The sequence below is a fragment of the Stenotrophomonas sp. FW305-C-20-S1 genome (genome assembly GCF_058783335.1).
In genome coordinates this window covers 1-43,516 of record NZ_JBYTEK010000038.1, presented here as the reverse complement: position 1 = coordinate 43,516, position 43,516 = coordinate 1, and the positions used below count along the sequence as shown (strand labels likewise).

Below are 43,516 nucleotides of genomic sequence, written 5' to 3'. Positions count from 1 at the left end.
GGTGGGTCCGGTTGCGGGGGCGTGAGCGCCATGGATGGCGCGACCGAGCTTACATGGACGTACTTGCAGCGTCCCCCGCAACCGGGCCCACCCCGCCATCCCTCAGGAAACCCGCTTCTGCCGTTGCTTCGGCTGTTGCCGTTGCTTCTGCGGGTGCAGGGCGCAGCCCTGCCGAACACCCCTTACTTGACCGCAGTCACCTGTACGTCGATCACGCCGTCGCCGACCCGGGCCTGCAGTGCGTCACCCGGTTGCACCTGCTCGATCCGGCGCACCAACGCGCCATCCTCTGCACGGGTCACGATGCTGTAGCCACGCGCGACGGTCGCCAGCGGACTGACCGCTTCCAGCGAACGTGCAAGGCCACGCAGGCGCAGCGCATCACGCTGCAGCAGGCGCTGCAGCGCCGCTTGTGGGCGCCCGCCCAACGCGGCAAGGCGACGTCGCAGCGCCTCCATCTGCCGCTGCGGATGATGGCCCCGCAACACTGCGGCAGCGTGGCGCAAACGGGCCGCGCGACGCTCCTGCTGCTGGTTGTGCGCCGCATGCAAGCGACGTCCGAGGTCCAGCTGACGACGGCGCAGCAGATCCAGTCGTGCCTGCGGACTCTGTGCGTTCAAGCGCAGCAGGGCGCGATCAGCGCGCTGCATGGCCTGCTGCATGGCGTGGCGTTGCAGCTGCACCATGCGAGCCGCGTTGCGGCGCAGGCGCAGGGCCAGGTCGCGCTGATCGGGTACCAGCAGTTCCGCGGCCACCGATGGCGTAGGCGCGCGCAGGTCAGCAGCGAAATCGCTGAGACTGAAGTCGGTTTCGTGACCCACCGCCGAGACCACCGGCGTGCTGCTGGCGGCGATTGCGCGGGCCAGCGCTTCATCGTTGAAGGCCCACAGGTCTTCCAGCGAGCCACCACCACGGGTCAGCAGGATCACGTCGTAGCGGCCGCTGGCATCGGCGGCCTGCAGCAGGCGGGTGATCTGCGCGGCAGCGGTTGCGCCCTGCACCAGGGTCGGCAGCAGATCCACTTCCAGCAACGGGAAGCGGCGGCCGAGCACGCTCAGCACATCGCGCACGGCGGCACCGGTGGGCGAGGTGATCACCGCCAGGCGCTGCATGTGGGCCGGCATCTGCCGCTTGCGGGCCGGGTCGAACAGTCCCTCGGCCTCCAGCCGCGCCTTCAGTTCCTCGAACGCGCGACGCAGTGCGCCTTCGCCGGCTTCCTCCATGTGGTCCAGCACCATCTGGTACTCGCCACGGGCGTCGTACAGGGTCACCTTGCCGCGCACCAGCACGCGCATGCCCTCGCGCGGAACGAACTTCAGGTACTGCGCCTTCATCCTGAACATCGCAGCGCGCAACTGTGCACGCGCGTCCTTCAGGGTGAAATACAGATGGCCGGACGCCGGCCGCGCCACGCTGCCCAGTTCGGCTTCCACCCAGATCGCCGGGAAGCTGCCTTCCAGCAGGTCGCGCGCCAGGGTGTTGAGCTGGCTGGGGGTGAAGACGTCGTTGTTGCGTGGCTGCATGGTGACGGCGTGGGGCAGATGGAGCAGGGGGCTCAGGATCGCACGTCAGCGCTGGCCGTGCTGGGCCAGTGCCCATTGCACGTGTTCGCGGACTACGGGTGAAGCAGCCTCGGCGCGCGTCTGCAGCGCCGACAGCGTCTCCGCCGTGGTTGGCGCATTGCCCAGTGCCACGGCGATGTTGCGCAGCCAGCGCTCATGGCCACTGCGGCGGATCGGGCTGCCTTCGGTACGGCGCAGGAATTCAGCTTCGTCCCAGGCGAACAACTGGTCCAGGCGTGCGGTGTCCAGGTTGTTGCGGGCGCGGAAGTCAGCTTCGTCGGTGCGCTTGGCGAACTTGTTCCAGGGGCAGACCAGCTGGCAGTCGTCGCAGCCATAGATGCGGTTGCCGATCAGCGGTCGCATCTCCACTGGAATCGCACCGTCATGCTCGATGGTCAGGTAGGAGATGCAGCGGCGCGCATCCAGCCGCTGCGGGGCGGTGATGGCCTGGGTCGGGCAGACGTCGATGCAGCGCGTACAGGTGCCGCAGTGCGCGCTGGCCGGCGTGTCGATCGGCAGCGGCAGGTCGATGTAGATCTCGCCGATGAAGAACCACGAGCCGCCGTGGCGGTCGATCAGGCAGGTGTGCTTGCCGATCCAGCCCAGCCCCGCGTTGCGTGCCAGCGCGCGTTCCAGCACTGGCGCCGAATCGACGAAGACGCGGTAGCCCAGCGGCGCCACTTCATCGTTGATCTGCGTGGCCAGCTTCTGCAGGCGGTTGCGCATCAGCTTGTGGTAATCGCGGCCGAGCGCGTAGCGGGCGACGTAGGCGCGCCCCGGATCGGCCAGGGTCGCCCACGCTTCGGTGTCGTCCCTGTGGCTGTAGTCCATGCCCACCGAGATCACCCGCACGGTGCCGGGAAGCAGCTCTGCCGGGCGCGCGCGCAGGGTGCCGTGGCGTGCCATCCAGTCCATCGTGCCGTACAGGCCCTGGCCCAGCCAGTCGGCCAGGTGCGCCTCGTCCTCGCCCAGTTCGATGCCGGCGATACCGCAGCGCTGGAAGCCATGCGCGCGCGCCAGATCGCGGATGCGCTGTACGGCCAGGGCCGGATCGAGGGGGGCAGGGACGGGGGACATGTGCACCAGTATAAAATCCCCGCATGGCCAACCTCGCCGATCTGTTCGATTCCCGTGCCGCACGCATACTCGATGCCCAGGCCTCCGCGCTGGCGGGCGATGGTGGCTGGGGCCTGATGGCCCAGGCGGGCCAGGCGGCCTGGCAGAGCCTGCTGCAGCACTGGCCGCAGGCGCGGCGGATCGGCGTGGTGGTTGGCAGCGGCAACAATGGCGGCGATGGCTATGTGCTGGCCTGTCATGCGCTGGAGGCCGGGCGGCAGGTGCAGCTGATCGCGCTGCCGGGCAGCCCACCTTCCACGGCGTTGGCGCAGCGCGCCGCAGCGGATTTCAGGTCCGCCGGCGGCACTGTCACTGATTTCAACGGCGAACTGGCCCAGGCCGATCTATGGGTCGATGCCCTGTTCGGCCTTGGCTTCTCCCGGGCACCAGAGGGCGCGGCACTGGCCTTGATCGAGGCGCTGAACGCGCAGCAGGCGCCGGTGTTGGCGTTGGACGTACCAAGCGGTGTCAACGCCGACCATGGCTGCGTGCCGGGCGCAGCCGTACGCGCGGCCCTGACAGTGCAGTTCATCGTCGCCCACCGCGGCCTGTACACCGGCGATGCACTGGAATACACCGGGCGCAGGCACCTGGCACCACTGGCGCTGGCCGATGCGGCCTGGCAGGGTGTCGTCGCTGCTGCAGAGTGCTGGACGCAGTCGCGCCTGCCGGATCTGCTGCCGCCGCGCCGTGCCAACAGCCACAAGGGTGAATCCGGCCACGTGCTGTGCGTGGGCGGCAACCATGGCAGCGGCGGTGCCATCGCGATGGCCGCCGAAGCTGCGCTGCGTGCTGGCGCGGGCCTGCTGAGCATCGGCACCCGCCGCGACCATGTCGGCCCGCTGCTGGCGAGGTTGCCTGAAGCGATGGCGCACGCGCTGGAAGATGGCTCAGCGCTGCCGGCGTTGCTGGCAAAAGCCAGGGTGGTGGCGATCGGCCCGGGCCTGGGCCAGGACGAATGGGCGCGCGCGCTGTATGCGCGTGTGCTGCAGTCAGGCCTGCCGCTGGTGATCGACGCCGATGCGTTGAACCTGCTGGCGCAGGATGCACATGCGCTGCCCGATGCGATCCTGACCCCGCACCCCGGCGAAGCCGCGCGCCTGCTGGAAACCACCACGGCGGCAGTCCAGGCCGATCGCTATGCCAGCGCGCAGGCGCTGGCCGAGCGCTATCACGCAGTGGTGGTGCTGAAGGGGGCAGGCAGCATCGTCGCCGCGCCCGGCCATGCACCGCGACTGATTGCGGCCGGCAACCCGGGAATGGCGGTGGGTGGCATGGGCGACCTGTTGACCGGCATCATCGCCAGCCTGCGCGCGCAGGGCCTGCCTGCGTTCGATGCGGCGGCAGGCGGTGCGCTGCTGCATGCCCTGGCCGGCGATGTCGCCGCCGCCGACGGTGCCCGCGGCCTGCTTCCCACTGATCTGCTGGCGCCCCTGCGGCGGCTGGCCAACCCGGAATGTTCCCGATGACCGAATTCTTCCTTGCCGACAGCAACGCCACCGAACTGCTGGGGCAATGGCTGGCAGCTACCCGTCCGCCGCAGGCGCTGGTCGAGTTGCGCGGCGATCTTGGCGCCGGCAAATCGACCACGGCGCGCGCGCTGTTGCGGGCGCTGGGCGTGCAGGGGGCGATCCGCAGCCCCACCTATACCCTGGTCGAGCGCTATCCGTTGTCCAGTGGCGGCGAGGCCTGGCACATGGACCTGTATCGCATCGGCCAGGCCGGCGAGCTGGATTTCCTCGGGCTGGACGAGGGCAGTGCCGTGCTGTGGCTGGTCGAATGGCCAGAGCGCGGTGCCGGTGCGCTGCCGCCAACCGATCTGGTGGTCGCACTGGAGATTGAAGGTCAGGGGCGTCGCGTGCGTCTCACTGGCATCAGCGACACGGGACGTGAATGGCTGCAGCGGCTTCCCGAAGGTGGCGACTTGCAGGCCCTTTCTGTCGGCTGACGAGAACAAACACCGGCAGGTTACGGATTATTAAGGAAAAAGGTGTTGCATTCCGTTCAGTGCGGTGATTGAATCCTGAGTCATGCGCCCGGGGAATCGACTCATTGCCATCTGTGCCGCCGTCGGACTTGGTCTGGCGAGCGTCAGTGCGTGGGCCGGTGAGGTCCGCCAGGTGCTGCTCAATACCGGTGCGACCGGAACCCGCGCGGAAATCGCGCTGGTCGGCAGTGGTGGCTACAAGACCCTGTCGCTGGCCGGTCCGAACCGGCTGGTGGTCGATTTCCCTGATTCCAGCGCGGTGCGCAACCTGAAGATGCCGTCGCCGCAGGGCGTGGTGACTGCGGTGCGCACCGGGCAGCCGGTGCCGGGCACTTTCCGCGTCGTATTCGACCTGGCCGAGACGGTCGCCCCCTTCCGCCCGCAGATGCAGCGCGAAGGCAATGAATCCAAGCTGGTGATCGAGTGGCCCGGCGATGGCCCGGCCGTGGCCGCCAGTCGCCCCGCGCCGACGCCTGCGCAGCCGCCAGCGGCAGCTTCGGTGAGTCCGGCTCCGGTCCCGGGCCCGACCCCGGCACAAACCGCACAGTCCCGTGGTGATGCCGCGCGAGCCACTGCGCTGTTGACCGCGCAGGTCCAGCAGCAGGCCAGTGCCAGCGCAGCGGCACCCGCCGCGCCGACGCCGGCGCCGAGCACCACCCCGGTGCAGATGGCGGCAGCAGGTACCACCGCCAGCAGCACCCCGACGTCGTCGCCGGCAGCCATCCTGGCTGGTCAGGCCACCACTGCAGTTGTGGCCACCCAGCCGAAGCCGGTGCCGACACCTGTTGCGCCGACCGAGTCGCCGCGTCCGACCATGCCCAGCGATGCCTCGCGCATCCGCATGCAGCCGGGCATGCGTCACTTGGTGGTGGCGATCGATCCGGGCCATGGCGGCCAGGATCCGGGCGCCATCGGCCCGACCGGCAAGCGCGAGAAGGATGTCACCCTGGCGGTGGCGCGTGAACTGGCTCGCCAGGTCAACGCTACGCCTGGCCTGAAAGCCTTCCTCACCCGCGACAGCGATGTGTTCATCCCGCTGCCGATGCGTGCGCAGAAGGCGCGTGCGAACAAGGCCGACATCTTCATTTCGATCCATGCCGACGCCGCCGAAAACCGCTCGGCCACCGGTTCGTCGGTGTATGTGCTGTCGACCAAGGGCGCGTCTTCGCAGCGTGCACGCTGGCTGGCGGACAAGGAAAACGCCGCCGATCTGGTCGGTGGCGTGCGCCTGCAGCAGACCGAAGGCACGCTGGCCAACGTCCTGCTGGACCTGGCCCAGAGCGGTTACATGAAATCCTCCGAGGACGCAGCCGGGCACGTGCTGGGCGGCCTGAAGCGTATCGGCAACAACCACAAGCCGAACATCGAGCGCGCCAACTTCGCCGTGCTGCGCACTTCGGACATGCCGGCGATGCTGGTGGAAACCGCGTTCATCTCCAACCCGGATGAAGAGCGCCGCCTGATCGACCCGGCCTACCAGCGCAAGGTCGCCGGTGCGGTGCTGGATGGCGTGCACACCTTCTTCAGCCGCCAACCGCCGCCGGGCACGTTGTACGCCGCGCGCGCGCAGGCCGAGATCGACGCTGCAAGCACCGTGGCCGGCGGCAGCAAGTAACCCGCTGGAGATCGCCCGCGTCCGCTGGAGCCAGGCCACGCCTGGCTGGCGCCGCGTACGCTGCATCTCGACTCTACTTGGCGCCGCTCCGCTATCATCGTGGCATGACGTCTGCCTGCCTTGCCTGCCCATGAACGCGCCCGATCCGCGTCCGATCCGGCCGCTGCCGGAAATCCTGATCAACCAGATTGCCGCCGGTGAAGTGGTCGAACGACCCGCATCGGTGGTCAAGGAACTGGTAGAGAACGCGATCGATGCCGGCGCCAGCCGCGTCGATATCGAGCTGGAAGAAGGCGGTGTGCGCCTGATCCGTATCCGCGACAACGGCAGCGGCATTGCCGCAGAACAGTTGCCGCTGGCGGTTTCGCGGCACGCCACCAGCAAGATCGCCAACCTGGATGAGCTGGAAGCGGTGGCCACGCTGGGTTTCCGTGGCGAAGCGCTGCCGTCGATCGCCTCGGTCAGTCGTTTCACCCTGGCCTCGCGCCGTGCCCATGATGAGCACGGTTCGGCACTGCAGATCGAAGGCGGCAAGATCGGCGAGGTGACCCCGCGCGCGCATGCGCCCGGCACCACGGTGGAAGTGCGCGAGCTGTTCTACAACGTGCCGGCGCGGCGCAAGTTCCTGCGCGCCGAGCGCACCGAACTGGGGCATATCGAAGAGTGGCTGCGTTCGTTGGCGCTGGCCCGTCCCGATGTCGAGCTGCGCGTCTCGCACAACGGCAAGGCCTCGCGTCGCTACAAGCCGGGCGACTTGTATTCGGACGTGCGCCTGGCCGAGACCCTGGGCGAGGACTTCGCCAACCAGGCCGTGCGCGTGGACCACAGCAGTGCCGGCCTGCGCCTGCATGGCTGGATCGCGCAGCCGCATTATTCGCGCGCCAGCACCGATCAGCAGTACCTGTACGTCAACGGCCGTTCGGTACGTGACCGCAGTGTCGCCCATGCAGTGAAGATGGCCTACGGCGACGTGCTGTATCACGGCCGCCAGCCAGCGTATGTGCTGTTCCTGGAGCTGGACCCGACGCGCGTTGATGTGAACGTGCATCCGGCCAAGCATGAGGTGCGCTTCCGCGATTCGCGGCTGGTGCATGACTTCGTCTACCGCACCCTGAAGGATGCACTGGCCGACACCCGTGCTGGCATGACCGCGCAGGAGATCGGTGCCGGCGCGGCGCATCCGGCCGAAGGCGACCCTGCGGCGGCGATGCCGGGCGCGACGGCGTCCAGCTTCGGCTACGTACGCGGCCCGGCGCCCGGTGCCGGGCAGGGCGGCGGTGGTGGTGGCTTCTCTGGCTGGCGCCCGCAGCAGCCGCTGGGCCTGCAGGTGGCCGACGCACCCGCCGCCTATGCTGCGTTGTATGCGTCGCCAGCGGGTGCCGAGCGCGGTGCGGCACTGCCGCCGATGCCGATGGAGAACGGATTGCCGGTCACCAGTGCCGACGCCGGCGTACCTCCGCTGGGTTACGCCGTTGCCCAGCTGCATGGCATCTACATCCTGGCCGAGAACGCCGAAGGCCTGATCGTGGTCGACATGCATGCGGCGCACGAACGCATCGGCTACGAGCGGTTGAAGAATGCGCACGATGGCATCGGCCTGCAGTCGCAGCCGTTGCTGGTGCCGATCACCCTGGCGGTGGGCGAGCGCGAGGCCGATACCGCCGAGGCGGAGGCCGATACGCTGGCTGCGCTCGGGTTCGAGATCACCCGTGCCGGACCGGGCGCGCTGCACGTGCGCAGCATCCCGGCGCTGCTGGCCCATGCCGAACCCGAAGGCCTGCTGCGCGATGTGCTGACCGACCTGCGCGAGCACGGCCAGAGCCGTCGCATCGCCACTGCGCGCGATGAGCTGCTGTCGACCATGGCCTGCCATGGCGCGGTGCGTGCGAACCGGCGCCTGACCGTGCCGGAAATGAACGCGCTGCTGCGCGACATGGAAATCACCGAGCGGTCCGGCCAGTGCAACCACGGCCGACCGACCTGGGCCCGTTTTTCGCTGGCGGAGATCGACCGCTGGTTCCTGCGCGGACGTTGAGGGGAGCACCGATGCGATTTTGCCGAATGGGCAGCCTGCTGGCGGCCCTGTTGTTGGTGGCCTGCAGCCCGGCACCCACGCCGGCACCGGCTGCCGTTGAGGATCCGGCCTTCGCCGCACAGCAACAGCAATGGCGGGTGCTGCGCTACCAGGACCTGACCCGGCCCGATGGCTGGACCGCGCTGGTCGGCCTGCACTGGTTGCAGAACCGATCGCACTTCGTCGGCAGCGGCGACACCAGCGGCATCCGCCTGGCGGTGGGGCCGGCCAAGCTGGGCCTGCTGCGCCGTGACGGCGACCAGTGGTGGTTCACGCCGGAGTCCGGCACGGATGTCACCCTTGATGGACAGCCCGTGCGCGGGCGTGTGCGCATGGATACCGACAAGGATCCGCAGCCGACCCTGCTGGCCTTCGATGGTGGCAAGGGCCAGCTCAGCCTGATCCGTCGCGGCCCGCGCGATGCACTGCGGGTCAAGCATGCCGATGCACCGGCGCGCCGCGATTTCGCCGGCCTGCAGTATTGGCCCGGTGGCCCGCAATGGCAGGTGCAGGCGCGCTTCATCGCGCATCCGCCAGGCAAGACCCTGCCGATCGTGGACATCACCGGCCTGACCACCGAGATGCCCAACGCCGGTGCCGTGGAATTCGATCGCGACGGTCGCAGCTGGCGGCTGGAAGCGATCGGCGAACCGGGGCAGCCGCTGTTCCTGATCTTTGCCGACCGTACCAGTGGCCACGGCAGCTACCCTGCCGGCCGCTATCTGGATACCGATGCGCCCACGGCCGACGGCCACGTGACGATCGACTTCAACCACGCCCACAACCCACCGTGCGCGTTCACCGCCTATGCGACCTGTCCGTTGGCACCGCCGGAAAACCGCCTGGACCTGCGCGTGGAAGCGGGTGAGAAGACGTATCACCTGCCTGAAGGAGAGGGTTGAACATGTTGATGAAACTGTTGCTGCGCAGTGCCGTTTTTCTCGTTGCCTGCGCCGTCGGTCCGTTGGCCGTCGCGCGCGATGCGCCGGCCGAAGCCACGGCCGGCAAGCCGCCGGTGCCGCTGCTGTGGAAGGTCACCGGGCAGGGAGACGCACGCCTGTACCTGCTGGGTTCCTTCCATCTGTTGAAGCCGCAGGACTATCCACTGTCGACCGAGGTCGAGCAGGCATTCGAAGCCTCGCAGCGTGTGCTGTTCGAAGTGACCCCTGAGGAACTGCAGTCGCCGCAGATGGCCAGCCAGATGGTGCAGGTGGCTACCCGCAAGGACGGCAGCGAACTCAAGCGTGACCTGGATGCGCCGACCTGGCAGAAGCTGCAGGCCTATGCGACGCAGAACAAATTGCCATTGGCGCAGTTGCAGGGCATGAAAGCGTGGTTCGTCGGCCTGACCATCACCGTCGGGCAGATGCAGAAACTGGGCCTGGACCCCGAGCTGGGGCTGGACCGGCACTTCATGCAGCGGGCGCAGAAGGCCGGCAAGAAGACCGCAGGCCTGGAAGACATGTCCAGCCAGATCAACCTGCTTGATGGCATGAGCGTGCAGGAGCAGCGGCAGATGCTGTCCGAGGCGCTGGACGAAGCGGGCAAGGGTGATGCCCAGGCGCAGATGCTGCATGAGGCCTGGCGCCGCGGCGACGATCGCCTGCTGTGGAGCCGGATGGGCGTGGAGATGCGCCAGAAGTATCCGCAGCTGTACCAGCGCATCAATACCGACCGCAACGATGCGTGGGTGCCCAAGCTGCTGCCGTACCTGCAGGCCGGGCAGGGCGGCACGCTGGTGGTGGTGGGCGGCCTGCACCTGCTGGGCAACGACGGCGTGGTCGAGAAGCTGCGGGCGAAGGGGTACAAGGTCGAGCGGGTCTGCAAGGGCTGCAGGAAGTAGAACCACGCCCCGCGTAGAGGCGTTCAAAACAGAACGGCGCGCCCATGGCGCGCCGTTTTCGTATCCGCCGGGGCGGGGGGGGCTCAGCGGCGGGTCTTGCCGCCGGTGCCGGTGCCGCCGGTCGGATCGTTCGGCTTGCCGGCCGTACCGGCGCCGGTGCCCGTTCCGGTGCCACCCGGACGCGGGCCACCGAAACCGCTGCCCATGTTGCGCTGGAATTCCTGCCACAACTCCAGGTTGCGCTCGGTCAGCTGGTTCATCATCGCCCACGGCGTCTGCCCCAGCAGGTTGCCCATCTGCTGGCGGAACTGCTGCTGCTGGTCGAGGAAGACCTGCATGCTGCGCTCCAGGTAGTTGCCCATGAAGCCCTGCAGGGAATCGCCGTAGAAGCGGATCAGCTGGCTCAGCAGCTGGGTGGAGAGCATCGGTTCACCGTCCTGCTCCTGGTCGGCGATGATCTGCAGCAGGACCGATCGGGTCAGGTCGTCGCCGCTCTTGGCGTCGCGGACTTCGAAGTCTTCGCCGTCGAGGATCAGCTGGCGCACGTCCTCGATGGTGATGTAGCTGGAGATCTCGGTGTCGTACAGACGGCGGTTCGGATACTTCTTGATGATGCGGGTCGCAGCCATGAAGCGGTACTCGTCACAGTAGACGCGCAGCATGGCGCAGTGCAGCAGCGGTTGCAACCGCCCCAGCCCCCGCCAGGCTTGGCTTTCCGTCGCCGGAATGTTGCGCAGCAAGGCTTTGCGTGCTGCGCAGCATGACCAACGGCAGGGTGCAGCACGGGCTTTCAGGCCCTGGCGCCGTTTACCAGCCCATGTGATGGCCGCCGTTGATGTCCAGGTTGCTGCCGGTGATCCACGAGGCCTCTTCGGCCACCAGGAAGGACACGCCGTAGGCGATTTCTTCCGGCTTGCCCAGGCGCCCGGTCGGGATGTCGGCAATGATCTTGGCGCGCACTTCCTCGGGCACCGCCATCACCATGTCGGTGGCCACGTAACCGGGCGAGATCGTGTTCACGGTGATGCCGAAGCCTGCATTCTCGCGCGCCAGCGAGATGGTGAAGCCATGCATGCCGGCCTTGGCGGCGGCGTAGTTGGCCTGCCCGTACTGGCCCTTCAGGCCGTTGATCGAGCTGATCTGGATGACCCGGCCCCAGCCGCGTCGACGCATGCCCTCGATGACCGGGCGGGTGACGTTGAACACCGAGTTGAGGTTGGTGTTGATCACATCGTGCCACTGCTCCGCGCGCATGCGGTGGAAGGTGGTGTCGCGGGTGATGCCGGCGTTGTTGACCAGGATCTCGACCGGGCCCAGTTCGGCCTCGACCGCGCGGATCAGGCCTTCGGCGCTGGCAGAGTCGGAGACATCGCCCGGGAAGATCGCCACGTGGTAGCCGCGTTCGGTCATCGCCTGCTGCCAGGCGCGGGCCTTGGTCTCATCGCGGTAGTTGGTGGCGACCCGGTGGCCCTGGTCGGCCAGGCGTTGGCAGATGGCGGTACCGATGCCGCCGGTTCCGCCGGTGACCAGTGCGACGCGAGATGTCATGGAAAGCTGTCCGGATGTCAGGTGGGGGAAGGGGGATTCTGCAACATCGGCGCGGAAAGTGCGCCGGCCGGCAGCAGAATGTCCGCGCGCGGCAGCAGGCCGGGGTTGAAGCTGCGCTGCGCGGCGGCCAACAGCGCGTCGCGGTCGTCGATGCCGTCCAGTGCGGTGCCCGGCTGGCCCAGCAGTTCCCACAACCGGCGCAGCACCGGTACCGGCGCGCCGGCATCCACCGGCAGCGCGGCCAGTGACTTGGACAGTTTGTGGCCCGGTGCATCCAGCAGCAGCGGCAGGTGCCAGTAGCGCGGCGTCGGCAGGTCCAGCGCCTGCTGCAGCAGGATCTGCCTGGCGGTGGAATCGAGCAGGTCGGCGCCGCGCACGACTTCGTTCACGCCCTGCGCGGCATCGTCGACGACCACCGCCAACTGGTAGGCCCAGCAGCCATCGGCGCGGCGCAGTACGAAGTCACCGACCTCGGCATGGACATCCTGTTGCTGCGGGCCGCGCAGGCCATCCTCGAAGCGCACGATGCTGCCGGGCGGCACGCGGAAGCGGACGGCCGGGTCCGGTCGTGCCTGCCGCGCGACGCAGCGATGGTGGGTGCCGCCATTGGCGGCCAGGTCGCTCCGACTGCAGTGGCAGACGAACGCGTGGCCATCGGCCAACAGGCGGTCCAGCGCGGTCTGGTAGGCGTCGCTACGCGCGCTCTGCCAGATCACCGGCCCGTCATGAAGCAGGCCGAAGGCGGCCAGCGCCTGCAGTTGCGCCTGTGCGGCGCCGGCCACCGTGCGGGGTGGATCGACGTCTTCGATGCGCAACCGCCACAGGCCGCCATGGTGGCGCGCAAGCAGCCAGCTGCCGAAGGCGGCAAGCAGCGAGCCGGGATGCAGCAGGCCGGTGGGCGAGGGCGCGAAGCGGCCGCAGGAGAGGGAGGAGGTCATGCAGCTGAATCGTCGGTCAGGTTGGCGCTTGAATTCAAGCTGACTGCACCGCAGATTGACGGATATCGACCCCTTCCGAGCCGGAATTTCCCATGTTCACCCGTATTGCCCTCTTTCTAGCGACCAACCTCGCGGTGCTGATCCTCGCGAGCATCGTGATGTCAATCCTGGGCGTGGACTCCCGTTCGATGAGCGGCCTGCTGGTCATGGCTGCCATCTTCGGTTTTGGTGGTTCGCTCATCTCGCTGCTGCTGTCCAAGTGGATGGCCAAGCGCTCCACCGGTGCGGTGGTGATCACCGAGCCGCGCAACCAGACCGAGCGCTGGCTGCTGGCCACCGTCGAGCGCCAGGCCAAGGCAGCCGGTATCGGCATGCCGGAAGTGGCGGTGTATGACGGCCCGGAGATCAACGCGTTCGCCACCGGTGCCAACCGCAACAACGCGCTGGTGGCGGTGTCCACCGGCCTGCTGCACAACATGAGCGAGGATGAAGCCGAAGCCGTGCTCGGCCACGAGATCGCCCACGTCGCCAACGGAGACATGATCACCATGGCACTGCTGCAGGGCGTGCTGAACACCTTCGTGATCGTGCTGGCCCGCGTAGTCGGCGGGGTGATCGACAGCGCGCTGTCGGGCAACCGCGAAGGTGGTGGCCGTGGCTTTGCGTATTACATCATCGTGTTCGTGCTGGAGATGGTGTTCGGCCTGTTCGCCACGATGATCTCGATGTGGTTCTCGCGTCACCGCGAATTCCGTGCCGATGCCGGCGGTGCATCGCTGGCCGGTCGCCAGAAGATGATCTCGGCGCTGGAGCGGCTGCAGCTCAACCACGGCCAGAGCACCCTGCCGACGCAGATCGCCGCGTTCGGTATTGCCGGGTCGACGGCGAAGAAGCTGTTCATGAGCCACCCGCCGCTGGAAGAGCGCATCGCCGCGCTGCGGGCGTCGACGGTGGCATAAGCCTCCGTTTGTAGAGCAGTGCAGGAACGCCTGGCCTCGCGCCGGGCGTTTTTGTTTGCGCGCCCACGCGTCGGTAGCGCCGGGCCATGCCCGGCGGATCATTTCCGCGACCGCGGAGGGGTGTCACTTTCTTTGCTCGTGCAAAGAAAGTAACCAAAGAAACACGCCGCCGGCCGCGAGCCGACGTGCTGCGCACGCCGGTACCCTGCGCTTCTCGGTCCGCCGAGGGACGGTGCGGGAACTCGCTGCGCTCAGACACCCGCGCCTCTTCGCCCTCGCCGGACCTGCGGTGCTCGGCTCGCTGTAAGGCGGGCCGGAAGATCAAGATCAACGGCAAGAGCATCCACGCATGGCGTGGATCTACTGGGTGCAGCTGTGGCGTTTGATCTTGGGTCCGCCTTGCAGCGAGCCGAGCATCGCAGGGGAATCAGGGGCGCAGAGGCGCCGATGTCTGAGCGCAGCGAGTTCGGCGCCGTCCCCTGGTTCGCCGAGAAGCGCAGGGGACCGGTGCGTAGCACCGGCTTGCGTACTGGCGGCGTGTTTCTTTGGTTACTTTCTTTGCACGAGCAAAGAAAGTGACAAGCACGATCACTGCGGATACGAAAACGGCACCTTCGCAGGTGCCGTCTCCATGAACCGCTTTACGCGCGAACTCAGAACTTCGCGTCGAACTCGGCAGCGTAACCCGTGTTGACCAGCACCTTCTGCAGCGACTCGGCAACCTTCAGGTTGCCGGCCACGATCTGCTGGGTGTCCGGGCCACGGTTGTCCATGCGGGCCGGGGTCGCGCCCTTGAAGTCGCAGACCTTGCCACCGGCTTCGCGCACCAGCAGCACGCCGGCAGCGATGTCCCAGGCCTTCACGCCGGCCTCGAAGTAGGCGTCGGCGCGGCCACAGGCCACGTAGGCCAGGTCCAGCGCGGCCGAACCCGAGCGGCGGATGTCCTCGGCGTGCACCAGCAGGGCGTCCAGCGACTTCAGCTGCGCACTGGCGCGGGCACGCTCGCGCGGGGCAAAACCGGTGTGGATCATGGTGCCTTCCAGATCCTTGCGGTCGGCCACGCGGATACGGCGGTCGTTGAGCACGGCGCCGGCACCACGGCTGGCGGTGAACAGTTCATTGCGCAGCGGGTCGAAGATCACCGCGTCGGTCGGCTCGCCGTTCTCGACCAGGGCGATCGACACGCAGTAGTGCGGCACGCCGCGCAGGTAGTTGCTGGTGCCGTCCAGCGGGTCGATGACCCACATGTGGCGACGCTCGCTCTGCACGCCACCTTCTTCACCGAAGATGCCGTACTCGGGGTAAGCGCGCTTGAGTTCCTTGACGATCACCTTTTCCGCGTCCGCGTCGACTTCGCTGGCGTAGTCCATGCGGCCCTTCTGGACTACATTCAGTGCCTCGAGCTTGTTGATGTTGCGCAAGAGGACGTTGCCGGCGAGGCGGGCGGCCTTGACCATGACGGTGACGGCGGGTTTCTGCATGGCATGGGCTCCCGGAAGGGCAGAAGAGAAGGGCTGGCGGGGGAAAAGAGCGGGTCCGGCGCAGTGGCCGGCCGCACAGTTTACCATTGGTCTTCGTCCAGCTCGACATTTTCCCTGTTCATGTCCCAGTTTCCTGTCGCCACCCGCCTCCGATTCGTCCTTGTCGGGACCCAACACCCCGGCAACATGGGGGCCGCCGCCCGTGCCCTGAAGACCATGGGCCTGGCCCGCCTGGTCCTGGTGGCGCCGGAGAAGCCGCTTGATGAAGAGGCCTTCCGGCGCTCGGCCGGCGCCGAGGACGTGCTCGGCGACGCGCCGGTGGTGGCCACGCTGGCCGAAGCCGTGGCCGACTGCCGCTTCGTGCTGGGGTGCACCGCACGTGCGCGCCGAGTCCAGCTGGAGGAGTTCCTGCCGGCAGATGCCGCCGCCCGTGCAGTGGCCAAGGCCAGCGAGGGTGCCGAGGTGGCGCTGGTGTTCGGTCGCGAGCGTACCGGCCTGACCAACGAGGAGCTGCAGCTGTGCCATGCCGCCGTGCACATTCCGTCCGACCCGGAGTTCAGCTCGCTCAACCTGGCCGCCGCAGTGCAGGTGCTGGCCTATGAAGTGCGCATGCAGCTGCTCGGCGCACAGCCGGTGGCCGCGACCGAGCCGGACAACCGCGAGCAGGCTGCCAGCCACGATCAGATGGAGAGCTTCTTCGCCCAACTTGGCGAGACTCTGGACGAGATCGATTTCCACAAGGGTCGCGCGCCCGAGTCGGCGATGCGCAAGCTGCGCCGCCTGTTCCTGCGCAGCGAGCCCAGCGAGCAGGAAGTGCGCCTGCTGCGCGGCATCCTGGCCGATACCCAGCGCATGGCGCGGCTGGCGCAGAAGAACGGCAAGGACAGCTGACGACGGTCTCATTTTTTCGGGTAGTCTGTCCGGATACCCCGGGGGGGATGATGCTTGTGTCGGGTCTGCGTAGGGCAATGCAGGGGGAACTGCTGCGCCTGGCCTTGGCCCTGCTGGCCGGGACGGCGCATGCTGCGCCCGGTTCACAGAAGGGGCGTTGGGCAGCGATGAGGGGCAACTCGCGATGACGCAGGATCATGCGCTTGGCAGTGTGGACCGGCAGGGTGCCGGACCGGCGCCGGGGGTATCAGGCCGGGCGTCCGCCGGGTTGTCGCGTGTCGTCTGTCTTCGGCGGGTGCAGGGTGCGTTGCAGGGGTTGTTGGGGGCTGCCGGTTTCCGCCGCGTCGATGCGCATGCGCAGCCGTGGCGGGATGATTTGAAACAAGGGTCGACGCGCGTGCGGATGGAAGTGGAATGAAGTTGCTCGGCTCGGGGATGCAGGCCCGATTCCTGCTTGCGATGGGCGGGGCGATGCTGGTGGTGGTGGCGATCCTGGCCGTGCTGCTGGGGCGGCAGGCTGCGATGCAGGGCGAGGTGAGGTCGCTCAGCAACGGCGTCATCCACGAACTGTTCGACCGCAGCGTGCGCAGCCGTGGCGAGGCCATGGTGCGCGAGCTGTCCGATGCGCTTGCCGGTCCGCTCCACAACAACGACCTGGACCAGGTCGGGGCGCTGGTGCGCAGCATTTCGCGGCAGCCGGTGGTGCGCTACGTACTGGTGTTCGACGACCGCGGGCGGCTGGTCCACGACGGCTCGGCCGGAGTGCCCGGATCCGGGCGGCCGATGACCGATCCGTTGGCGGCCGGGGCGGTTGCCGCGCAGTCGCTGGTGGTGCAGCAGTCGCCCACGGTGCTCGACAACGCGATGCCGATCAGGATGGGCAAACAGCGCATCGGTGGTGTCCGCGTCGGCATGGCACTGGATGAAGTGCTGCAGCGTGAGCAGGCGGCCAACGCGACACTCGGTGAGCGGCTGCAGCAGATGGGAAGCCGGCATCTGGGCTGGCTGCTGCTGATGCTTGGCCTGCTGGTGGTGATCGGCGTGGTGGTGATCCTGTACGTACAGCGCACGCTGGTGGCGCCGATCCGCGAGCTGGCCGCGGCCGCCCGGCGCATCGAAGCGGGCGACTACCAGGCGCCGCTGCGTGAAAACACCCGCGACGACGAAGTCGGGGAACTGGTGCGCGGCTTTGCCCGCATGCGTGATGCGATCGCCCGCCACGACCGCGAAGTGCGGCGCATGGCCTACACCGACGCCTTGACCGGGCTCACCAACCGCCTGGCGTTCCGCGAGGCGCTGGACCATCGATTGATGGCCGCACGTGCGTCCAATCACCGGTTGGGTCTGCTGTTTGCCGATATCGATGATTTCAAGCGGGTCAATGACACGCTGGGCCATGAGGCCGGCGACGAGGCGTTGCTGCAGTTCGCCCAGCGCATCGGCCGCGCAGTGACCGAGGCCGGCGGCGACGATGCCGTGCTGGCGCGGTTCGGCGGCGACGAATTCGTGATCCTCGTTGGTGATGGCGATGTTGCGGCCAATGCGCGGTTGCTGGCCGAAGTGCTGGTGCGCGAGCTGGGCAAGCCGCTGGTGGTGCAGGGCAGGGAACTGTTCCTGGGCACCTCGATCGGCGTGACCCTGTTCCCCGACGATGCCGCAGATGCGACGACGCTGCTGAAGAACGGCGACATCGCGATGTACCAGGCAAAGATGGCCGGCAAGAACTGCTATCGCTACTACAGCCGGGCCATGGATCACGCGGTCGAGCGGCGCGTGCACATGGAACAGGAACTGCGCGGTGCCTGGGAGCGCGGTGAGCTGCGGCTGGCCTACCAGCCGATCTTCCGCATGCGTGACCGCCGCATGGTCGGTGTCGAAGTGCTGCTGCGCTGGCAGCACCCGACGCTGGGCACGATTCCGCCATCGGTGTTCATCGAGGTGGCCGAGCAGAGTGGCCTGATCGAGATCATCGGCCCGAAGGTGCTGCGTGCCGCCTGCATGGAAGCGGTGCAGTGGCCGCGGGGCGTGGCCGGTGACGAGTTGTTCGTCTCGGTCAATGTGTCGCCACGGCAGTTGCGCGGCGGGGAGCTGCCGGCGTTGGTTGCGCAGTGCCTGCAGGAGTCGGGCCTGCCGGCCTCGCGCCTGCACCTGGAGCTGACCGAGACGGCGGTGATCGGCGATGAGATGCTGGCCGCGCAGCTGCTGGATCGCCTGCACCGGGCCGGGGTGAAGGTGTGGCTGGACGACTTCGGTACCGGTTTCTCCGGTCTCAGCCACCTGCGGCAGGTGCCGGTGGACGGCGTCAAGATCGACAAAAGCTTCGTCGCCGACATGCAGCGCGACCCGGACGACCTGGCCCTGACCACGGCGATCATCGCCATGGCCCACGCACTGGGCATCACGGTGGTGGCCGAGGGCATCGAACAGGAGGCCCAGTTCGAGCTGCTGGCCCAGCGTGGCTGCGACCTGGGTCAAGGCTACCGGCTGAGCCACCCGGTCACCGCCACCGAAGTGGTGCGGATGATCGAATCGGGCGCGTGAGGCGCTACAGCGGGCGCTTGCTCGGGTCGCCGGGCAGTTCGCGGACCAGCTTGGGGACCAGGTAGCCGGACAGCCGGGCAGTGAGGCCGGCAATCAGGGCCTTGGCCTGGATGTCGTCCACTTCGAAGTGGGCCACGCCCTCGACGCGATCCAACTGGTGCAGGTAATACGGCAGCACGCCGGCGGCGAAGCTGCGTTCGCTCAGGTCCTGCAGCGCCTGCACGCTGTCGTTGACTCCGCGCAGCAGCACCGCCTGGTTCAGCAGCTGGGCGCCGATGCCACGCAGACGGGCCATCGCGGTATCGACGCTGGCGTCGAATTCATTGGCGTGGTTGGCATGGACCACGATCGCCAATGGCCACGGCAGGCTGCCCAGCCAGGCCAGCAGTTCCTCGTCCACGCGCTCGGGCAGCACGATCGGCAGGCGCGTGTGGATGCGCAACCGGCGGATGTGCGGGATCTGGCGCAGCGCATCGGTCAGCTCGGCCAGCTTGTGCGTGGCCAGCGACAGCGGGTCGCCGCCGGACAGGATCACCTCATCGATGTCCGGGTCTGCGGCGATGGCCTCCACGGCCTCCTGCCAGCCCCCCTTGGCGGCGTTCTCGGCGCCATAGTCGAAATGCCGGCGGAAGCAGTAGCGGCAGTTGATGGCACAGCTGCCGGTGGCCACCAGCAGGGCCCGGCCACGGTATTTCTGGATGACCCCGGTGGCCTTTTTGGCCGCGCCGTCGCCCACCGCGTCAAAGCTGAACCCGGGCGCCGGGCGCATCTCCGCGTCGATCGGCAGTACCTGCCGCAGCAGCGGATCGTGGGCGTCGCCACGGCGCATGCGGGCGACGAAACCCTCCGGCACGCGCAGCGCGAACTGGGCGATGGCCGCCTCCGATACGCCCAGCGCCGCGGCATCCAGATCCAGACGGGCCAGCAGCGTCTGCGGATCGCGCAGGGCCTGCCGCCACAGCTGCTGCCAGCGCGCGGGCGCGCTTGGCGACTGGGTCCGGGGGAAGGCGGAAAGCTGCATGGAGAGGGGGCCTGCGGTTATCATGGACACATAAACAGTTGCCCGCCGGGGTTCCGGTGGGCTTTCCATTCTATCCGGCTCGCCGCACGCGCGGCGGTTTCGCCATTTGAGGAGCTTGAGCATGGCCACTGCGGGCATGAACGATGTCAAGAACGGGATGAAGATCCTGGTCAACAATGAACCGGCCGTCATCTCCGAGACCGAGTTCATCAAGCCGGGCAAGGGCCAGGCCTTCACCCGCGTGCGCTATCGCTTCATCAAGTCAGGCCGCACGGTCGAAATGACCATGAAGGCGACCGACGACGTGGAAGTGGCCGATGTTGTCGATACCAACATGGACTACATGTACAGCGACGGCGAGTACTGGCATTTCATGGACCCGGAGACCTTCGAGCAGGTGCAGGCCGACAAGGCCGGCATGGGCGGCGCCGAGAAGTGGCTGAAGGGCGAGGAGTCCTGCATCGTGACCCTGTTCAATGGTTCGCCGATCTTCGTGCAGCCGCCGAATTTCGTTGAACTGAAGATCACCGAGACCGATCCGGGCGTCCGCGGTGACACCTCGGGCGGCGGCGGCAAGCCGGCCACCCTGGAAACCGGCGCCGTAGTGCGCGTGCCGCTGTTCGTCAACCAGGATGAAATCATCAAGGTCGACACCCGTTCGGGCGAGTACTCCTCGCGCGTCAAGTAATCCGGGTAGGCGCCATCGCATTCGCGCTGGCGCTCCCACGATCCGCCATGGCGGATCGTGGGCCCCCACTCACCAGCATCCACACCCCGCCGCTTCGCGGCCGCCCCTGACTCAGGGGCTTGCCTTCCAGAAGCCCAGCGGTAGCCGTTTGACCGGTGATCAGTCGCCAGGTCGGAGCCAAGGCTACGTATGGTCCTTCCCCCAGCCAGTGAGCCCGCATGAGCGATAGCCCGCACCTCCCCGAAGCCTGCGACCTGCTCATCGAAGCCGGTTATGTCGTTCCGATCGAGCCGCATGCGGTGGTGCTGGAAGACCATGCCGTGGCCATCCGTGGCAGCGAGATCGTGGCCGTCCTGCCGCGCGCCGAAGCGCGTGCGCGGTTCCGCGCCACCCAGGTTGTCAGCCGCCCAGAGGCGGCGCTGATGCCGGGCCTGGTCAACGCACATACGCACAACCCGATGACCCTGCTGCGCGGAGTCGCCGACGACCTGCCGCTGATGACCTGGCTGCAGCAGCACATCTGGCCGGTGGAAGCGGCGGTGATCGGTCCCGAATTCGTGGCCGACGGCACCACCCTTGCCATCGCCGAGATGCTGCGTGGCGGCACCACCTGCGCCAACGAGAACTATTTCTTCGGTGACGTGCAGGCTGCTGTCTACAAGAAGCACGGTTTCCGCGCGCTGGTCGGCGCGGTCATCATCGATTTCCCCACCGCCTGGGCCAAGACCGACGACGAGTACTTCGCCAAGGCCGGTGAACTGCATGACCAGTGGCGCACCGACCCGCTGATCGGCACCGCATTCGCGCCGCATGCGCCGTACACGGTCAACGATGCCAATTTCGAGCGGGTGCGGATGCTGTCCGACCAGCTGGACATGCAGGTGCATCTGCATACCCATGAAACCGCGCAGGAAATCACCGATTCGATCAAGCTGCACGGCCAGCGTCCGCTGGCGCGGCTGGATCGCCTCGGCCTGGTCAACGACCGCCTGATCGCGGTGCACATGACCCAGCTGACCGAGGCCGAGATCCACCTGTGTGCCGAGCGCGGCGTCAGCGTGGTGCACTGCCCGGAGTCGAACCTGAAGCTGGCCTCTGGTTTCTGCCCGGCCTGCGCCCTGCAGCGCGCCGGCGTGAACCTGGCCATCGGCACCGACGGCTGCGCCAGCAACAACGACCTGGACATGTTCAGCGAGAACCGCACGGCGGCGATCCTGGCCAAGGCCGTGGCCGACGATGCCACCGCGCTGGACGCGGCGACCACGTTGCGCGCCTCCACCCTCGGCGGCGCCCGCGCCCTGGGCTTCGGCGAGCGCATCGGCTCGATCGAGGTCGGCAAGCAGGCCGACCTGGTCTGCGTTGATCTGTCCGCGCTGGAGACCCAGCCGCTGCACAACGTGCTGTCGCAGCTGGTGTACGCCACCGGCCGCCAGCAGGTCAGCGACGTCTGGATCGCCGGCAAGCCCAAGCTGGTGCAGCGCGAGCTGGTCGGCATGGACCTGCCGGGCATCATCGCCAACGCGCGCCAGTGGCGCGAGCGCATCCGTCATATCCGCGCCTGAGTGCAGGCGCCGCAAGGACAACCGTCATGACTGCCCCCCACGCTTCTTCCAATTTCGATCAGGCCGAGCTGGACAAGTTCGCTGCGCTGGCCAACCGCTGGTGGGACGCCGACGGCCCGCAGAAGCCGCTGCACGCACTGAATCCGGTGCGCCTGCAGTACGTTGCCGACCGCGCGCCGCTGCGAGGTGCGCGTGTGCTCGACATCGGCTGCGGTGGCGGGCTGCTGAGTGAAGCGCTGGCCCACGCCGGTGCCGAAGTGACCGCCATCGACCTGGCACCGGAGCTGGTCAAGGTTGCGCGTCTGCATGCCCTGGAAAGCGGCGTCAGCGTCGACTACCGGGTGCAGGCCGCCGAGGACCTGGCCGCGGAACAGCCGGGCAGCTTTGATGTGGTGACCTGCATGGAAATGCTCGAGCACGTGCCCGATCCGGGCGCGATCATCGAGGCCTGCAAGCGTCTGCTGAAGCCGGGTGGCCATCTGTTCCTGTCCACCATCAACCGCACCGCAGCCGCATTCGCCGTGGCCATCGTCGGTGCCGAGTACGTGGCACGGCTGCTGCCCAAGGGCACCCACCACTACCAGGAATTCATCAAGCCGGCCGAGCTGGCGCGTTGGCTGCGCGAGGCCGACCTGCAGCTGGCCGATGTCAGCGGCATGGCCTATGAGCCGTGGCGCAACCGCGCCCGCCTGAGCAGCCGCACCGACATCAACTACCTGGCCCACGCGGTCAAGGCGCCGTGACCGCCGCCGTGTTCCCGCGTGCGGTGCTGTTCGACCTGGACGGTACGCTGCTGGACAGCGCCCCGGATTTCGTCGCCACCCTTGATGCGATGCTGGCCGAGCGCGGTCGCGCACCGATCGATCCTGCGCAGTTGCGGCCAGTGGTGTCCAAGGGTTCACGGGCGATGGTGTCGGCCGCGTTTCCAGAGCTGGAAGCAACCGAGCGCGATGCACTGATTCCCGAGTTCCTGCAGCGCTACGAAGCCTCGATCGGCCAGCATGCCGTGCTGTTCGACGGCGTCGCCGGCATGCTCGGTGCGCTGGACGAAGCCGGCACGGTGTGGGGCATCGTCACCAACAAGCCCGAATACCTGGCGCGGCTGATCGTGCCGCAGTACGGCTGGCAGCAGCGCTGCGCCGTGCTGGTCGGGGGGGACACCCTGGCCGAACGCAAGCCGCATCCGTTGCCGTTGCTGCACGCCGCGCAGCTGATCGGCATCGCAGCGGAAGACTGCGTGTACGTCGGCGACGATGAGCGCGACATCATCGCCGCGCGTGCTGCCGGCATGCCGTCGGTGGCGGCGCTGTGGGGCTACCGCCTGCACAGCGATGACCCGTTGGCCTGGCAGGCCGATGTGCTGGTCGAGAACGCCGGACTTCTGCAACTGGCCAGTCTCTGGCCGAGCCGGCCGGCGACCCCGGCCCAGCCGTAAGGAACAACGTAGTGAGCAGTACCGCGCTGGATAGTTTCCTCGACAAGTGGCGCAGCCGCTGGCCGGAATGGTCGGTGGCCGAGCCGTTCGTGGCCGAACCGCAGCGCCATGTGGCGCTGGCGTGGTTCGCGCTGCTGCAGGAATTCGACGACATGCTCAACACCGCTGGCGACCCGCTGCCGGCGGACGCCAAACTGGCGTGGTGGGGCGAGGAACTGCGCAGCTGGGCCGCGCAGCGTTCGCGGCATCCGCTGGGCCGCGTGCTGGAGCCGGTGCGGGCACCGTGGGTGCAGCTGGCCGAGGCGCTGCCGGATCTGGTCGAGGCGCGCACCGTAGCGCTGGACGCTGCCGGCGCCGAACGCGCACTGGGCAACTATGCCGACGCGGTGGCTGCGGTCGAGGTCGTGGTGTTTGCCGACAAGCCGCGCAAGGGGGCTGGCCATGCCGTGCTGCTGCAGACCCTGGCCCAGCGCCTGCAGGACGCTGGCGTGGCCGGGGTTCCGCGCAGCCTGCTGGACGAAGATGCCGGCAACGCTGCACAGCGTTGGGCGCGGCAGTTGCTGAAAGGGTGGGGCACCCGCGTGCCCGGTCCACGCGCACGCCGGGTATGGTCGAGCCTGGCGCGTGCACGTCTGGCGGCGCAGGCCGCCGGCAAACCGATTGAAGCCACGCCCGTGCGCACGTTGCTGCGCGTGTGGTGGGCCGCGCGCGGCTGAACCATCACATGGTAGTGCCGGCCGCTGGCCGGCAATCCGCATAGGTCGCTGAACACCATGAGGTTGCCGGCCAGCGGCCGGCACTACCGTTACTTGCGCTCCAGCACCAGCAGCGGATCGATGCGGGTGTCGAACCAGTTCATGCCCCAGTGCAGGTGCGGCCCGGTGGCACGGCCGGTGGCGCCGACGGCGGCGATCACCTGGCCCTGTTCGACGCGATCACCGACCTTCACGTCGATGCGCGACAGGTGCAGGAAGTTCGAACTGACGCCGAAGCCGTGGTCGAGCAGCAGCGTGCCACCGGTCAGGTACAGGTCCGGCCCAGCGAACGTCACCACACCGGCCGCCGGTGCCTTCACCGGGGTGCCGGTCGGCACTGCGATGTCCATGCCGGAGTGGCCGGCACCGGGCTGGCCGTTGTACACGCGGGCGTTGCCGAAGCGGCCGCTGATGCGGCCCTGCACCGGCCAGATGAAGGTCTGGGTGAAATCGGTGCGGTTGTCGTCGCGCGCACGCGCAGCGGTGACCTGCGCCTGTTCGCGCTTGATCCGCTCGGCGATGGCCGGCGGCGGATTGACCGTCTTCGGCGGTACGCCGTTCACCCGCTCGGTCGGCCAGTCGCGCGCGGTCACGGCGATGGCGGCCGTCTCGCTGCTGCCATCCGGTCGGCGGATCTGCACCTGCAGCGGGCCCTTCTCATCGCGACCGATGCCGAACACCACGCTGCCGTAGCTGCTCACGCGCAGGTCGCGGCCTGCATAGCGCACGCTGCTGCCGGCGGGAACCTTGCCGATCACCAGCGCGCCCTGCGACGCGCTGGCCGGGAACACCACGCGGCTGTCGATCAGGTCGCCGATGCCGTCCTGTGCCTGGGCTGCGGGAGCGGAGAGCAGGGGCGCTGCCAGCAGCAGCGCCGCGAACATGAGTGCCGGACGCATCAGCGGTCGTAGGTCATGCGCTGGCCGGCGGGCTTGCCCACCAGCGTGCTGCCGTCCCACACCAGCTGGCCGTTGACCCAGGTGGAGGCCACGCGCGAACGGAACGTGGTGCCCTCGAACGGCGACCAGCCGCACTTGGACAGCACGTCCTCGCGCTTGACCGTGAACGGCACATCTTCCACCAGCACCAGGTCGGCGAAGTAACCTTCGCGCAGGAAGCCTCGCTCTTCCACATCGAACAACTGGGCCGGGGCATGGGCGAATTTCTGCACGACCTGCTCGCGGGTCAGCTTGCCTTCGTGCACGCGTTCCAGTGCGGCGACCAGCGCGTACTGCACCAGCGGCAGGCCGGACGGCGCCTGCGCATAGGGCTTCTGCTTCTCTTCCCAGGTATGCGGGGCGTGGTCGGTGGCCAGCACGTCCAGCACGTCGTCAGCCAACGCGGCGGTGATCGCCTCGCGATCGGCCACGTCCTTGATCGCCGGATTGCACTTGATCAGATTGCCCTTGGTCGCATAATCCGGGCGGGCGAAGTGCAGGAAGTGCACGCAGGTCTCGGCGGTGATCTGCTTGCGGCTGCCGTCGGCGCGGATCAGCGGGCCCTTCTCGAACAGGGCCAGTTCGTCGGCGGTGGAGATGTGCAGCACGTGCAGGCGGGTGCCGTGCTTGCGCGCCAGCGACATGGCCAGCCGCGTCGACTTGATGCAGGCTTCACGCGAACGGATGTCCGGGTGCATCTCCGGGGTCAGTGCGTCGCCGTACTTTTCCTGGAACGCTTTCAGGTTGGCATCGATCATCGGTGTGTCTTCGCAGTGCGTGATGATCGGGGTGGGGCACTCGCGAAAGATCGCGTCCAGGGTTTCGGGGTTGTCGACCAGCATGTTGCCGGTGGACGCGCCCATGAACACCTTCACGCCCGGCGCCTTCTTCGGATCGAGCGCACGGATGGCGTCGAGGTTGTCGTTGCTGGCACCGTGGTAGAAACCGTAGTTGGCCCAGGCACGGCCGCGCGCCAGCTCGTACTTGGCTTCCAGGATGGTTGAATCCAGGGTCGGCGGGTTGGTGTTGGGCATGTCCATGAAGCTGGTCAGGCCACCGGCCACGGCCGCGGCCGATTCGCTGGCGATGTCACCCTTGTGGGTCAGGCCGGGTTCGCGGAAATGCACCTGGTCGTCGATCATCCCGGGCAGCAGCCAGCGCCCGGCCGCATCCACCACCTGTTCGCCATCACGCGGAGTCAAACCCTTGCCGATCTGCGCGATGCGGTCGTTCTCGATACGCAGGTCGCCTTCGAAGGTGCGGCCTTCGTTGACCAGGCGGGCATTGGTGATGAGCGTGGAGGACATGTCAGTGTTTTCCTGTGCAACGGCAAGAGGGGGCGTTGGGAGAGTCGGGCACTGGATCGAAGCCGCCGGGATGGAACGGATGGCAGCGGCCCAGCCGTCGCGCCGCCAGCCAGCTGCCGCGCAGCGGGCCGTGCCGGGAGATGGCATCCATGGCGTATTCAGAGCAGCTCGGCACGAAACGGCAGCGAGGCCCCAGCAGCGGGCTGATGAAGCGCTTGTAGAAGCGCAGCACGGCGATGAGCAGGCGCGAGATCACGCAGTCATCTTAAGCCAGTTGGCATGAAGGCCGCATTTGTGCAGGATGGGCCGTTGGTCGCATGTCGTAGATGGCCTGCGACCGCTAGCGGCACCCCTCCAGGTGCCGGACAGGTTCCGTACCGCGCAAGGCGGTCCGTGTTCGTCGGACCGCACCTTGGACCCGTTGACTCCTGGACTGAATGGAGCGGGCCCCCAAGGTTGCTGCTGCGGGTCGGGTAGGCTATAAAGGCCCGCTTTCCCGGGCCCCGGGGAATCCAAGGAAGAGCGTTTCGTGGCTGCTAAAAAAACTGCAAAGAAGGCCGTCAAGGCCGCCAAGAAAACCGCCAAGCCTGTTGTGAAGAAGTTGGCGGCCAAGCCCGTTGCCAAGAAGCCGGCCAGCAAGCCGGCGACCAAGGCGGCATCCTCACAGCCGGCGGCCAGGAAGGCCACCGCAAAGAAAGCGCCGGTGAAATCCGGCAAGCCGGCAGTGGCGAAGAAGCCCGCTGCGCCGGTCAAGGCCAAACCTGCCGCTGCCAGCAAGAAGGCGCCGGTGGTGAAGAAGGTTGCCAGCAAGGCTGCGCCGGTGAAGAAGGCCGCTGCCAAGCCGGCACCGAAGAAGGCAGCAGCCAAGCCAACGCCGAAGGCGGTGGTGAAGAAGGTTGCCGCCGCGCCTGCTGCCAAGCCGGCAGCAAAGAAGGTGGCGCCTGCCAAGCCGGCACCGGCCAAGAAGGTTGCCAAGAATGTCGCCCCGCCGGCTGCCAAGCCGACGCCGGCCCCTGTAGTGAAGTCCGCACCGAAGCCAGCTGCGAAGCCGGCCCCGGCCAAGTCTGTCCCGGCCAAGACCGCGGCAGTGGCGGCAGCCAAACCGGCCCCCAAGCCGGCCCCGGCCGCCGCTTCTGCAGCATCGACCGCCCCGCAATCCAAGAATCCCGTGCCCGTTTCGAAATCGCCTGCCAAAACCGCCGTGAAATCCGATTCCGCTCCGAAGACCGTGACCCGCCCCGTGGGCAAGGTCGCCGTGGCCGTTGCCGCCCGTTCGACGGCACCTGCGCCGCGCAGCAAGTACAAGGTCGTCGAATACAAGACCGACGAGGCCACTGGCCGCCCGATCCTGCCGGCAGGCTACAAGCCGGCCTCGGACGAGGAGTACATGAGCCCGCTGCAGCAGGAGTACTTCCGTCAGCGCCTGCAGAACTGGCGCGCCGACCTGGTGGAAGAGTCCAAGCAGACCATCGAGAACCTGCGTGAGGAAGTGCGTGACATCGGCGATGAAGCCGAGCGCGCGACCCGCGAAACCGAGAACTCGCTGGAGCTGCGCACCCGTGACCGTTACCGCAAGCTGATCGGCAAGATCGACAGCACCCTCAAGCGCCTGGAAGCAGGTGATTACGGGTACTGCGTGGACACCGGTGAAGAGATCGGCCTCGAGCGCCTTGAAGCGCGCTTGACCGCCGAGCGCACCATCGACGCCCAGGAGCGTTGGGAGCACCTGCAGAAGCAGCAGGGCGACTGATTCCGGTTCGTTGTGATGTCATGCAAAAAGCCCGGCTTCGGCCGGGTTTTTTGTTGGGTGATGGTTGGCTGCGTAGAGCGGCGCCTTGGTTGTTCCGTGAGCGAGCGGGCGGGTCACCCGGGCCAGGACACGCCGTAAACCCATCCCTGGGGGCTCGGCCGCGCCATCCATAGCGCGAACGGTCCTGGCCCGGGTGACCCGCCCGCTCCAGACAGTTCCCGAGTGCGGCTGCTGTAGAGCCGAGCCCACGCTCGGCTCAGGCCGAAGCCGGCGGGTAGGGAAGAGCAAGAGCAAGAGCAAGAGCAAGAGCAAGAGCAGCTAAGCATGGCTTGGCTCTACCAGGAGCGGCCATGCGTATGCTCGCGGCTGTTGGGTCCGCCTTGTAGCGAGCCGAGCACCGCAGGGGAATCAGGGGCGAAGAGGCGCCGCTGTTTGAGCGCAGCGAGTTCGGTGCCGTCCCCTGATTCACCGAGGAGCGCAGGGCACCGGTGCGCAGCACCGGCTCGCGGATGGCGGCGCGTTTCTTTGGTTACTTTCTTTGCGCGCGCAAAGAAAGTGACACCCCGCCGCGGTCGCGGAAAGCGCCCGCCGGGCATGGCCCGGCGCTACCGGCGCGTGTGCGCACGGAAATCCGCTCTATTGCAGATCGCGCAGATTCAATTTCCGCAGCGTCGGGTTCTTCCATGCGGTGACACCGGCCACGCTCAGTACCGCGAATCCGCCCAGTACCACCGCCGGTACCAGCCCCAGCACCTTGGCCATGGTGCCGGCATAGAACGCGCCCAGTTCGTTGGACGAACTGATGAAGATGCCGTTGATCGACGATACCCGGCCGCGCATCTCTTCCGGCGTGGCCAGCTGCAGGATGGTGGAGCGGATCACCACCGACACGCCGTCGAAGGCGCCGTAGAACAGCAGGATCAACGCCGACAGCCAGAAGTGCTGGGACAGGCCGAAGCCGATCACGCACAGGCCGAAGCCGGCGACCGCGAACAGCAGCACCCGACCGGCATTACGGTGCAGGGGGTGGCGCGCCAGCCACAGGCCAACGCACACCGAACCCAGTGCCGGCGCCGCGCGCAGGATGCCCAGGCCCTCCGGGCCGTGATGCAGGATCTCGTGCAGGAACGCCGGCAGCATCGCCACCACACCGCCCAGCAGTACCGAGAACATGTCCAGCGCCATGGCGCCGACCATGATCCGGTTGCCGACCACGAAGCGCGCGCCTTCGGCAATGCTCTTGAAGATCGGGGCGGCTGGGCCGGCATGCACCGGCTCTTCCACCTTCAGCGTGGCCAGGCAGCCCATCGCCACCAGCGCGAAGGCCGTGGCCACCGCATAGGACAGGCCCTTGCCACCGAAGCCGACCAGCACGCCACCCAGTGCCGGGCCGGCGATCATGCCAGCCTGGAACACCACGGCGCCAAGGCCGGCGCCACGGGCGAAGTGCTCGCGTGCCAGCACGCGGGCGAACAACGCGTTGTAGATCGGCGACAGGAAGGCACGGACCATGCCGGTCAGTGCGATCGCCGCATAGATCGGCCACACGCCCTCAACCGGCAGCCAGCCCTTGGCCACGCTGGTCAGCACCAGCGCGGTGGCGACCAGGCCGGAACAGGCGACCATGCCCAGCCGGCGGCGCGGCAGATGATCCACCAGGTAACCGGCGAACGGCGCCACGCAGAAGAACGGCAGCACCTCGGCCAGGCCGATCAGGCCCAGCGAGAACGGATTGCGGGTGACTTCGTAGATGTGCCAACCGACGGTGACCGCGACCACCTGGTAGGACAGCATCGCGAAGATGCGATACGCCAGCAGCCTGGCGAAACCGGGCCGGGACAGCAGGCCCAGCGCGGTGTCTTCGGCCGTGGCGGGCTCGCTCACGACGGATCGCGCTGCAGCTGGGCCTGCGCGGTCTCGCGGATGAACGCCAGCATCGCCGCCACGCCGTTGCTGCGGGTCGGCGACAGGTGGCGGGCCAGGCCGATATCCTGGATATAGCTGGGTTCGGTGGCCAGGATCTCCTGCGCGGTGCGCCCGGAGTACACGCGCAGCGCCAGGAAGATCAGGCCGGAGACGATGGCCGAATCGCTGATGGCGTGGAAGCGCAGCGACTGCGCGTTGCCTTCCGGCACGATCCAGACCATCGACTGGCAACCGAGCAGGCGGTGCTCTTCGGTCTTCCACGCGTCCGGGAAGGCGGGCAGCTTGCGGCCGAGGTCGATCAGGTACTGGTAGCGCTCGGACCAGTCGCCGAAGAAACCGAATTCCTCGGCGATGGCCGTCTGTGCCTCGGCGGCGGTGGGTTCAAGCGGGAACGGGGAGTCGATCACAACAGTCTCTACAGTAGGGAGCGTGGCCGGCGGACCGGCCACGGGGCAGGGCAGGTCAGCCGCGCTTGCGCGACCAGCGCACGCCCTGCGGGGTGTCTTCCAGCACGATGCCTTCGGCGGCCAGCTGGTCGCGGATGGCGTCGGAACGGGCGAAGTCACGTGCCTGCTTGGCTGCCGCGCGTTCGTCGATCAAGCCCTGGATACGCGCATCGTCGTCGCTGTCGCCGGCGGCGTTGCCGAACCATTGCGCCGGATCGGCCTGCAGCAGGCCCAGGGCGAGGCCGGCGCCAAGCAGTTCACTCTTCAGGCGTGTGCGTTCGCCAGGATCGGTGGCGCGGCGCGCTTCACCGGCGATACGGGCCACTTCGGCCAGCGCCTGCGGCGTATTGAGATCGTCATCCAATGCCGCTTCGATCTCTGCCGGGATCACTGCGGTGGCGGCAACGTCGGCCAGCTCGCGCAGGGTGCCGTACAGGCGGTCGAGGGTGCGGCCGGACTGTTCGATCAGCGCATCGGACCAGTCCAGCGGCTGCCGGTAGTGGGCCGACAGCAACGCCAGGCGCAGCGCCTCGGGGGCATGCCTGCGCACCAGGTCGTGGACGCGCTCGATGTTGCCGATCGACTTGCTCATCTTGGCGCCGCCGAAGTTGAGCATGCCGTTGTGCAGCCAGAAGCGCGCGAACACCTTGCCGCCGTGCGCGCACTCGCTCTGTGCGATCTCGTTTTCGTGGTGCGGGAACTGCAGGTCGACGCCGCCGGCATGGATGTCGATGGTCTCGCCCAGGTGCGCGGCGGCCATCGCCGAGCATTCGATGTGCCAGCCCGGACGGCCGCGGCCCCAGGGCGATTCCCAGCCCGGCAGGTCGTCGCTGGACGGCTTCCACAGCACGAAGTCGCCGGGGGCGCGCTTGTAGGGAGCGACCTCGACCCGGGCGCCGGCCAGCATCTCGTCCGGATCGCGGCGCGACAGCTTGCCGTAGCCCTCGAAACTGCCGACGGCGAACAGCACGTGTCCCTCGGCGGCGTAGGCATGCCCGCTGCTGACCAGCTGCTCGATCATGGTGATGATCTGCGCCATGTGCGCGGTCACTTCCGGCTCGATGTCCGGCGGCACCACGCCCAGCGCGGCCATGTCTTCACGGTAGGCAGCAGCGAAACGGTCGGTGATGGTGCTGATCGGCACGCCCTGCTCGCGCGCGGCGGTGTTGATCTTGTCGTCCACGTCGGTGATGTTGCGGGCGTAGCGCAGGGCACCGAAGCGCCGCCGCAGCAGGTCGGCCAGCACCCCGAACACCACCGGCCCACGGGCGTTGCCGATGTGCACGTAGTTGTAGACCGTCGGGCCGCACACATACAGGGTCGGACAGGCCGGATCGAGCGGAGTGAACGGTTCGAGCTGGCGAGTCAGGTTGTTGTGCAGGCGCAGGGTCATGGGTCTGTGACTGGGGGACAAGCCTGTGATTTTAGAACGTGTCGGGGCCCTTTGGGGGGACCGTTGCCACCGGTGGACGTCACCGGCGGCCGGGGTGGGGTGGGCAGGAACGGCGCGGACGGGTAATGTTCAGCCCCTTGCGGTCACCACTGCCTACACTATTGCCGTGTCCCTGCTCCCTTCGCCAATGAAAACCACCGCGTTGCTGACCCTGGCCTGCCTGTCGGCGCTGCCCGCCGTGGTCCTGGCCCAGGAGGCCGAGCCCCGCAACCGGGTGGTGATCGTGGAGAACGTGAAGTTCGACTACGCCCAGGTGCTCAACGTGGAGCCGGTGTTCCAGACCCTGCGTGCCACCCGCACCGAGGAGCACTGCGAGCCGGTCTCGACCCGTACCCTGGCCCCGGTCAATGTCACCGGCGAGGAGCCAGTGGAGGACAAGGGCCGCATCGGCCGCCTCTGGGATTCGGTTCGCTCGATGTTCAAGCGCAGCGACGAGGAGGTGCTGGAGGAACTGCCGGCCGAAGCCCCCGCCCCGGCGCCGGCCAACACGGGCCCGATGCTGACCCGGGACTGTCGTATCGTGCCCGTCGGACGCGAGTTCCGCCGCCCCATCGCCTATGACGTGGACTATGTCTACAAGGGCACCAAGTACCGTTCACGGCTGCCGGAAGACCCGGGCAACCGGCTGAAGATCCGGGTTTCGATCACCCCCTGGGTGGGCCCGGAGCAGGCTGCCGCCGGCACCCCCTGATTCTGCGACGCCGGCCTCTTGCGCCGGCCCCGGCCGCATGTAAAGATTGCCGACCAATGAAGCTCACCGACTTCCAGCACGACAGCAGCGCCGCCCGCCAGGCCACTGGCATGACGTCGCGTGCCCGTCGACCGGAACCCCACATTCTCGCTGGGTAATCCGGAGCTTTCTGCTGTTCGTCCGAAAAAAACCCAGCCCGCCGGCTGGGTTTTTTCGTTTCCGCGTTCTGAAAGCTTCATCTGCAACCTTTTCGTACCACCCTGGTTCCCGGTTTTCCCTTCCACCTTCCACCGCGTCGACCCTCGGCGCCGCTCATGCAAGGAATGATGATGTCCCCCAAGCACTTCCTGAACACCCAGGACTGGCGCCGCAGCGAACTTGACGCGCTGCTGACCCAGGCTGCGCTGTTCAAGCGCAACAAGCTCGGCGACCAGCTCAAGGGCAAGTCGATCGCGCTGGTGTTCTTCAATCCGTCCATGCGCACCCGCACCAGTTTCGAGCTGGGCGCGTTCCAGCTCGGTGCCCACGCAGTGGTGCTGCAGCCGGGCAAGGATGCATGGCCGATCGAGTTCAACCTCGGCACGGTGATGGACGGCGATACCGAAGAGCACATCGCTGAAGTAGCCAAGGTGCTCGGCCGCTACTGCGACATCATTGCCGTGCGCGCGTTCCCGAAGTTCGTCGACTGGGCCTACGACCGCCAGGACGTCGTGCTCGAGAGTTTCGCCAGATACTCGCCGGTGCCGGTGATCAACATGGAGACCATCACCCATCCGTGCCAGGAACTGGCGCACGTGATGGCCCTGCAGGAGCATTTCGGTACCCAGGACCTGCGCGGTAAGAAGTACGTGCTGACCTGGACCTACCACCCCAAGCCGCTGAACACCGCAGTGGCCAACTCGGCGCTGACCATCGCCACCCGCATGGGCATGGACGTGACGCTGCTGTGCCCGACCGCCGACTACATCCTCGACGAGCGCTACATGGGCTGGGCCGAGCAGAACGTGGCCGAGAGCGGTGGTTCGCTGAAGATCAGCCATGACATCGACAGTGCCTATGCCGGTGCCGACGTGGTCTACGCCAAGAGCTGGGGCGCGCTGCCGTTCTTCGGCAACTGGGAGCCGGAGAAGCCGATCCGCGACCAGTTCAAGCACTTCATCGTCGACGAGCGGAAGATGGCCCTGACCAACAACGGCGTGTTCAGCCACTGCCTGCCGCTGCGCCGCAACGTCAAGGCGACCGACGGCGTGATGGATTCGCCGCAGTGCATCGCCATCAACGAAGCCGAGAATCGCCTGCATGTGCAGAAGGCGATCATGGCTGCTGTTGCCGGCCGCTGATTTTCGTACGTCGTTCACGCATTCCAGACAATCCGCCGGGCATGGCCCGGCGCTACCAGGACATACCCCCCCATGAGCAACAAAGACGTCGTTCTCGCCTTCTCCGGCGGCCTTGATACCAGCTTCTGCGTGCCGTACCTGCAGGAGCGCGGCTACAACGTGCATACCGTGTTCGCCGATACCGGCGGCGTGGATGACGAAGAGCGCGATTTCATCGAGAAGCGTGCCGCCGAGCTGGGTGTCACCAGCCACCAGACCGTCGATGGCGGTCCGGCCATCTGGTCCGGCTTCGTCAAGCCATTCGTGTGGGCCGGCGAGGGCTACCAGGGCCAGTACCCGCTGCTGGTGTCGGACCGTTACCTGATCGTCGATGCCGCGCTCAAGCGCGCTGCCGAACTGGGCACCAACATCATCGCCCACGGCTGCACCGGCATGGGCAACGACCAGGTGCGCTTCGACCTGGCAGTGAAGGCCCTGGGCGACTACCAGATCATCGCGCCGATCCGCGAGATCCAGAAGGAACACACCCAGACCCGCGCCTACGAGCAGAAGTACCTGGAAGAGCGTGGCTTCGGCGTGCGCGCCAAGCAGCAGGCCTACACCATCAACGAGAACCTGCTGGGCCTGACCATGTCCGGCGGCGAGATCGATCGTTGGGAAGCACCGGGCGAGGGCGCCCGTGGCTGGTGCGCACCGCGCGCCGAGTGGCCGGAACAGGCGCTGACCGTCACCCTGAAGTTCGTCGAAGGCGAAGCCGTCGAGCTCAATGGCAAGGCACTGCCGGGCGAGCAGATCCTGGCCCAGCTCAACAAGCTGTTCGCCCCCTACGGCGTCGGCCGTGGCGTGTACACCGGCGACACCGTGATCGGCCTGAAGGGCCGCATCGTGTTCGAGGCACCGGGCCTGGTCTCGCTGCTGGCCGCGCACCGCGCGCTGGAAGATGCGGTGCTGACCAAGCAGCAGAACCGCTTCAAGCCGGACGTGGCGCGCAAGTGGGTGGAGCTGGTGTACGAAGGCTTCTACCACGACCCGCTGAAGACGGACATCGAAGCCTTCCTGAAGTCCTCGCAGGCCAAGGTCAACGGCGAAGTGGTGCTGGAAACCCGCGGCGGCCGCGTCGATGCCGTTGCGGTGAAGTCGCCGCACCTGCTCAACACCAAGGGCGCCACCTATGCGCAGTCGGCCGACTGGGGCGTGGAGGAGGCCGAGGGCTTCATCAAGCTGTTCGGCATGAGCTCGACCCTGTACGCGCAGGTCAACCGCTGAGCGGTTGACCACGCATTCCACCTCAACCCCGCGCCGTTGGCGCGCCCCCTTCAACAAGAAGGGGGCTCTCCACCAGACGCGTTCCGGTAGCGCCGGGCCATGCCCGGCGGAATTCCACAGGAACTGTTGATTCATGCTTGAACAGACGCTCGATCACCTGCAGGCACTGGTGTCCTTCGACACCCGCAACCCGCCGCGTGCGATCACCACCGGTGGCATCTTCGATTACCTGCGCGACAACCTGCCCGGGTTCAATGTGGAGGTGATCGACCATGGCGCCGGCGCGGTCAGCCTGTATGCCGTGCGCGGCACGCCGAAGTACCTGTTCAACGTGCATCTGGACACCGTGCCGGACTCGCCGCACTGGAGTGCCGACCCGCACGTGATGCGCCGCCTGGACGACCGCGTGGTCGGCCTTGGTGTGTGTGACATCAAGGGCGCGGCTGCGGCGCTGGTGGCGGCCGCCAATGCCAGTGATGGCGACGCGGCCTTCCTTTTCTCCAGCGATGAAGAAGCCAACGATCCGCGCTGCATCGCCGCGTTCCTGGCCCGGGGCATTGCGTACGAAGCGGTGCTGGTGGCCGAACCGACCATGAGCGAAGCGGTGCTCGCGCATCGTGGCATCAGCTCGGTACTGATGCAGTTCGCCGGCCGTGCCGGCCATGCGTCGGGCAAGCAGGACGCGGCCGCCAGTGCGCTGCACCAGGCGATGCGCTGGGGCAACCGCGCGCTGGACCATGTCCAATCGCTGGCCTCGGCACGCTTCGGTGGATTGACCGGCCTGCGCTTCAACATCGGGCGCGTGGAAGGTGGCATCAAGGCCAACATGATCGCGCCGGCGGCGGAAGTGCGTTTTGGTTTCCGGCCGCTGCCGTCGATGGATATCGATGCGCTGCTGGCGACCTTCGCCGGCTTCGCCGAACCGGAAGCGGCGCTGTTCACCGAAACCTTCCGTGGCCCCAGCCTGCCGGCAGGGGATATCGCCGAAGCCGAGCACCGCCGCCTGCTGGCGCGCGACGTGGCCGACGCGCTGGACCTGCCGATCGGCAACGCGGTGGACTTCTGGACCGAGGCGTCGCTGTTCTCGGCCGGTGGCTACACCACGATGGTGTTCGGTCCGGGCGACATCGCCCAGGCCCACACCGCCGATGAGTTCGTGACGCTGGAGCAGCTGCAGCGCTACACCGATGCCGTACACCGGATCATCGCCGCCGGCGCCTGATCGACCCACAACGCCGCTGCGCTTCTGCGCGGCGGAACTGCAACGCGGCGACCGCCGCCTGTGACGAAACCGAAATGTCTCCTGCCCTCCAGCCCCACCGCCAGACCCGCCAGACCATCGTGCGCCTGCTCTCGAGCATGGCCAGCGCGAAGGAGATCAGCCAGTACCTCAAGCGCTTTTCGCAGCTGGACGCCAAGCGCTTCGCCGTGGTCAAGGTCGGCGGCGCGGTGCTGCGCGACGATCTCGACGCGCTGACCTCCTCGCTGTCGTTCCTGCAGGAAGTCGGCCTGACCCCGATCGTGCTGCATGGCGCCGGCCCGCAGCTGGATGCGGAACTGTCGGCCGCCGGCATTGAAAAGCAGACGGTCAACGGCCTGCGGGTGACCTCGCCGGAAGCGCTGGCGATCGTGCGCCGGGTGTTCCAGCAATCCAACCTGCGCCTGGTCGAAGCGCTGCAGCAGAACGGCGCGCGCGCCACCTCCATCACCGGCGGCGTGTTCGAGGCGGAGTACCTGGGCCTGGACACCTACGGCCTGGTCGGCGAGGTGAAGAAGGTCAACCTGGCGCCGATCGAGGCCAGCCTGCGTGCCGGCTCGATCCCGGTCATCACCAGCCTGGGCGAGACCGCCGGTGGGCAGATCCTCAACGTCAATGCCGACTTCGCCGCCAACGAACTGGTGCAGGAGCTGCAGCCGTACAAGATCATCTTCCTGACCGGTACCGGCGGCCTGCTGGACGAGCAGGGCAGCGTGATCGATTCGATCAACCTGTCCACCGAGTACGACCACCTGATCGCGCAACCGTGGATCCACGGTGGCATGAAGGTGAAGATCGAACAGATCAAGTCCCTGCTGGACCGGTTGCCGTTGGAATCGTCGGTGTCGATCACCCGGCCGGCCGATCTGGCCAAGGAACTGTTCACCCACAAGGGCTCGGGAACGCTGGTGCGCAAGGGCGAGAAGGTGCTGCGTGCAACCGCCTGGAGCGAGCTGGACCTGCCGCGCCTGAAGGGCCTGATCGAATCCAGTTTCGGCCGCACCCTGGTGCCGGACTATTTCGAGAGGACCACGTTGCTGCGCGCGTACGTCAGCGAGAACTACCGCACGGCGGTGATCCTCACCGACGAGGCCGAGGGCGTGTACCTGGACAAGTTCGCCGTGCTCGATGATGCGCAGGGCGAAGGCCTTGGCCGCGCGGTCTGGAACGTGATGCGCGAGGAAACCCCGCAGCTGTTCTGGCGCTCGCGCAACGGCAACCCGATCAACCACTTCTACTACGCCGAGTCCGATGGCTGCTACAAGCAGGGTCATTGGAAGGTGTTCTGGTACGGTGCCGATGGCATCGACCGGATCAGGACCTATGTCGACCACTGCGCGGTGCGTGCGCCGAGCCTGGAGGGCTGAGCGCGATGAACCATGCAGACTGGACCCGGGTACCCACGTTGACCGGCACGCATGCGCGGCTGGAACCGCTGCAGATGAGCCACATCGACGGCCTGCGCGGCGCGTTGGGCGAAGGCGCGCTGTCCAGGCTCTGGTACACCCAGGTGCCCGATGCGAAGGCCATGACCGGCTATGTGCAGGCGGCGCTGCAGGCACAGGCCGAAGGCAAGGTGCTGCCGTTCGTGGTGTTCGATGCCAACGACCAGATCGTCGGCACCACCCGTTACTACGATCTGCAGCCGGACGTACCGCGGCTGAGCATCGGCTACACCTGGTATGGCGAATCGGTGCAGCGCACCGGGGTCAACTCCGAAACCAAGCTGATGCTGCTCAGCCATGCCTTCGAGCGGCTGGAATGCCTGAGCGTGGTGTTTGAAACCAGCTGGTTCAACTTCACCTCGCGCACCGCGATCGCACGCCTGGGCGCCAAGCAGGATGGCGTGCTGCGCAATCACCGCCGGCATCCCGACGGCACGCCGCGCGACACCGTCATCTTCTCCATCATCGATGCGGAATGGCAGGGCGTGAAACGCCACCTGCAGCACCGCCTCGATTCGCACGCATGAGCACGCACGCATGAGCACTTCCTCCTCGTTCACCGTCGGCATCGTCGGCGCCCGCGGCCATACCGGCGCCGAGCTGATCCGCCTGGTGGCAGCGCATCCGAACCTGCAGCTGGGTTTCGTGTCCTCGCGCGAACTGGCCGGGCAGCGCGTGTCCGACCACTACCCGCAATGGCAGGGCGAACTGCAGTTCGAGAATCTCGACGCCGACGCCGTTGCCGCCAAGGGCGTGGACGCGGTGATCCTGGCCCTGCCCAACGGCCTGGCCGCGCCGTTCGTGGCGGCGCTGGAAACGGCGAAGCCGGACACGGTGATCGTCGACCTGTCGGCCGACTACCGTTTCGACAACACCTGGTACTACGGCCTGCCCGAGCTTACCCGCAGCCGTTACCGCGGACAGAAGCACATCAGCAACCCCGGCTGCTATGCCACCGCGATGCAGCTGGCGATCCATCCGCTGCTGGATCTGCTGGCTGGTCCGCCGCAGTGCTTCGGCGTGTCCGGCTACTCGGGTGCGGGCACCTCGCCGTCGGACAAGAACAACGTTGAACTGCTGGCCGACAACCTGATGCCGTACGCGCTGACCAACCACGTGCATGAGCGCGAGGTTTCCGTGCAGCTGGGCGTGGCGGTCGAATTCATGCCGCACGTCGCGCCGCATTTCCGTGGCATCACCCTCACCGCCAACCTGTGGTTGAACCGCGTGCAGACCCGCGAGCAGATCGTCGAGCGCTTCCAGCAGGCCTACGCCGGTGAAGCACTCATCGAGGTCGTGGACGAGGCGCCGTGGGTGAGCCGCATCGCTGGCCGCCACGGTGCCCAGGTCGGCGGCTTCACGCTCGCCCCGGGCGGCAAGCGGGTGGTGGTGGTGGCGACCCTGGACAACCTGCTCAAGGGCGCGGCCACCCAGGCCATGCAGAACCTCAATCTTGCGCTGGGCATCGACGAACTGACGTCGATCCCGCACTGAAACCGTACAGGAGCTCCCCATGGCAGACCTTCTTTGGCAGAAGCCAGGCGTCGCTGTCGATGCCCAGATCCAGACCTTCCTCGCCGGCGACGACGTGATCCTCGATCGCGAGTTCTTCCTGCATGACATTGCTGCCAGCGCCGCGCATGCGCAGGGCCTGCAGCACATCGGCATCCTCAGCGCCGACGAACTGGCCGGGTTGCTGCGTGAACTTGAGGTGCTGGCGCAGGACTTCCGCGAAGGCCGCTTCGTGCTGGATACGCAGTATGAGGATGGCCATTCGGCGATCGAGGCACGGTTGACCGAACGCCTGGGTGATGCCGGCCGCAAGATCCACACCGGCCGCAGCCGCAACGACCAGATCCTGGTCGCCACCCGGTTGTGGTTGAAGGAAAAGCTGCAGCGCGTGGCGCAGGTCAGCGCCGAAGTGGCAAAGGTTGCACTTGACCGTGCGCAGGCCGAGCAGCATCTGCCGATTCCCGGTTACACCCACATCCAGCGTGCCGTGGTGTCTTCGGCCGGCATGTGGTGGGCCGGTTGGGCCGAAGCCTTCATCGACAACGCCGTGCGCGCCCGCGATACCCATGCACTGGTCGATGCCAATCCGCTTGGCACCGCCGCCGGTTACGGCGTGAACCTGCCGCTGGATCGCGAGCACACCACCGCCGCGCTCGGCTTTGCGCGCATGCAGATTTCGCCGATCTACGCGCAGCTGTCGCGTGGCAAGTTCGAACTGGCTGCGCTGGAAGCGCTGGGCGGCGCGACCCTGGACCTGCGCCGCATTGCCTGGGACCTGTCGCTGTTCACCAGCGCCGAATTCGGTTTCGTCGCGTTGCCGGCGCAGTACACCACCGGCAGTTCGATCATGCCCAACAAGCGCAATCCGGACGTGATCGAGCTGATGCGGGCGACCCATGCCAGCGTCGCCGCTGCACGCACCGAAATCGAGCAGCTGCTGTCGCTGCCGTCGGGCTACCACCGCGACCTGCAGTCGTCCAAGGGCGCCATCTTCCACGGCTTCGGGCGCGGCCTGGCCGCGCTTGAACTGCTGCCGGCGCTGCTGGCCAACCTGGAATGGCGCGATGACAAGCTGCGTGCAGCGATCGATTCGGGCATGTACGCCACCGATGTCGCGGTGGAAGCTGCGGTAGCGGGCGTACCGTTCCGCGAGGCCTACAAGGCTGCTGCTGCCGGTGCCGACAGTGCAGGGCAGGGGCGCACGCCGGAAGGCAGCCTGGCGGCGCGCGTATCGCCGGGTTCGGCGTCGGACCTGCGCCTGGATGAACTGCGCGCGCGCTGGCAGGCGCTGTCCTGATGGCCGGCACCGTCTACCTGGTGCTGGCGATGCGCCTGCCGGGCTTCAACGACGCCGTGGTGCAGCCGCACCGCGACTTCCTCGATGCGTTGCAGGCCGAGGGCAGGCTGCAGCTGACCGGCGGCTTTGCCGACGGCAGCGGTGGCGCCTATGTGCTGTGCAACCTCGACAGCCTCGCGCAGGCGCAGGCCATCGTCGCCACCGATCCGCTGGTGACGATGCAGGCATCGGCGCTGAGCGTCCATGAATGGAATACCCGCTGAGGCGCCCCTGATGACTGTCCACGCCGCCCACGTTGCATCGCCGTTCCCCGAACAAGCGCTGCCGTCGTGGCGGCGCGCCGTGCTCAAGGTCGGCAGCAGCCTGCTGGCCGCCGACGGTGGTGGCCTGTCGCCGCGCCACGCGCTGGGCCTGGCCCAGTTCGTTTCGGCCAACGTGCTGGCCGGGCGCGAGGTCGTCATCGTCTCCTCCGGCGCGGTCGCTGCCGGCCGCGCGATCCTGCCCCGGGCCGATGAACCCGGTGCGGCGATGGCGGCGCGGCAGGCGTTGGCGGCCTTGGGCCAGGCGCAGCTGATCGGTCTGTGGCAGCGCTTCTTCGAGCGCCCGGTGGCGCAGGTGCTGCTGACCCATGACGATCTGCGCAACCGCCGCCGCTACCTCAATGCGCGGGCAACCCTCAACGAGCTGCTGCGGCTGGGCGCGCTGCCGGTGGTCAACGAGAACGACACCGTTTCGGTGGATGAGCTCAAGCTCGGTGACAACGACAACCTGGCCGCGACGGTGGCAGCGCTGGTCGATGCCGATGCACTGTTCATCGCCACCGACATCGACGGTCTCTACAGTGCAGATCCGCGCACGCATGCCGATGCCCGGCCACTGCATGAAGTGGCCGAGTTGAACGATGCCGTGCTGGCGATGGCTGGCGGCGCCGGTTCGGTCGCCGGTACCGGCGGCATGCGCACCAAGCTGGAGGCCGCAGCCAAGGCCGGCCGTGTCGGCATCGAAACCTATCTGTTCAATGGCCGCAGCGGCGAGGTGGTGCGCGCGCTGGCGCAGGATCGCCTGTTCGGCACCCGTATCCATGCAGCACGCAGCCGCGAGGCGGCCCGCAAGCACTGGCTGCGCCACGCTCCGCTCGCCGAAGGCGCGATCCTGATCGATGCCGGCGCCGCCCAGGCGATGCGCGAGAAGGGGGCATCGCTGTTGCCCGGTGGCATCACCGGTGCCGACGGCGCGTTCCGGCGCGGTGACATGGTGCAGGTATGCTGGAACACCGACGCCGGCCGGGTGTGCGTGGCCCGTGGTGTAAGCCAGTACGCCGCCGATGACGTGCGCCGCATTGCCGGCCGCCACACCCGCGACATCCAGACCGTGCTCGGCTACAACTACGGCGGTACCGTCGTTCATCGCGACGATCTGGTGCTGCCATGAACCCACTGCAGGATATGCCGATGAGTGAGATCGAATCGCAGGCCCATGCCTGCCGCGACGCGGCCCAGGTGGTTGCCGGCCTGGACAGCGATGCACGCAGGACACTGCTGCAGGCGATGGCGCAGGCGCTGGAGGTCAATGCCGGACAGATTCTTGCAGGCAATGCACGCGACCTGGCCGCCGCCCGCGACAAAGGTGTGGGCAGCGCGATGCTCGACCGCCTGGCACTGGATCCGGCGCGCCTGCTGGCGATGGCCGACGCCGTGCGCGAGGTGGCCGGCCTGCCGGACCCGGTCGGGCAGGTGACCCGCGACGACGTGCGCCCGAACGGCATCCGCGTACAGAAGGTGCGCGTGCCGCTGGGGGTGATCGCGATGATCTACGAAGCACGCCCGAACGTGACCGCCGAAGCCGCCGCGCTGTGCCTGAAGGCGGGCAACGGCGTGATCCTGCGTGGCGGCTCGGAGGCGATCCATTCCAATACCGCCATCGCTCAGGCGTTGGCGGGGGCATTGAAGGCCAACGGCGTGCCCCCTGCCGCTGTGACGGTGCTGACCGACCTGCGTCGCGAAGCAATGCTGGAACTGCTGCAGCTGCACGAACTGATCGACCTGGCCATCCCGCGCGGTGGCGAAGGCCTGATCCGCTTCGTCGCCGAGCACGCACGGGTACCGGTGATCAAGCACTACAAGGGCGTCTGCCACCTGTTCGTCGATGCCAGTGCCCATCTCGACAAGTCAGTCGATCTGCTGGTGGACGGCAAGTGCAGTCGCCCGTCCGCGTGCAATTCACTGGAAACCCTGCTGGTGCACCGGGACATTGCCGCAGCGTTCCTGCCGCGTGCTGCACAGGCGCTGGCCGAACGTGGCGTGCAGCTGCGCGCAGACGAGCGCGCGCAGCCATTGCTGCCGGGGAGCACCGCGGCCAGCGAAGACGACTATGCCGCCGAATTCCTTGATCTGATACTGGCGGTCCGCGTGGTCGACGATCTTGATGCAGCGATCGCGCACATCCGTACCTATACCTCCGACCACACCGAAGTGATCGCCACTGAAGACGTAGCCAGTGCCGAGCGTTTCGTCAGCGCATTGCGCTCGGCGGTGGTGATGGTCAACGCGTCTTCGCGTTTTTCCGATGGTGGCCAGCTTGGTCTCGGCAGCGAGATCGGCATCTCCACCACGCGCCTGCACGCCTATGGCCCGATGGGGCTGGAAGCGCTGACAGTCGAACGGTTCGTGGTGCGCGGCGAAGGCCAGGTCCGAAGGTAGGGTCACAGCCGGGCTGCGCCCGGCACCCGCAGAGGCCGCGGCAACAGCCGAAGCAACAGCAACGGCAACAGCCGAAGCAACAGCGGGGTTCCTGCGGGATGGCGGGGTGGGTCCGGTTGCGGGGGACGCTGCAAGTACGTCCCTGTAAGCTCGGTCGCGCCATCCATGGCGC

The 43,516-nt window shown here is 67.5% G+C and carries 39 protein-coding genes; 26 read left to right on the top strand and 13 right to left on the bottom strand.

The genetic code is table 11. The features are described from left to right. Positions 1-182 precede the first annotated feature (182 nt). Both xseA and queG read right to left on the bottom strand, forming a co-directional pair. Entirely contained in the window at positions 183-1,523 is a 1,341-nt protein-coding gene (xseA, locus tag AC3WTC_RS17080; protein WP_492712046.1) for an exodeoxyribonuclease VII large subunit, read from the bottom strand. A 45-nt stretch (positions 1,524-1,568) separates the two neighbouring features. After that, positions 1,569-2,639, bottom strand: a complete 1,071-nt coding sequence (gene queG, locus AC3WTC_RS17075; RefSeq protein WP_059064679.1) for a tRNA epoxyqueuosine(34) reductase QueG — start codon at positions 2,637-2,639, stop codon at positions 1,569-1,571. Between the two features lie 23 nt (positions 2,640-2,662). Here queG and AC3WTC_RS17070 point away from each other — a divergent pair, with 23 nt between their 5' ends. From AC3WTC_RS17070 to AC3WTC_RS17045, 6 genes are all read left to right on the top strand, one after another. After that, positions 2,663-4,147 (top strand): NAD(P)H-hydrate dehydratase, encoded by a 1,485-nt coding sequence (locus AC3WTC_RS17070; protein ID WP_492712045.1) that lies wholly within the window; start codon positions 2,663-2,665, stop codon positions 4,145-4,147. Further along, on the top strand, positions 4,144-4,626 hold the full coding sequence (gene tsaE / locus AC3WTC_RS17065) for a tRNA (adenosine(37)-N6)-threonylcarbamoyltransferase complex ATPase subunit type 1 TsaE (RefSeq protein WP_025876369.1): 483 nt from the start codon (positions 4,144-4,146) through the stop codon (positions 4,624-4,626). Before AC3WTC_RS17070 ends, tsaE begins: the two co-directional genes overlap by 4 nt. 82 nt (positions 4,627-4,708) lie before the next feature. Then, the gene (locus AC3WTC_RS17060; protein WP_154880867.1) at positions 4,709-6,280 is read left to right on the top strand and encodes an N-acetylmuramoyl-L-alanine amidase; all 1,572 of its coding nucleotides are present in this window, start codon (positions 4,709-4,711) and stop codon (positions 6,278-6,280) included. A 130-nt stretch (positions 6,281-6,410) separates the two neighbouring features. Further along, positions 6,411-8,315 (top strand): DNA mismatch repair endonuclease MutL, encoded by a 1,905-nt coding sequence (mutL, locus tag AC3WTC_RS17055; RefSeq protein WP_117310876.1) that lies wholly within the window; start codon positions 6,411-6,413, stop codon positions 8,313-8,315. A gap of 11 nt (positions 8,316-8,326) precedes the next feature. After that, the gene (locus tag AC3WTC_RS17050; protein ID WP_080148394.1) at positions 8,327-9,256 is read left to right on the top strand and encodes a DUF1684 domain-containing protein; all 930 of its coding nucleotides are present in this window, start codon (positions 8,327-8,329) and stop codon (positions 9,254-9,256) included. Between the two features lie 2 nt (positions 9,257-9,258). Next, the gene (locus AC3WTC_RS17045) at positions 9,259-10,197 is read left to right on the top strand and encodes a TraB/GumN family protein (RefSeq protein WP_492712042.1); all 939 of its coding nucleotides are present in this window, start codon (positions 9,259-9,261) and stop codon (positions 10,195-10,197) included. An 83-nt stretch (positions 10,198-10,280) separates the two neighbouring features. Here the strand turns inward: AC3WTC_RS17045 and phaR are convergent, their stop codons facing one another. The 3 genes from phaR to gluQRS form a co-directional block, all read right to left on the bottom strand. Continuing rightward, entirely contained in the window at positions 10,281-10,826 is a 546-nt protein-coding gene (phaR, locus tag AC3WTC_RS17040) for a polyhydroxyalkanoate synthesis repressor PhaR (protein WP_025876379.1), read from the bottom strand. 178 nt (positions 10,827-11,004) lie between these two features. Next, positions 11,005-11,745: an acetoacetyl-CoA reductase gene (gene phbB, locus AC3WTC_RS17035; RefSeq protein WP_025876381.1), complete on the bottom strand. Its 741-nt coding sequence runs from the start codon at positions 11,743-11,745 to the stop codon at positions 11,005-11,007. A 17-nt stretch (positions 11,746-11,762) separates the two neighbouring features. Beyond that, on the bottom strand, positions 11,763-12,683 hold the full coding sequence (gluQRS, locus tag AC3WTC_RS17030; RefSeq protein WP_492712041.1) for a tRNA glutamyl-Q(34) synthetase GluQRS: 921 nt from the start codon (positions 12,681-12,683) through the stop codon (positions 11,763-11,765). Positions 12,684-12,775: 92 nt separating this feature from the next. Here gluQRS and htpX point away from each other — a divergent pair, with 92 nt between their 5' ends. Then, positions 12,776-13,642: a protease HtpX gene (gene htpX / locus AC3WTC_RS17025; RefSeq protein WP_025876385.1), complete on the top strand. Its 867-nt coding sequence runs from the start codon at positions 12,776-12,778 to the stop codon at positions 13,640-13,642. 653 nt (positions 13,643-14,295) lie between these two features. Here htpX and AC3WTC_RS17020 read toward each other — a convergent pair. After that, positions 14,296-15,123 (bottom strand): inositol monophosphatase family protein, encoded by an 828-nt coding sequence (locus AC3WTC_RS17020; RefSeq protein ID WP_025876387.1) that lies wholly within the window; start codon positions 15,121-15,123, stop codon positions 14,296-14,298. 120 nt (positions 15,124-15,243) lie between these two features. Between AC3WTC_RS17020 and AC3WTC_RS17015 the strand changes: the two genes are divergently transcribed. Next, entirely contained in the window at positions 15,244-16,014 is a 771-nt protein-coding gene (locus AC3WTC_RS17015; RefSeq protein ID WP_033831582.1) for an RNA methyltransferase, read from the top strand. A gap of 414 nt (positions 16,015-16,428) precedes the next feature. Further along, the gene (locus AC3WTC_RS17010; protein ID WP_080148397.1) at positions 16,429-18,555 is read left to right on the top strand and encodes a putative bifunctional diguanylate cyclase/phosphodiesterase; all 2,127 of its coding nucleotides are present in this window, start codon (positions 16,429-16,431) and stop codon (positions 18,553-18,555) included. 4 nt (positions 18,556-18,559) lie between these two features. On the opposite strand, the gene epmB is transcribed toward AC3WTC_RS17010, so the two are convergent. Further along, on the bottom strand, positions 18,560-19,600 hold the full coding sequence (gene epmB, locus AC3WTC_RS17005; RefSeq protein ID WP_333623587.1) for an EF-P beta-lysylation protein EpmB: 1,041 nt from the start codon (positions 19,598-19,600) through the stop codon (positions 18,560-18,562). A 97-nt stretch (positions 19,601-19,697) separates the two neighbouring features. Between epmB and efp the strand changes: the two genes are divergently transcribed. The 5 genes from efp to AC3WTC_RS16980 all read left to right on the top strand — a co-directional run bounded on the left by efp (position 19,698) and on the right by AC3WTC_RS16980 (position 23,977). Continuing rightward, the gene (gene efp, locus AC3WTC_RS17000; RefSeq protein ID WP_006379771.1) at positions 19,698-20,264 is read left to right on the top strand and encodes an elongation factor P; all 567 of its coding nucleotides are present in this window, start codon (positions 19,698-19,700) and stop codon (positions 20,262-20,264) included. 218 nt (positions 20,265-20,482) lie between these two features. Further along, positions 20,483-21,826: a TRZ/ATZ family hydrolase gene (locus tag AC3WTC_RS16995; RefSeq protein ID WP_059064671.1), complete on the top strand. Its 1,344-nt coding sequence runs from the start codon at positions 20,483-20,485 to the stop codon at positions 21,824-21,826. Positions 21,827-21,852: 26 nt separating this feature from the next. Next, a complete protein-coding gene (gene ubiG / locus AC3WTC_RS16990) occupies positions 21,853-22,569 on the top strand; it encodes a bifunctional 2-polyprenyl-6-hydroxyphenol methylase/3-demethylubiquinol 3-O-methyltransferase UbiG (protein WP_492712039.1) in 717 nt (238 codons plus the stop codon). Continuing rightward, a complete protein-coding gene (locus AC3WTC_RS16985) occupies positions 22,566-23,261 on the top strand; it encodes a phosphoglycolate phosphatase (protein WP_492712037.1) in 696 nt (231 codons plus the stop codon). Before ubiG ends, AC3WTC_RS16985 begins: the two co-directional genes overlap by 4 nt. A gap of 11 nt (positions 23,262-23,272) precedes the next feature. Beyond that, positions 23,273-23,977: a squalene/phytoene synthase family protein gene (locus AC3WTC_RS16980; RefSeq protein WP_492712035.1), complete on the top strand. Its 705-nt coding sequence runs from the start codon at positions 23,273-23,275 to the stop codon at positions 23,975-23,977. Positions 23,978-24,066: 89 nt separating this feature from the next. Here AC3WTC_RS16980 and AC3WTC_RS16975 read toward each other — a convergent pair whose 3' ends face one another. The 3 genes from AC3WTC_RS16975 to yidD are packed head-to-tail and all read right to left on the bottom strand — an operon-like array spanning position 24,067 to position 26,517. Further along, the gene (locus tag AC3WTC_RS16975) at positions 24,067-24,915 is read right to left on the bottom strand and encodes a M23 family metallopeptidase (protein ID WP_279209123.1); all 849 of its coding nucleotides are present in this window, start codon (positions 24,913-24,915) and stop codon (positions 24,067-24,069) included. Further along, entirely contained in the window at positions 24,915-26,261 is a 1,347-nt protein-coding gene (locus AC3WTC_RS16970) for a dihydroorotase (protein ID WP_033831575.1), read from the bottom strand. Before AC3WTC_RS16970 ends, AC3WTC_RS16975 begins: the two co-directional genes overlap by 1 nt. A gap of 1 nt (position 26,262) precedes the next feature. Further along, positions 26,263-26,517 (bottom strand): membrane protein insertion efficiency factor YidD, encoded by a 255-nt coding sequence (gene yidD, locus AC3WTC_RS16965; protein ID WP_025876410.1) that lies wholly within the window; start codon positions 26,515-26,517, stop codon positions 26,263-26,265. 273 nt (positions 26,518-26,790) lie between these two features. Between yidD and dksA the strand changes: the two genes are divergently transcribed. Continuing rightward, the gene (dksA, locus tag AC3WTC_RS16960; protein WP_059064669.1) at positions 26,791-28,011 is read left to right on the top strand and encodes an RNA polymerase-binding protein DksA; all 1,221 of its coding nucleotides are present in this window, start codon (positions 26,791-26,793) and stop codon (positions 28,009-28,011) included. Between the two features lie 636 nt (positions 28,012-28,647). Here the strand turns inward: dksA and AC3WTC_RS16955 are convergent. Genes AC3WTC_RS16955 through cysS form a run of 3 tightly spaced genes read right to left on the bottom strand, consistent with a single transcriptional unit; the run spans position 28,648 to position 31,776 of the window. Next, positions 28,648-29,895: an MFS transporter gene (locus AC3WTC_RS16955; protein WP_033831573.1), complete on the bottom strand. Its 1,248-nt coding sequence runs from the start codon at positions 29,893-29,895 to the stop codon at positions 28,648-28,650. After that, the gene (locus AC3WTC_RS16950) at positions 29,892-30,344 is read right to left on the bottom strand and encodes a SufE family protein (protein WP_025876416.1); all 453 of its coding nucleotides are present in this window, start codon (positions 30,342-30,344) and stop codon (positions 29,892-29,894) included. Before AC3WTC_RS16950 ends, AC3WTC_RS16955 begins: the two co-directional genes overlap by 4 nt. A 55-nt stretch (positions 30,345-30,399) precedes the next feature. Beyond that, positions 30,400-31,776: a cysteine--tRNA ligase gene (cysS, locus tag AC3WTC_RS16945; protein ID WP_154880858.1), complete on the bottom strand. Its 1,377-nt coding sequence runs from the start codon at positions 31,774-31,776 to the stop codon at positions 30,400-30,402. 187 nt (positions 31,777-31,963) lie between these two features. Between cysS and AC3WTC_RS16940 the strand changes: the two genes are divergently transcribed. The 11 genes from AC3WTC_RS16940 to AC3WTC_RS16890 all read left to right on the top strand — a co-directional run bounded on the left by AC3WTC_RS16940 (position 31,964) and on the right by AC3WTC_RS16890 (position 43,344). After that, entirely contained in the window at positions 31,964-32,527 is a 564-nt protein-coding gene (locus AC3WTC_RS16940; RefSeq protein WP_025876420.1) for a glycine zipper 2TM domain-containing protein, read from the top strand. 329 nt (positions 32,528-32,856) lie between these two features. After that, positions 32,857-33,867, top strand: coding sequence for an N-acetylornithine carbamoyltransferase (locus AC3WTC_RS16935; protein ID WP_492712034.1), 1,011 nt, complete (start codon positions 32,857-32,859; stop codon positions 33,865-33,867). 72 nt (positions 33,868-33,939) lie between these two features. Continuing rightward, entirely contained in the window at positions 33,940-35,133 is a 1,194-nt protein-coding gene (locus tag AC3WTC_RS16930) for an argininosuccinate synthase (protein ID WP_093820483.1), read from the top strand. Between the two features lie 133 nt (positions 35,134-35,266). Beyond that, complete coding sequence (locus AC3WTC_RS16925) at positions 35,267-36,355, top strand: acetylornithine deacetylase (RefSeq protein WP_025876425.1); 1,089 nt, start codon at positions 35,267-35,269, stop codon at positions 36,353-36,355. Between the two features lie 74 nt (positions 36,356-36,429). Next, complete coding sequence (locus AC3WTC_RS16920) at positions 36,430-37,758, top strand: acetylglutamate kinase (protein WP_025876427.1); 1,329 nt, start codon at positions 36,430-36,432, stop codon at positions 37,756-37,758. A 5-nt stretch (positions 37,759-37,763) separates the two neighbouring features. Continuing rightward, complete coding sequence (locus AC3WTC_RS16915) at positions 37,764-38,363, top strand: GNAT family N-acetyltransferase (protein WP_025876429.1); 600 nt, start codon at positions 37,764-37,766, stop codon at positions 38,361-38,363. A gap of 10 nt (positions 38,364-38,373) precedes the next feature. Then, positions 38,374-39,330 (top strand): N-acetyl-gamma-glutamyl-phosphate reductase, encoded by a 957-nt coding sequence (gene argC, locus AC3WTC_RS16910; protein WP_093820477.1) that lies wholly within the window; start codon positions 38,374-38,376, stop codon positions 39,328-39,330. Between the two features lie 19 nt (positions 39,331-39,349). Beyond that, a complete protein-coding gene (argH, locus tag AC3WTC_RS16905) occupies positions 39,350-40,645 on the top strand; it encodes an argininosuccinate lyase (protein ID WP_033831569.1) in 1,296 nt (431 codons plus the stop codon). Next, positions 40,645-40,908 carry a YciI family protein gene (locus AC3WTC_RS16900; protein ID WP_033831568.1) on the top strand — a complete coding sequence of 88 codons (264 nt, stop codon included), beginning with the start codon at positions 40,645-40,647 and terminating at the stop codon, positions 40,906-40,908. Before argH ends, AC3WTC_RS16900 begins: the two co-directional genes overlap by 1 nt. 10 nt (positions 40,909-40,918) lie before the next feature. Beyond that, a complete protein-coding gene (gene proB / locus AC3WTC_RS16895) occupies positions 40,919-42,076 on the top strand; it encodes a glutamate 5-kinase (protein ID WP_025876437.1) in 1,158 nt (385 codons plus the stop codon). Continuing rightward, positions 42,073-43,344 carry a glutamate-5-semialdehyde dehydrogenase gene (locus AC3WTC_RS16890; protein ID WP_492712033.1) on the top strand — a complete coding sequence of 424 codons (1,272 nt, stop codon included), beginning with the start codon at positions 42,073-42,075 and terminating at the stop codon, positions 43,342-43,344. The genes proB and AC3WTC_RS16890 overlap by 4 nt, the downstream gene beginning before the upstream one ends. Positions 43,345-43,516 lie beyond the last annotated feature (172 nt).

Coding starts and splice junctions, on each gene's coding strand:
- AC3WTC_RS16900 (WP_033831568.1), top strand. CDS start 40,645: ATGGCCGGCACCGTCTACCTGGTGCTGGCGATGCGCCTGCCGGGCTTC.
- AC3WTC_RS17010 (WP_080148397.1), top strand. CDS start 16,429: ATGAAGTTGCTCGGCTCGGGGATGCAGGCCCGATTCCTGCTTGCGATG.
- xseA (WP_492712046.1), bottom strand. CDS start 1,523: ATGCAGCCACGCAACAACGACGTCTTCACCCCCAGCCAGCTCAACACC.
- phbB (WP_025876381.1), bottom strand. CDS start 11,745: ATGACATCTCGCGTCGCACTGGTCACCGGCGGAACCGGCGGCATCGGT.
- queG (WP_059064679.1), bottom strand. CDS start 2,639: ATGTCCCCCGTCCCTGCCCCCCTCGATCCGGCCCTGGCCGTACAGCGC.
- AC3WTC_RS16975 (WP_279209123.1), bottom strand. CDS start 24,915: ATGCGTCCGGCACTCATGTTCGCGGCGCTGCTGCTGGCAGCGCCCCTG.
- gluQRS (WP_492712041.1), bottom strand. CDS start 12,683: ATGACCTCCTCCCTCTCCTGCGGCCGCTTCGCGCCCTCGCCCACCGGC.
- argC (WP_093820477.1), top strand. CDS start 38,374: ATGAGCACTTCCTCCTCGTTCACCGTCGGCATCGTCGGCGCCCGCGGC.
- AC3WTC_RS16995 (WP_059064671.1), top strand. CDS start 20,483: ATGAGCGATAGCCCGCACCTCCCCGAAGCCTGCGACCTGCTCATCGAA.
- epmB (WP_333623587.1), bottom strand. CDS start 19,600: ATGATAACCGCAGGCCCCCTCTCCATGCAGCTTTCCGCCTTCCCCCGG.
- AC3WTC_RS16925 (WP_025876425.1), top strand. CDS start 35,267: ATGCTTGAACAGACGCTCGATCACCTGCAGGCACTGGTGTCCTTCGAC.
- AC3WTC_RS17015 (WP_033831582.1), top strand. CDS start 15,244: ATGTCCCAGTTTCCTGTCGCCACCCGCCTCCGATTCGTCCTTGTCGGG.
- AC3WTC_RS16920 (WP_025876427.1), top strand. CDS start 36,430: ATGTCTCCTGCCCTCCAGCCCCACCGCCAGACCCGCCAGACCATCGTG.
- AC3WTC_RS17045 (WP_492712042.1), top strand. CDS start 9,259: ATGTTGATGAAACTGTTGCTGCGCAGTGCCGTTTTTCTCGTTGCCTGC.
- mutL (WP_117310876.1), top strand. CDS start 6,411: ATGAACGCGCCCGATCCGCGTCCGATCCGGCCGCTGCCGGAAATCCTG.
- proB (WP_025876437.1), top strand. CDS start 40,919: ATGACTGTCCACGCCGCCCACGTTGCATCGCCGTTCCCCGAACAAGCG.
- efp (WP_006379771.1), top strand. CDS start 19,698: ATGGCCACTGCGGGCATGAACGATGTCAAGAACGGGATGAAGATCCTG.
- AC3WTC_RS16970 (WP_033831575.1), bottom strand. CDS start 26,261: ATGTCCTCCACGCTCATCACCAATGCCCGCCTGGTCAACGAAGGCCGC.
- AC3WTC_RS17060 (WP_154880867.1), top strand. CDS start 4,709: ATGCGCCCGGGGAATCGACTCATTGCCATCTGTGCCGCCGTCGGACTT.
- ubiG (WP_492712039.1), top strand. CDS start 21,853: ATGACTGCCCCCCACGCTTCTTCCAATTTCGATCAGGCCGAGCTGGAC.
- AC3WTC_RS16940 (WP_025876420.1), top strand. CDS start 31,964: ATGAAAACCACCGCGTTGCTGACCCTGGCCTGCCTGTCGGCGCTGCCC.
- AC3WTC_RS16890 (WP_492712033.1), top strand. CDS start 42,073: ATGAACCCACTGCAGGATATGCCGATGAGTGAGATCGAATCGCAGGCC.
- cysS (WP_154880858.1), bottom strand. CDS start 31,776: ATGACCCTGCGCCTGCACAACAACCTGACTCGCCAGCTCGAACCGTTC.
- phaR (WP_025876379.1), bottom strand. CDS start 10,826: ATGGCTGCGACCCGCATCATCAAGAAGTATCCGAACCGCCGTCTGTAC.
- tsaE (WP_025876369.1), top strand. CDS start 4,144: ATGACCGAATTCTTCCTTGCCGACAGCAACGCCACCGAACTGCTGGGG.
- AC3WTC_RS16930 (WP_093820483.1), top strand. CDS start 33,940: ATGAGCAACAAAGACGTCGTTCTCGCCTTCTCCGGCGGCCTTGATACC.
- AC3WTC_RS16935 (WP_492712034.1), top strand. CDS start 32,857: ATGTCCCCCAAGCACTTCCTGAACACCCAGGACTGGCGCCGCAGCGAA.
- AC3WTC_RS17020 (WP_025876387.1), bottom strand. CDS start 15,123: ATGCAGAAACCCGCCGTCACCGTCATGGTCAAGGCCGCCCGCCTCGCC.
- AC3WTC_RS17050 (WP_080148394.1), top strand. CDS start 8,327: ATGCGATTTTGCCGAATGGGCAGCCTGCTGGCGGCCCTGTTGTTGGTG.
- argH (WP_033831569.1), top strand. CDS start 39,350: ATGGCAGACCTTCTTTGGCAGAAGCCAGGCGTCGCTGTCGATGCCCAG.
- AC3WTC_RS17070 (WP_492712045.1), top strand. CDS start 2,663: ATGGCCAACCTCGCCGATCTGTTCGATTCCCGTGCCGCACGCATACTC.
- htpX (WP_025876385.1), top strand. CDS start 12,776: ATGTTCACCCGTATTGCCCTCTTTCTAGCGACCAACCTCGCGGTGCTG.
- AC3WTC_RS16915 (WP_025876429.1), top strand. CDS start 37,764: ATGAACCATGCAGACTGGACCCGGGTACCCACGTTGACCGGCACGCAT.